Here is a 54,671-nt window from a genome sequence, read left to right as displayed (position 1 = left end):
CACATCCGATACGATGCAGATACAGACTGTATTTCGAGCCTCTGTTTGCATTCGGTGGCAACAAATTCATACATGAGGGGGAAGTACGGTAGGTACGTGCATGCGCGAGCCAGAATTAACTGAGACCGCTCCCGGTGATCTCGTTTCGTACGGTCGGGAGTCATATTACAGGCCCGACCCGCTGCCACCGTCCGGTGGTCTCGATCTGGACGCGCCGTTCTACGACAGGCTCGCCGAGGCCACGTTCTGGCTCGGAAAACTGGGAGGGATCAGCCTCGAACTCGACTTCCCCCCGGTCCTCTACACCTCGTTGCTCAGGAAAGAAGCGATGGAATCCGCCGAGATCGAGGGTGCGGACGTCGACTACAACGCGCTCTACAGCCTCGAAACGCGGAGTCTGACGGCGACTGGCGATGACGCCGACGGCACGCCGGAATCGGCTGTCGCCGACACGAAAGACACGACGGAAGTGCTGAATTACGAGCGCGCGGTCGAAGACGGGATCGAAATCCTCGACGACGGCGGTGAAATCACGGTCGAACTGCTCCACGATCTCCACGAGGTACTGCTGACGGGGGTCTCCGGCGACCGCGTCGAGACCGACACGATCGGCGCGTACAAGACCACGCCGAACCACCTCGGCGACTTCCTCCCGCCCGTCCCCGGAGTCGTCGACGGGCTGATGGACGCACTGTTGACGTACTACCGAACGGGTGGTAGCTACCACCCGCTCGTCGACATCGCCCTCTTTCACTACCAGTTCGAGACGATCCACCCGTACGGCGACGGGAACGGACGACTCGGTCGGCTCCTGATAACACTCCAGTTGTACGACGCCGGGCTCCTCGAACGTCCGAATCTCTACCTCAGCGAGTACTTCAACCGAAACAAGGCGACGTACGTCGACAGGATGAACGCCGTTCGGTCGGACGGTGCGTGGGAATCCTGGCTGTCCTTTTTCGTCGACGGTGTCGCCCGACAGGCCGAAGAGTCGGTCTCCCGGACGCTGGCCCTCGACGACTTGCGCCGTCGCTACGACGACACCTACGGCGGCGTTCAGTACACGAAGAATCGGCTCGCGTGCTCGCTTTTCGAACAGCCATACGTGACCACTGCGACGGTCGCAGAGCGATTCGACGTGGAGCAGTCGACGGCCAGCCGCGCGATCGCTTCGCTCGAAGACGACGGGGTCCTGGAAGAAGTGACCGGGAAGGATCGCAACAAGGAGTACCGGGCGAAAGAAATCTTCGAGATTCTCGAACAGCCGCCACAGACGTACTGAGAACGGGGTCGAGCGACCGGGACTACGCGAACGTCTTCGAGACGTCCTCGTCGGCGTCGTCTTCCTTCTGGATCTTCTCCCAGGCGTTCTCGAAGTCCTCCATGCCGACCGCCGTCCGGTCGTCGCGGATGGCGAACATCCCGGCCTCGGTGCAGATGGCCTTCACGTCCGCGCCCGAGGAGTCGTCGGCCATCTCGGCGAGGGCCCGCCAGTTGACGTCGTCGGCGACGTTCATGTCGCGGGTGTGGATCTGGAAGATCTGCTCGCGGCCCTCGACGTCCGGCTTGGGCACCTCGATGAGGCGGTCGAACCGGCCGGGGCGGAGGATGGCGCGGTCGAGCATGTCGAAGCGGTTGGTGGCGGCGATGATCCGGATCTCACCGCGATCCTCGAAGCCGTCCATCTCCGAGAGCAGTTGCATCATCGTCCGCTGGACCTCCGCGTCGCCGGAGGTCTTCGATTCGGTGCGCTTGGCCGCGATGGCGTCGATCTCGTCGATGAACACGACGGCGGGCTCTTCCTGGCGGGCCAGGTCGAACAGGTCGCGGACGAGTTTCGCGCCCTCGCCGATGAACTTGTGGACCAGTTCCGAGCCGGCCATCTTGATGAAGGTGGCGTCGGTCTGGTTCGCGACGGCCTTGGCGAGCATCGTCTTCCCGGTGCCGGGCGGGCCGTGCAGGAGCACGCCGCTGGGCGGGTCGATGCCGACGTCCTCGAACATCCCGGGGTTCTCGAGGGGCATCTCGACCGTCTCGCGGACCTCCTCCATCTGCTCCTCGATGCCGCCGATGTCCTGGTAGGTGACCTCGGGGCTCTTGTCGACCTGCATCACGCGGGCGCGAACGTCCGTCTCGTCGTCAAGCGACTTCACGATGGAGAGGGAGTTGTTGACCGCGACCCGGCTGTCGGGTTCGAGGTCCTCGCGCATCTCGTCGGTGACCTCGGTCAGGGCCTCCTGGTTGTTCCCGTGCTGTTTGATGATGACCCCTTCGCCCGTGAGTTCCTGCACCGTCGCGACGAACAGCGGGGACTGCTTGAGCTTCTTGTTCTCGTGGGTGAGCCGTTCGAGCTTCTGCTGGTACTTGTTGTTCTCCGCGTTGGCGTCCAGCAGCTTGTCCCGCATCTCCTCGTTCTGGGCCTCGAGGACCTCGAGTTGCTCCTGGAGGGCGTTGATCTTCTCCTGCTGAGAAGCGTCCTCGTCGTAAGGCAGCTCGACGTCGTCGACGGTGTCAGTCATTACCAACGGATTGGGGATGGACTAATAAGAGACTTCGGGTCGACACAAGCGCCAAACGGGGCGCGACGGCTTGCGATTCGGCGCCCGGGAGATTACTGAAGAGAATAAATCTGAATGAGAAATATTATTAGACTGTATGCGATAGGTGGGGGTACGATGAGTGCCTCAGAGTCCGCTGGATCGGACGCCGACGGCGGCGACTGGGACGCGGTGCGCGACCTCCCGCCCAGCGCGAAGCTGGTCGCCAAGACCCTGGAGTACAACGATACGTTGACCCAGAGCCAGCTGGCCGAAGAGACGCTGCTGCCGCCCCGGACGGTCCGCTACGGGTTGAACCGCCTCGAAGAAGTCGGTGCCGTCGAGTCGCGCTTTTCCTTCTCCGACGCGCGCAAGCGCATCTACACGCTGAACATCGACGAGGCCCGCTGACCCGGCGGTTTTCTCGCTCGATCCGCGTCGATCCGCTGGCTCGCTCGACCCGGACGTTCAAGTGCGATGGCGGGCCCATCGACGCCCGTGCCCGATACGCAAACGGTCAAGCAGGCGCTGACTCGGCTGGCGCATCGAACGACCGACGCCCCGAGCGCCGACGGCGGGTGGTTCGCCGATGCGAGCGAGTATCGGTCCGTCGTCGACGAGGCGGACGCGGCCGTCGAGTCCGTCGAGGCGGCCGTCGCCTTCCTCGACGCCGACCGACTCGCTTCGCTCGAGGAGGCCATCGAAACCGCCGAAGCGGCCGGCGATCACGCGGCGGCGAGGCGAGGCCGGAACGCGAGCGAAGCGCTCGCGGCGTTCCGGGAGGCTGCCAGAGGTGACCAGTTTCACCGCGCTCGCGGAACCACTTTAGGGGGCGGTGTCCAAGGGGTGGAACATGACGCGGGTGATACATACGGGTGATACCCACCTCGGCTACCGGCAGTACCACCGGCCGGAGCGGCGCGAGGACTTCCTCGACGCCTTCCGCCGGGTCGCCGAGGACGCGGTCGACGGCGACGCGGAGGCCGTCGTCCACGCCGGCGACCTGTTTCACGACCGCCGGCCGAACCTGCCCGACATCCTGGGGACGCTCTCGGTGTTACGGGACCTCGAGGCCGCCGACGTGCCCTTCCTGGCCGTCGTCGGCAACCACGAGACCAAACGCGACGCCCAGTGGCTGGACCTCTTCGAGTCGCTCGGGCTTGCGACCCGTCTCGGCGACGACCCGGTCACCGTCGGCGACACCGCCTTCTACGGGCTGGACTTCGTCCCCCGCTCCCAGCGGGAGGACCTCGACTACGACTTCGCGAGCCACGACGCCGACCACGCCGCCCTGGTCGCACACGGCCTGTTCGAGCCCTTCGACTACGCCGACTGGGACACCGACCGGCTCCTCGAGGAGTCGACCGTCGATTTCGACGCCGTCCTCCTGGGGGACAACCACAAACCGCAGAAAGCTCAGATCGAGGACGCCTGGGTTACCTACTGCGGTTCGACCGAGCGGGCCAGCGCCGACGAGCGTGCCGACCGCGGGTACAACATCGTCGAGTTCGACGGACAGGTGTCGATCCGACGGCGCGGACTGCAGACCCGCGAGTTCGTCTTCGTCGACGTCGAACTCGCCGAGGGCGAGGGGGTCGAACGCGTCCGCGAACGCGTCGGGCAACACGACCTCGAGGACGCCGTGGTGATCGTCCACGTCGAGGGCGAGGGCGACCCGGTCACGCAGGCGACCGTCGAGGAGTTCGCGGCCGAGGAGGGGGCGCTGGTGACGCGCGTCACCGACCACCGGGAGGTCGCGGACGCCGCCGACGTCGACGTGAACTTCGCCGACCCCGACGACGCGGTCGAAGCGCGGATCCGCGAGATGGGGCTCAGCCGCGCCGCCCACGACGTCGACGAGACGGTGCGAGCCAGCAAGACCGCCGACTCGAACGTCACGGACGAGGTCGAGCGCCGGGTCCGGGAGCTGCTCGAGGACGGGGACGACGGGACGTTCCGTGCCACCGAGGGCGCAGCCGACGCGACCGACTCCGACCGATCAGGAGACGAGGAACCGGCCCCTGCAGAGCAAGTGACCGAGGAGACCACAGGGGAGACTGCCGGGGAGGCGGCAGCGGACGACGGCGCTGGGAGTCACGACGCCGACGGCGCTGCCGAGGGGGCAGCCGGGTCGGCCGACGCCTACGGGCAGCCGTCGCTGGGTGATTTCGAATGAAGTTCGAGCGGGTCCGGCTCGAGAACTTCAAGTGCTACGGGGACGCGGACCTCGAACTCGACAGCGGCGTCACCGTCATCCACGGGCTGAACGGGAGCGGGAAGTCCTCGCTGCTCGAGGGCTGCTTCTTCGCGCTGTACGGAGCCCGTGCGCTGGACGAGACGCTCGACGAGGTCGTCACGATCGGCGAGGAGGACGCGACCGTCGAACTGTGGTTCACCCACGGCGGCGGCTCCTTCCACGTCGAACGCCGCGTCCGGGTCACCGACGAGCGTGCGACCACGGCCCGGTGCGTGCTGGAGACGCCGGAAGCCACCTACGAGGGCGCACGCGACGTGCGCCGGCACGTCGCGGAACTGCTCCGGATGGACCACGAAGCGTTCGTCAACTGCGCGTACGTCCGCCAGGGGGAGGTAAACAAGTTGATCAACGCCGCGCCCGCCGAGCGCCAGGACATGATCGACGACCTGCTCCAGCTCGGGAAGCTGGAGGACTACCGCGAGCGCGCCAGCAAGGCCCGACTGGGCGTCAAACACGTCCGTGACGGCAAGCGGGAACTGCTCGAGGAGGTCGCGAGCAACATCGAACGCAAGGAAGAGAAAGACCTCCACGGACGGCTGAACGCGCTCCAGACCGAGCGCAAGGAAATCGAAGGCGAGATCGAACGGTTCGAAGACAACCGCGAGGAGGCCGTGACGACCCGCGACGATGCAGAGGCGATCCTCGAGGACCACGAGGCGAAACGCGACCGGCTCGAATCCCTCGACTCGGAGATCGCGGCGCTGACCGAGACCATCGAGGAAACCGAGCGCGAACGCGAGGAACTCGGCGAGCGGATCAGTGAGCTAAAAACCGGGATCGAGGAGATCCGGGACGACCGCGCCGAGTTACTCGCCGAGTCGCCGCTCGAGGACCCCGACGAGGCGACGATCACCGAGACCATCGCCGACCTCGAAGACCGAGACGAAGCGTTGCGCGACGACATCGAGGACCACCGGGTCGCGGCCAGTGAGCACGCGAGCGAGGCCGAATCGCTCCGGGAGACCGCCGAGGAGAAGACCGCCCGGGCCGAAGAGAAACGCGAGGCGGCCGAGGAGCGGGCGAGCGAACTCGCGGAGACGCGCGAGAAACTCGCCGAGCGCCGCGAGCGGATCGAGCGGCTGGAAGCCGCCATCGAGCAGAAGCGCGACGCCTTCGCGGACGCGCCAGTCGACGTCGGCGAGGCCGGCGACCACTGGGACGACCTCGCGGACGACCTGAACGAGGCCCGCGAGCGCCAGAAGGAACTGGAGACCGAACTGAAAAATGCGGCGCAACGGCTCGAAGAGGCCGAGGAGCTCCTCGACGCGGGGAAGTGTCCCGAATGCGGCCAGCCGGTCGAGGACTCGCCGCACGTCGAGTCGATCGAGGACCACCGCGAGCGGATCGACGACCTGCAGGACGAACTCGTCTCGGTCCGGCAGCGTCGCGAACGGCTCGAAGACGAGGTCGAGGCGGCGAGCGATCTGGTCGACCGGGAGAACGAGATTCGGAACCTCGAAAACGACCTCGAGAACGTCCGGCAGCTCGTCACAGAGCGGGAAGACGGACTCGACGAGACGGTCGAGCAGATCGAACAGTTGCGCGAGGCGGCGGAGGAACTCGAGGCCGAGGCCGAGGCGGACCGTGAGGCAGCAGAGGAGGCCGAAGAGGCGGCCGAAGAGAAACGCGAGGCCGTCGCCGAGTGCAACGAGGAGCGGGCGGCGATCTCGGAGCGGCTGGACCGTCTGGCGGCCGTCCGGGAGACGTTCGAGCAGGTTGCCGACCACGAGGAGGAGATCGAGCGCCTGCGCGAGCAGCGCTCGAACAGGGCCGAGTTGAACGACGAGCGCCGCGATCGGCTGGCGGACAAGCGCGACCAGCGCGACGAACTCAGAGAGCAATTCGACGAGTCGGCGGTCGAACAGGCCCGCGAGCAGCGCGAGCGCGCCGTCGAGTACATCGAGAAGGTCGACCCGAAACTGGAGGAACTCAGAGCGGAGCGCGACGACCTGCTCGACGAGATCGGCGGCGTCAAAACGGAGATCGAGGCACTCGAGGAACTCCGGGAGCGCTACGACGACCTCGAAGCGACCGTCGATCGGCTCGACTCGCTGTACGACGAGACCGAGCGGCTCCAGGAGATGTACGGGGGCTTGCGGGCGGAACTGCGCCAGCGCAACGTCGAGAGCCTCGAACGGATGCTCAACGAGACGTTCGATCTGGTCTACGGCAACGATTCCTACTCCCGGATCGAACTCGACGGGGAGTACGAACTCACGGTCTACCAGAAGGACGGCCAGGCGCTCGATCCCGAGCAGCTCTCGGGCGGTGAGCGGGCGCTGTTCAACCTCAGCCTGCGGTGTGCCATCTATCGGCTGCTGGCCGAGGGGATCGAGGGGTCGGCGCCGCTGCCGCCCCTGATCCTGGACGAACCGACCGTGTTCCTGGACTCCGGGCACGTCTCGCGGCTGGTCGAACTGGTCGATCACATGCGGGAACTGGGCGTCGAACAGATCGTGGTCGTCAGCCACGACGAGGAACTCGTCGGCGCGGCGGAGCACCTCGTGACGGTCAGGAAGGACGCGACGACCAACCGGTCGACGGTGACACGGGAGGACGCGGGGTCGGCCACGCTGGCGGCCGTCTCGGACGCCTCTGCGGGGGACTAATCTTCTGGCCCGGAACCGTCCCGGAGGTGCGCGAGCCCGTCGCTCGCGTTCTCCGTGATCCGATAGCCGCGTTCGCCGGCGACGGTCGTCTCGGCGACGAGGCCGGCCGCGCGGAACTCCGCCAGCGCCCCGTGGAGGTCGCTCTCGCAGAGGTCGTAGGCGGCGAGGACGTCACGGACCGCCAGCGGCCCGCGAGCATCGAGTTCGAGCAGGAGCCCCAGCGTCCGGTCGTCCCGGACGGCCGTCAGGATCGTTCGGGCGGACTCGGGGACGGCGCGGGCGGTCGTGGCAAGCGGCGACTCGTCGAGGGGTTCGAGGGCCTCGTTGGGGACGTACCGCTCCTCGCCGGTCGTCGGGTCGCGGACGCGGCTGGACTCGCCCGATTGCTTGACGAGCAACAGTCGTGTGCCGGAGTCGTCGCGGACGCTACGCATGATCGCCGGTAGCGGTCGGGGACGGTTAGCCGTTCTGGGAAGCGTTCGCGAGAGTCAGTCACCGATCCCGTGCACTCGTTTCGCCCGCTGGTAGCGGGCGTAGCCGTACGCGAAGAAGGCGACACCGACGGCGAAGACGAGGCCACCGTTGACCCACTCCCCCCGGAAAACGGCGAGCATCGGGCCGAGCGAGACGGCGAGCAGCGCGACGTTGAAGATGGCGACGAGTTTCCAGAACGAGCGGAGCAGGTCCTCGGGAACGTCCGAATCGGACGGGTCCGGCGGCTCGGGGATGTCGACTTCCGGCACGTCCACCTCGGGGACGTCCGGGCCGAAGTCGGCTTCAGGGTCCGGTTCCCCGACGGCCTCGGGGCTGCCGGGTTCCGGGGCGTCGTCAGGGCGGGGACCGTCGTCGTCGGTCACTATCGACTCGTCGAACTGGCTGCGAGAAAAGCGTTGCGCGAGCGATCTACACCGCGTCCTCGAGCGTCGTCGCCGCACTCGACTGGACCCACGCGAGCGGGTTCTGGGCGTCGTACAGGACGACCCCCTCGTCGGTCTCGTACGCCTCGATCGTCTCGACTTCGGGGCCGTCCGGTCCCGTTTCGGCACTGTCCAACTCCGGCCGACTGCCGTTTGCGCGGTCCGTCATGTCGCTTCGTTTCTTTGGTATGAGGTGTCATGCCAAATACCTTGTGTTCCGTTCGGCGGCCGAAACGCGGGGACCGTCGGGATTTTAATCGGGGGACTCCAACGGGTGGACAGTATGGACGAGACCGGGGACGACGGAAGCCAGGCGGGTCTCGCTGCGTTTACGGACGACGGGCGGTCGGGCAGCGCGGGCGACGAGCGCGACGCCGCGGCGGAGGCCGCGGCCGTCGCGGGCAACGGGGGCGGCGACGACAGCTTCGAGATCCGGGATCTGGACGACATTCGCTACCCCGACGCCGACGAGATGGTGACCTTCGCGGTCACGCAGGTCGACTACACCATCGAGGGCCGGGGCGACGACGAGTTCCCGGTCATCCACGTCTTCGGTCGCACCCCGGAGGACAACGAGCGGATCCACGTCGAGGTCTACGAGTTCAGACCCTACTTCTACGCGCCGACCGACTCGCTCACCGACGCGGACCTCCAGCGCAGCACGATCACCGGCTGGGAGGAGGAAGACGAGGACGGCGAACCCTACGAGTCGATCCGGGGCGAGCGACTGACGAAGATCTTCGGCCAGACGCCCCGCGACGTGGGGCAGATGCGCGACGAGTTCGACCACTTCGAGGCCGACATCCTCTTTCCGAATCGCCTGCTGATCGACAAGGACATCACCAGCGGCGTGCGCGTCCCCGTCCGCCGGGAGGCCGACGGGGAACCGATCCGCGTCCCCCACGAGGAGATCGAGGCCGTCGACGCCGACGCCGAACCGCGGGTCAACACCTTCGACATCGAGGTCGACGACCGCCACGGCTTCCCCGAGGACGGCGAGCAGACCATCGTCTGTCTCACCTCCCACGATTCCTACGACGACGAGTACGTTACCTGGCTGTACGACTCCCCGGCCGGCATCGACCCGCCGGAGGCCCTGGCGGCCTACGAACCCATCGAGGACGACTTCGAGGCCGACGTGCGCGTCTTCGAGGAGGAGGAGGCGATGCTCGACTCCTTTGTGACCTACGTCGAGGAGACCGACCCCGACCTGCTGACGGGGTGGAACTTCGACGACTTCGACGCGCCCTACTTCCTCGACAGACTCGAGGAACTCCAGGGACCTCATCACGACTACGATCTCTCGATCGAACGGCTCTCGCGGGTCGACGAGGTCTGGCGCAACAACTGGCAGGGGCCGAACATCAAGGGCCGGGTCGTCTTCGACCTGCTCTACGCCTACCAGCGGACGAAGTTCACCGAACTCGACTCCTACCGCCTGGACGCCGTGGGCGAACAGGAACTCGGCGTCGGCAAGGAGCGCTACCCCGGCGACATCGGCGACCTGTGGGAGGACGACCCCGAGCGCCTGCTGGAGTACAACCTCCGGGACGTCGAACTCTGCGTCGAGTTGAACGACCAGCAGGAGATCATCCCCTTCTGGCAGGAGGTCGCCTCCTTCGTGGGCTGCAAGTTGGAGGACGCCACGACGCCCGGCGACGCCGTCGACATGTACGTCCTCCACAAACTCCACGGCAACCTGGTGCTGCCCTCCAAGGGGCAACACGACGCCGAGGACTACGAGGGCGGGGCCGTCTTCGACCCCATCACCGGCGTCCGGGAGATGGTCACGGTACTGGACCTGAAGAGCCTCTACCCGATGTGCATGGTGACCATCAACGCCTCCCCGGAGACGAAGGTCGACCCCGATACCTTCGAGGGCGACACCTTCCGCGCGCCGAACGGCCAGCACTTCCGGAAGGAACCCGACGGCGTCATCCGGGAGATGGTCGACGAACTCCTGACCGAGCGCGAGGAGAAGAAATCCCTGCGGAACGACCACGACCCGGACTCCCGCGAGTACGAACAGTTCGACCGGCAGCAGGCGGCTGTCAAGGTGATCATGAACTCGCTGTACGGCGTTCTGGGCTGGGACCGGTTCCGGCTGTACGACAAGGAGATGGGCGCTGCGGTCACCGCGACGGGGAGAGAGGTCATCGACTACACCGACGACGTGGCGGGTCGCATGGACAAAGAGGTCGTCTACGGTGACACCGACAGCGTCATGATCGAACTCGGCGGCGAGGTCTCCAGGGAGGAAGCCATCGAGCAGTCCTTCGAACTGGAGGAACAGATCAACGACGCCTACGACGAGTTCGCCGAAGAGGAGTTACACGTCGACCTCGAGGCCGGTGAGGACCACCGCTTCCAGATCGAGTTCGAGAAGCTCTACCGCCGGTTCTTCCAGGCGGGCAAGAAGAAACGCTACGCCGGCCACATCGTCTGGAAGGAGGGCAAAGACGTCGACGACATCGACATCACGGGCTTCGAGTACCAGCGTTCGGACATCGCGCCGATCACCAAGGTGGTCCAGAAGGAGGTGATCGACCTGATCGTCACCGGGGCGGACGTCGAGGAGATCAAGGAGTACGTCCACGACGTGATCGAGGACTTCGAGGCCGGCAACGTCAGTCTGGACGAGGTAGCCATCCCGGGCGGCATCGGGAAGAAACTGGACAACTACGATACCGACACCGCACAGGTCAGAGGCGCGAAGTACGCGAACCTGCTCCTCGGGACCAACTTCGCCAGCGGGTCGAAACCCAAACGGCTCTACCTCGACCGCGTCCACTCGGACTTCTGGGACAAAGTCGAGGCGGAGTACGGGCTCGATCCCTCGACGGACCCGCTCTACGGCGAGTTCCGCAGGGATCCAGACGTGATCTGCTTCGAGTACGAGGATCAGGTGCCCGAGGAGTTCGAGGTCGACTGGGAGAAGATGCTGGAGAAGACGCTCAAAGGACCGATCGAGCGCATCCTGGAAGCGCTTGACGTCTCCTGGGACGAGGTCAGGAGCGGGCAGGAACAGACTGGGCTCGGCAGCTTCATGTAGCGGAGGCCGGCGGTTCGCCGTCGGACGTCGAATCCGGCCCGGATCCGTCGTCGGGGTTCCGGTCCAGGATCTCGAAGCGCGCGCCGCCCGCCTCGCTCTCGGTGACGCGAACGCTCCATCCGTGGGTTTCGGCTGCCGTCGCGACGATGGCGAGGCCGAACCCGGTGCCGTCGTCGTCGGTCGAGAACCCCTTCTCGAAGACGCGGTCGCGCTCGGCCTCCGGGATGCCCGGGCCGTCGTCGGCGACGAAGAAGCCGCGGGCCGCGCCGTCGGTGCGTGCGCTCGCGGCGGCGTCGGCTTCAGCGGAGGCACCTACGTCGCCCACGGTGACGGTCACGTCCGGGCCACCGTGTTCGATCGCGTTGCGAAAGAGGTTCTCGAGTAGCTGGGTGAGCTGTGAGGCGTCGGCGGAGACGGTGCAGTCGGTGGTGACCGAGAGCGTCGCGTCCCCGGTATCCACGTTGTTCCAGGCCGATTCGCAGGCGGTTCGGAGGGAGACTGGTTCGCGGTCGAGGACGGTCTGGCCCTGTCTCGCGAGCGCGAGCGCGTCCTCGATGAGTTCGTCCATGCGCTCGTGGGCCTCGGCGATCTGTTCCATGTGGACGCTGTCGTGCTCCTCGCGAGCGAGTTCGAGCCGCCCGTTCGCGACCGAGAGCGGGTTGCGGAGGTCGTGGGAGAGGAAACTCGCGAACTCCTCGAGGCGTTCGTTCTGCTCCTCCAGTCGGTCGCGCTGTTCGCGGAGCTGGCGCTGGGCTTCGATCTGTTCGGTGACGTCCTGGAACAGGACGACGGAACTGCTCTCCTGGGCCGGTGAGACGTCTGCTCCCTCCGCACCGAGTTTCGACGCCTCGACGTTGTAGTAGCGCCGTTCGCCGTCGCGCTCGCGGGTGATCGTGTCGAAGCCGGTCTCGTCGTCGAAGGCGGCCTCGATCTCGGGGAACGTGGCCTCGAGGAACTCGCGGTCGTAACCCAGCAGGCGTTCGCCAGGTATCCCCAGCAACGCCGCGGCGCGGTCGTTGACGTCGACGACCACGTCGCCCCTGTCCAGGACCAGGTAGCCGGTGTCCATCTCCTCGACGACCGAGGAGCGCGCGACCGGGATGAGCCGCAGTATGCGATAGCGGAAGATCATCAGCACGCCGATGGGGAGCGCGGCGGCGAAGCCGGTGGTCGTGTAGTTGAACCCCGTCAGCCCGATCAGGTACGCGACGTTGAGCATCCAGGGGATCGAGAGCGCGCCGACGATGGAGCGGACCTGGCCGCGGTAGTGACGGTTGGTCGTCTCGAAGGTGAGGAACATGTACGCGGCCGCGCCGACGATGAGGTAGGCCACGCCGTGGTGGAGGTAAAACATCGGGCCCCAGACGATCTCGGCGAACGCGACGCCGCCGCGCTCGACCACCTGCGCGGAACGGATGGTGAGTGACCCCACGTTCGTGATCTCGACGACGTTCATCGCCAACATCGGCGCCAGGAGCAGGGCGATCCGCCGGGGGCGCCGCCACGCGGTGCGTTCGCTGTAGTCCGCGGCGAAGACGAACAGCGAGACGACGACGACCGTGCCCATGAGGTAGTAGATCGGTAGCAGCGCCAGTTTCGCCTCGAGCGAGGTGACGGCGAGTCGCGCGGCGTCGCCGAGACACCACAGGGTCACGGAACCGATCAGCACCAGCGGCGGAATGGGAGACAGACGGGGGTTCTCGAAGTGCCGGAGGATGACCACCAGGGTCGGAACCGCGACGAAGAGGGGAATCAAAAGGGCGACCAGGAGCCAGCTGAACTGGGGCATTCCTCTCAGAAATATTTCGCTACGGGGTATGAATGTTGTGGACGTTTCACTCAGTTTGTGGTCTAACTGATTGATCGGCGACGCCGCCCGACGGCGTCGGGCAGGTGTCCGACGAGTTCGACTTCGAGAAACTGAAACCAAATTTTCCGTCACGGCAAACCGAACCGGGTGAATGCGAAAGCATTATGAGCGTCTCGGCCCGACGTTGAGACGACTTAGGTGTCCCTAAACAATGGCAACACTCGAAATATCCAACCTACACGCTGAAGTTGCCGAGGAGGGCGGCGAGCAGATCCTTCGCGGGGTCGACCTCGAGGTCGAATCCGGCGAGATCCACGCGTTGATGGGCCCCAACGGGAGCGGGAAGTCCACGACGGCGAAGATCATCGCGGGTCACCCCGCCTACGAGGTGACCGACGGTGAGGTGCTGCTGCACATCGACGCAGACGAGTTCGACGATCTCGACGAGGAGATCCCCGAGGACCTTCGGACCTGGAATCTGCTCGACCTGGAGCCCAACGAGCGCGCGGCGCTCGGTATCTTCCTCGGGTTCCAGTACCCGGCAGAGATCGAGGGCGTCACGATGGTGAACTTCCTGCGGACGGCCCTGAACGCCAAACTCGAAGAGCGCGAGGAACTGTTCGAAGAGGACGAGGAGGCCGAGGAAGCCGAGGGCGGCGACACCAACGAGGACGCGGCCGGCTACGACACCTCGCCGATGGAGGGCAATCCGGAAGAGGGCGACATCGGCGTCGCCGAGTTCCAGCAGATCCTCCAGGAGAAGATGGAGCAACTCGACATGGACGAGAGCTTCGCCCAGCGCTACCTCAACGCCGGCTTCTCCGGCGGGGAGAAAAAACAGAACGAGGTCCTCCAGGCCGCGATCCTGGAGCCCTCGATCGCCGTGCTGGACGAGATCGACTCCGGGCTGGACATCGACCGCCTGCAGGACGTCTCGAACGGCATCAACGCCCTGCGCGACGAGCAGGGCGCGGGCATCCTCCAGATCACCCACTACCAGCGCATCCTCGACTACGTCGAACCCGATCACGTCCACGTGATGCTCGACGGCAAGATCGCCAAGTCCGGCGACGCCACGCTGGCCGAGGAACTCGAGGACAAGGGGTACGACTGGGTGCGCGACGAAGTGATGGAGACCGCGTAACCGTCCGCGGCTAGCACAGACTGATACGTCCAGAGAACGAAACCAAGATCAACAATGAGTTCAGATCAAGACCATCTCAAAGAGACCGACACCGAGGCTCGCTTCGAGTTCAAGAAGGAGGAATCGTCCGCCTTCAAGTCCGAGAAGGGCCTCACAGAGGAGACCATCCGGGTCATCAGCGAAGACAAGGACGAGCCCGAGTGGATGCTCGAACGCCGCCTGCGCGCCCTGAAGCAGTTCCAGCAGATGCCGATGCCGACCGACTGGCCCGGCGCGCCGGACCTGAGCGAGATCGACTTCGACGAGATCGTGCCGTACATCCGCCCGGACATCGAGACCCGCGGCGGCGCGGAGTCCTGGGAGGACCTCCCCGAGGAGATCCAGGACACCTTCGACAAACTGGGCATCCCGGAGGCCGAGAAGAACGCCCTCTCGGGCGTCGGCGCCCAGTACGAGTCCGAGATCGTCTACCAGAACATGCAGGAGCGCTGGGAGGACAAGGGCGTCATCTTCTGCGACATGGACAAGGCCGTCCAGGAGCACGAAGAGATCGTCAAGGAGCACTTCATGACGAAGTGCGTTCCCCCGAGCGACAACAAGTTCGCGGCGCTCCACGGCGCGGTCTGGTCCGGCGGGTCGTTCGTCTACGTCCCCGAGGACACCACCGTGGAGATGCCCGTCCAGGCGTACTTCCGGATGAACTCCGAGGGGATGGGCCAGTTCGAGCACACGCTCATCATCGCCGAGGACAACTCCGAGGTCCACTACATCGAGGGCTGTTCCGCCCCGAAGTACTCGGCCTTCAACCTCCACAGCGGGGGCGTCGAGGTCTTCGTCGGCGAGAACGCGCACGTCCAGTACTCCACCGTGCAGAACTGGTCGAAGAACACGTACAACCTCAACACCAAGCGCGCCATCTGCGACGCCGACGGGACCATGGAGTGGGTCTCCGGATCGATGGGGTCGAAGGCGACGATGCTGTACCCCTCGACCATCCTGAAGGGTCCGGGCGCGACGGACAACCACATCACCATCGCGTTCGCGGGCGAGGGCCAGAACATCGACACCGGCGCGAAGGTCTACCACAACGCGCCGAACACGAAGTCGACCATCGAGTCGAAGTCGATCAGCAAGGACGGCGGCCGGACGAACTACCGCGGCCTGGTCCACATGTCCGACGGCGCGGAGAACTCCAGTACGAGCGTGGAGTGTGACGCGCTGATGTTCGACAACGAGTCGACCAGCGACACGATGCCGTACATGGAGATCCAGGAGAACAAGGTCGACGTGGCCCACGAGGCGACGGTCGGCAAGATCGGTGACGAGGACGTCTTCTACCTGGAGACGCGCGGCCTGGACGACGACGACGCGAAGCAGATGATCGTCGCCGGCTTCATCGAGCCGATCACGGAGGAACTGCCCATCGAGTACGCGGTCGAGCTCAACCGCCTCATCGAACTCGAGATGGAGGGCTCGCTCGGGTAACCCCCGGATCGACCATGAGCACGCAGGTACAAGCAAACCTCACGGAGGAGCAGGTAACGGAGATCAGCGAACAGCTCGACGAGCCCGAGTGGCTGCTGGAGACGCGCCTCGACGCGCTCGACGCGCTCGGAGAGCTCGACATGCCCGCCGTCATCCAGACGCCGGGCCGGGAGTGGACGAACCTCGACGCGCTCGACTACGAGCGCTTCGTCGACCCCCTGGAGATGGCTCAGGAGAAAGACCGCGTGGACGCCGAGGGCGTCGACGTGCTCTCCTGGTCCGACGCGCTGGACCAACACGGCGACCTGATCGAGGAGCAATTCGGCAGCGTCGTCGACCCCCAGCGCGACTACCTCACGGCGCTCTCGACGGCGCTGTTCTCGGCAGGGACGGTCGTCTACGTCCCCGAGGGCGTCGACGCAGAGGACGTGAAGATCCGGACCCGGATGAACAGCCGCGCGCTGTTCAACTACACGCTCGTGATCGCCGAGGAATCGTCCTCGGTCACCATCCTCGAACGGCAGGAGACCGGTGACGACGCCGAGGGCGAGCGCTACTACAGCGGCGTCGTCGAGGCCGTCGCCGGCGAGAACGCGACCGTCCAGTACGGCGCGCTGCAGAACCTGGACGAGGAGACGTACAACTTCCAGGTCAAGCGCGGGCACACCGGCCAGTACGGCCAGGTGAACTGGATCGAGGGCAACATCGGGTCGCGCCTCACGAAGACCAGCGTCGAGACGCGACTGCTCGGCGACTCCTCGGAATCGAAGATCGTCGGGGCCTTCTTCGGCCACGAGGACCAGCACTTCGACCTCGCCTCCAGAGTCTGGCACGAGGCCGAACACACGACGGCCGACCTGATCACGCGTGGCGTCCTCGACGACCACGCACGGTCGGTCTACGAGGGGGTTCAGGACGTCGGCCGGGAGGCCTGGGACACCAACTCCTACCAGCGCGAGAACACGCTGATGCTCTCCGACGAGAGCGAGGCCGACGCCTCCCCGAAGCTGATCATCAACAACCACGACACCGAGGCCAGCCACTCCGCGACGGTCGGCCAGGTCGACGAACAGGACATGTTCTACATGACCTCGCGGGCCATCCCCGCGCAGGTCGCCGAGAACATGCTGGTCGAGGGCTTCTTCGAGCCCGTCCTCTCCGAGGTCGCGGTCGACGAGTTCCGCGAGGACCTCGCGGGGCTGATCGCGAAGCGTCTTCGTGAGTGACCGGAAGGTCACGAACGAATGGCTCGGGAGAGCTCGCTCTCCCGGCGTCTTCGTGAGTAGCGAGGTTGCGGACGCAACCTCGAAAACGAACGGGCCACAGGCCCGCGAGTAACGAATTCGGATTTTCAGTTCCCGACTCGCAGCGCGACGGACCACGAGGGAACGGCTTAAGTTCCAGCCTCCCGCACTCTCGCGTATGCTGGCGGGACAGAGTCGGCTCGGTCGACGGTGGTCGCCGTGAGCGTGCAGCAACCGGTCTCGAACGACCACCAGCTCGCGCGACTGTTACAGATCGGCGTCGTCCTCGAAGAGGTCGTCGAGGCGCGCGCCGGCGAGCACGCCCGGGCGCTGGAGCTCGAGGACCCGGAACTGGAGGCGCTTCTGGACGAGGCCGCCCGGGAGTCGGCCGACCACCGCGATCGACTGGAGACGCTCATCGACGACCTGGAAGCCGACACCATCCCCTTCGAGGAGATCAAGGGACTGGTGACGGCCCAGTACGAGTCCGAGGCGGACTTCGACGGCGTCCTCTACGATCAATTGTGTAACGAGGAGACCGCCTACAAGTTCTACGACGATCTCATCGGGGCCATCGAGGCCTCCGACGCCACCTTCGGCGTCGATCGCGCGGAACTGATCGAGACGCTCACTGCGATCCGAGAGGAGGAGGCGGAGGGAGTCGAGGAAGTCACCGAACTCATGGAGACACGAGAATGATCGGGAGCCATCGACGAGCGGACGGAGGGGATCTGGCGTGAACACGGCCGACCAGTACCTGAAGGCGATCTATCTGGTCCAGCAGGTCGAGGACGGCCCGGCCGCCACCGGCCGCGTCGCCGACATGCTCGACGTGAGCCCCGCGAGCGCCAACGAGATGATCGGCAAACTCGAAGAGCGCGACCTGCTCGACCACGAGAAGTACAAGGGCGTCACGCTCACCGACGACGGCATCGTCCGGGCCCGCGACGCGCTCCAGACCTACTGCATCATCGAGCGATTCCTCTTCGAGGTCCTCGACGTCGAGGAGTTCCAGGCCGAGGCCAAACAGCTCGAACCCGTCATCGACGAGACGGTCGCCGAACGCCTCGACACCATCATCGACCGCAATCCGAAGTGCCCGGACTGCTTCGACCCCGAAGACGACGCCTGCGAGCTGCTCGAGGTCGAAGCGGACCCGGCGGACTGAGCGAAATCGCCACCAAGAGTAAGCTTCTTACTCGTCGGTCCGGACGATGAAGACGTAGCCCCGTGGTGTAGTGGCCAATCATAGAGGCCTTTGGAGCGGTTTCAGTTCGGAAACACTCAAACATCCGAATTCGCCGCGAAGACAGCCTCTGACAGCGGTTCGAATCCGCTCGGGGCTACTATACTTGTTTTGACATTATCGAGACCCCTCGGGAAGGGACAGGTCGTCTCGTTAGCTGGCTCCTGCTTGGCGACCGTCCGAAGTCGGATCTGCTCCGATTCGTCGACCGAGCAGTCAAATCGGCTCGCCCGGCGGTGGATCGGTACGCCTCGAAATATACAAGGACGCGGGACACTCTGCGCCAGCACGTCGTCGTTCTGGAGCGAAGCCGTGCTATGACACCTGATGAGTGTGACTGTCCGGACTGCTGAGAGGAAGGGGCTGGTGACTACGGAGTGTGACTGCAGAACGGGTGGGTGGGTACCCTGGTGATAAATAAATTCACCTGTATTCCCCTGTATGCAGCGACCGTCCCGTCGAACCGGTTACTATCTGGCACTGGTTATCGTGCTGACCCTGTTGCTGACGGTGGTCTACAATGTCGGGATGGCTAGCTGGGAGAATCGTCCCCAGCCCCTGTATCGGTCGCTCCAGGTCGTGATTCAGAGCTTTACCACGACGGGCTATGGTGAAGATGCACCGTGGCTAACGCCACAGATGAATCTGCTGGCGATCGTGATGCAGTTCACCGGCATCGGGCTGATCCTCACCGCCGTAGACGTGTTCGCTGTCCCGTGGATCCGGGATGCACTCACGCCAAGCGCGCCCCAAGTCGCGCCCGAGCTAGACGATCACGTCATCATCTGTGAACACACGCCCCGAACCGACGCGTTCATCGGGGAACTCGAAGCCCGGGGCCGCGATTACGTCCACATCGAATCCGATCCGGAGACGGCACGTGAACTGTACGAACGGGGGTATCGACTCATCGAAGGCGACGCGGAGACGACCGAGACGCTCGCGAACGCGCACATCGAATCTGCGATGTGTGTGGTCATCGATGCCGCCGACGACAGGAGCGCGAGTATCGCACTTGCCGTCCGTGAAGCCCGTCCGGACGTCCGCGTGATCGCGCTCGTCGAGGACGCCGATCTCGCTCAGTATCACCGCGCAGCCGGAGTAGACGACGTCCTCTCTCCGCGGCAATTACTGGGGGAGAGTTTGGCGGAGCATCTTCCGACCGCGGTTACGACGGAGATCGACGAAGGGGTCACCATCGGTGAGGATTTCGAACTCGTCGAACTAACGATCTCGGAGGACAGCGACCTCGCTCACACGACGTTCGCCGAGGCGGCACTCCGGGACCGATTCGGTGTGAACGTGGTCGGGGCCTGGCTCGATAGCGACTTCAAAACGCCCGTCGATCTCGACGACAGACTGGAGGCCGGGACGCGACTGCTCGTAACTGGCGAATCCGACCAGGTAGAATCCCTGCGGGAGATCACGGTCTCGGCTGTCCGTGACTTTACCGCGCAGCGGATCGTCCTCGCCGGGTATGGTGATTCTGGACGCGCCGTATACGATGGGTTAGCAGGATCCGGCTCGCGTCTGACCGTGCTAGATATCGAGCAACAGGAACAGGTCGATGTCGTCGGGGACGCCCGGGATCCAGACGTTCTGGAAGCGGCCGGGATCAGGGACGCGGACGCGCTGGTACTCACGGTTGCCGACGATACGACGGCGGTTTTCACGACCCTGATCGTCCGGGAATTGAATCCCGACCTGCAGATCATCGTCCGGGCGAACGAGGAAGAAGACGTCGAGAAACTCTACCGGGCCGGGGCGGATTACGTGCAATCGCTGGCGACGGTCAGCGGACGGATGCTGGCCTCGACGGTTTTCGAGGACGAAGAGGTGTTGACATACCAGACGCAAATCAACGTCGTCCGGCTTCCGGCGAGTGGCCTGGAAGGAACCACGCTCGCTGCGGAAGAAGTACGGACGACGACCGGCTGTACGGTCATCGCGGTGATTCGAGACGGCAAAACGATCACCCGGTTCGATCCCGTGAATTTCACCTTCGAAGCCGGTGACGAGTTCGTTATCACGGGGACCGACGAGGCCATTACACAGTTCGAACAGCAGTTCCGGGCCTGAACGTCGACGTCGATCGATCGGCACTCGGATGGCGCCGAGACTGCCAGCGTCGGGCGAACCACCCCTACTCTCTCGTCCGTGTTACTGTAGCCCATCCCAGTACCACCGGGATGCTGACTATGCGCTGTGAATCCAGCACAGCAGCTGAAACCGATCACCGATCCAGGATATCGACGGGTCCAGATAGTTCTACAGTACGCCAGACCGAAGCGACTCGGCCGGAACCCGAAACCTTGAATTTCCGGGCGTGGTAGTACGGGTAAGGGTTCCCCGATGCTAGACTCCGTCTTCCTCCACGCGGGCGCGGCGCGGACGCCGTTCTCCCACGCGTTCGTCGACGCGGTCGTGGGCGTCGCGGTCGGATTGCTGATCGTCGCGGTGTTCTACGCCGTCCTCCGCTTCTACGTCGGGCCGTCGCGCTCGGAACTCTGAGCGTCGGCCATCCGCTTGCCGTAGTCCCAGGTCGCGACTCTGGTCGGCTCGACAGTGAGTCTGACCTCCTCGCGTTCTTTCGACAGGAGCGTCTGGGCCAGCGAGGAGTCGGTGCCGCCGAGGTAGCGTTCGACGAGGGACCGGAGGACGACCTTGTCCGGGTCGGGGTCGAGAGTGACGGTGGCCTGGCCGCGCACCCCACGGTAGGGCGGGTCGTTGACGGACACCTCGAAGGCCACGCGGGGGTCGTGTTCGAGAAACTCGACCACGTCGGCGCTGGCGGCGGTCGCACACCGGAGGGCGCCGTCGTCGACCTCGTACCACAGGGAGAGCATCCAGAGGCCGTCCTCGGGCGTCCGGCAACTCAGCCTGATCGGGATGCGCACGTCCGCGAGGAAGGCGAGCGCCTCCTCGCGGGACCAGGGGCCCGAGGGCTGCCAGGGCGCGGCGTCTCGGTCGCCGGTGGGATCGGTGTCGGTCACGCCTACGGGAAGGCGCTCCGGACACAAAGATGCCCGGGGCAGCACGCTTTTATCGGATCGCGCACAGGGCAGCCTATGCGCTTCTCGCAGGTGCTTCGCAACAGTTTCGTCGCCGGACTCGCGCTGGTCGCGCCGCTGGTCGTCACCATCGTCGCCTTGCAGTTTCTGGTCGGGTGGGTGACGACGTTCATCGACCCGGTCGTCCAGGGGACCCAGCTGACCCGGTACACGGCCAACATCGAGGTCGTGGCACAGGTGCTCGCGCTGGTGGTGATCGTCGCGGTGATCGTCGCCCTGGGCTATCTCGCCCAGGGGGCCGTCGGCCAGCGCGTCTTCGGCTGGGTCGACCGGGGGATCGGCGTCGTCCCGCTGGTCAGCATCATCTACTCGAGTCTCAGACAGGTGGCCAACGCCCTGATGGAGCGCTCGAACCGGTACGAGAGCGTCGTCATGGTGGAGTACCCGCGGGAGGGCGTCTACAGCATCGGGTTCGTCACCGGCGACGGGCCGACGGAGGCCGAAGCGGTGGCTGGCGGCCCTCTCTACAACGTCTTTCTACCGAACAGCCCGAACCCGACCGGCGGGCGATTCCTGCTGGTGCCCGAGGGCCAGGTCCACGAGATCGACATCAGCGTGCGCCGGGGCGTCCGCCTGCTCGTGACGACGGGGATCGCGGAGAGCGACGAGGAACTGGCACAACTGCGCAGCGAAGCGGGCCTGCCGTCGAACTCGCTGTGACGGGGCGGGTTCGTGAACGGACGCGTTGCGGGTGGTGCGGTTAGAGGTACGCCGCGTCCCAGCGGGTCGGTTTGCGGCTGTTGCCGCACTCGCTGCACTCGATGCGGCCCATCGCGTCCATGGCGTTGGCGAGCGAGTCGCACTTCCCGCAGTGGTAGCCGTATTTGTCCGTCCGGTTCTCGTCGACGTAGACGACGTGGAAGGGGCCGGCCGAGCCGTGGTCGACGTCGTCGTGGTCGATGTACACCGTCTGGCCCTCGTCGGTCGTCCGGGGTTCGAGGCCCTCCGGTTCGGCCTCGAGGTAGAGCGCTTCGGTGTAGGGGCTGCCGTCGATCTCGACCTCCCCTTCGCCGACCTTCTCGAAGCCGCGGTTCCGGTAGAAGGTGTTGCCGACCTCGTTCATCGACAGGACGCGGCCGCGGAGCTGGCTGATCCCCCGCTCGCCGAGGCGGTCGCGGACGGTCTCGAAGAGCTCCTCTCCGATTCCCTCCCCGCGGTAGTCGGGGTGGACGTGGAGCCACAGCAGGTCCGCGCCGTTCTCGTCGTCGTGGACGACGGTCTCGGTGAACGCGACCGGCTCGCCGTCGCGTTCGGCCACGAGGAAGAGCATGTCGTCTCGATCGACTTTCTCCTCGAACTCGTCGTCGTCGTACCACTGTCGTACCGTGCCCTCGATCGTCCCCGGACTGAGGGTGTAGGACGCCTGGAGCGACCGTTCGGCGATCTCCCTGATTGCGTCCTGATCGTCGGGCGTCGCCGCTCGTACTTCCATATGTTACAGTATGGCTGTGGCTGGCAATAAATCTACGTCACCCGCGGTATTCGCGCTCGACGGGAGGGGCGACCCGGGGGTCGGGCGGGTGGTTTCGACCTCGGATGCAGGGGCGCTGTAGATTTCAGGGTGTCGTAACGCTAAAGACCCGCACACGCTTTTATATCCGTAAGATGAACACCGAACGTCACGTCCGGAGGTGGGCCCGTGGGCGTTGAAATACGCGAGTCGCCCGTCTCCGAGGCTGAATTCGAGGAGATGCAGGTCTTCGTGCACGACTACCTCGAAGCGAGCGTCGTGAGCGAAGAGGAGGGCGGCCGGATGCGCTGGTACCCCTGGCACTCAGCGGCCTACCGGTTCAACCACATCATGAACGTGGTCGAACTGGCCGCCGACATCGCCAGAGAAGAGGGCGCGAACGTCGACGTCACGCGCGTCGCCGCCCTCTTTCACGACATCGCGAAACTGGAGGCCGAACAGGACGTCCACGCCGAGGAGGGCGCTCGCATCGCCCGCGAGTACCTGACGGCCCACTGTGACTACCCGCAGTCGTTCGTGGACGAGGTCTGCGCAGCCGTCCGCGACCACTCCTACCAGGGGCCGCTCTCGGACCTGCCGCTCGAGACGCAGTGTCTCATCGAGGCCGACCTGCTGGACAAGGTAGGTGCGAACGGAACCGCGCTGATGCTGTTGCGGATGGGCTACGAGTCGCGCACGCACATGGACAGCGCGGAGATGGTCGGGCGGGTGCTCGAACGCGGCCGGGACGCCGCCGACCGGGTCGAGAGCGACACCGCCGAGAGCCTCGTCCACCAGCGACTCAAGCGCGTCGTGTGGTTCAAGGAGTGGCTCGAGTCCGAGGTGGCCATGATGGGCGACTCCGACGCGGAGTTGAGCCCGGGCATGGAGAAGGAACTCGACGACGACCTCGACGACTAGAAGAGGCCCCGGAGCCCGTCGGCCACGAAGAGCACTCCGGTGCCCGCGAGGACGACGGCGCTCGCCCCCGCGACCAGCGGCGTGAGTCTGTCGACCCGTCGCCCGGCCGCCACCAGCGCCGCCGGAAACCCGACGATCCAGCAGGCGATGCCCCCGAACAGCCCCGCAAGCAGCAGCGCGCTCCCCGTCTCGACGACGAGCACGCCCGCGAGCGCGCCCTCCAGATACGGCGTCTTCGCCAGCACGTCGACGGTTCCCGGGTCGAGCAACCCGACGCCGACGGTCAGCCAGAACGCGATCTGGTAGGGATTGGTCAGCGCGAGGACGAACGCTTTGCGGAACCCGCGGCCAGTCACGACGTCGTCGGTCGCGGCGTCACCGGCCAGCGCCTCGCGCGTGCTCGCGGCCGCGCCGACGGCGAAGTACAGCATCAGCGCGCCGCCGGCCAGGACCATGACCGCCCGGAGCGTCGGTGCCTCCCGGACGACCGTGACGACGCCGACCAGCGCCAGCACGAAGAAGCAGGCGTCGGCGAGCATCGCGCCGAGGCCGGCGGTGAACCCGGCCAGCCAGCCGCGGAGGACGCTCTCCTCGGCGATGACGGCGTTCATCGGCCCCGGCGGGGCCGCCAGCGCCAGGCCGAAGACGACGCCGGCGCCGAGCGTCGCAACTGGGCTCGCGACCGCCATCGGTTCAGATCCCTTTGCTCATGAGGTGGCTCCGGAGCACGTCCGCCTCCGCGTTCCCGGTGAGCGTGTTGACGAGCACGACGGTATCGTCTGCGCCCAGCTCGCCACGCTCGACCAGTTCCCGAGCGCCGCTGGCCGCCACGCCGGCCGTCGCGCCGAGTTCTACGCCTGCGGACTGTGCCACGTCGACGGCCGCTTCCAGCACGTCGCGGTCCACCGTCGCGACGGCCCCGCCGCCGGACTCGCCGACCGCATCGAGCACTTCGGCCCCGCCCGCCGGATCGGGGATCTCGATCCCGCCGCAGATGGTGTCCGGGGTCTCCCACGGCTCCGTCTCCGTTGCCCCGGCCTCGAACGCCTCGACGATCGGTGCACAGCCGGCAGCCTGGGCGGCGTAGCATTCGGGCACCTCGTCGACGAACCCGAGTTCGGCCAGGTCGCGCGCGCCCGCCGCCGTCCCGGCGAGTCCCACGCCCTCGCCGGTCGGGTAAATCACGGCGTCCGGCGCCGCCCAGTCCAGCTGCTCGGCGAGTTCGTACGCCAGCGTTCGGTGGCCCTCGCGGCGGTAGGGCGTCTCGAAGGCGGCCAGCGAGTGCCAGCCCTCCTCGGCCACCGTCTCCGCGAAGGCCTCGACGGCGTCCTCGTAGCGCCCGCCAACCACGGACATGTCCCCGCCGTGGACGTTGATCATGGCCTTGGCGTCGAACGTCGCCCGGGAGGGGACGAAGGAGTGCGAGTCCAGGCCCGCCCGGGCGGCGTAGGCGGCCGCCGCCTGTCCCTCGATGCCGGTCGTCGGCAGCGCCACGTCCTCGGCGCCGGCTTCCGCGGCAGCCGTGACCCCCAGCGCCATCCCGCGGTCGGCGACGCTGCCGGTCGGATTGCGCCCCTCGTCTTTGACGTACACCTCGCCGACGCCCCACTCGTCGGCCAGGTCCGGACAGGGGACCAGCGGCGTCGTCCCCTCGCGCATCGTCACCAGCGTCTCGGCGGCGAAGGGCAGGAGGTCGGCGTAGCGGGCGATTCCCTCGTAGCGCCGGTCCGCGAAGGCCTCGGTCGAGACGTCGACCGCGTCCAGATCGTAGGTCACGGCCAGATGACCGCCGCAGGCGGGGCAGGGCCCGGTCGCATCGGCCGGGTCGAACGAGTCGCCGCAGTCCCGACAGGTGAGGTCCCGAACGGCCGGATTGCGTGTCATGCCCGGTTGTGGGACCGCGACGGACTAATCCCTGTCCGTTCGCTCGCTCACCGTCGGTCGTCCGTGCCGGCGGCCGAACGTGCAGCCGCTGCCTCGTGGTCGCCGAGACCAAACCGCGCCGCCCGGGGTTTTTGTCGACTCAGCCCCTCGTCCCGGGCATGACTGACGTCGTGGTGGTCGGCGGCGGACTGGCCGGACTGGTCGCGGCCCGACACCTCGCCGAAGACGGGACGGACGTGACGGTGCTCGAAGCGCGCGACGCGGTGGGCGGGCGCGTCCGCTCGACCCGCGAGGACGGCTTCGTCCTCGACCGCGGATTCCAGGTCCTGTTCACTGCCTACCCGGCCGCCCGGCGAGAACTGGACTACGACGCGCTCGACCTACGGTACTTCTCCGCCGGCGCGACGATCGCCCGCCCGGGCCGACGGTCGGTGCTCGCGGACCCCCTTTCCAGTCCGGGCGACCTCGCCGATACGCTGTTCAACACGGACGTCACGACCGGCGACAAACTGCGGCTGTTCGGACTCCGGCGCGAACTGAAGGGTGCCGATCCCGAGACGCTGTTCGACCCCGCGGAGACGCAGACCATCGCCGAGTACCTCGACGAGCGGGGGTTCTCCCGGAAGTTCGTCGACAACTTCGCCGCGCCGTTCTACGGCGGGATCACGCTCGACCGGTCGCTTTCGAGCGACGCGGGCGTGTTCCGCTACACCTTCGCGATGCTCGTCAACGGGAAGACCGCGGTCCCCGCCGATGGGATGGGGGCGATCACCGGGCAACTCGCCGACGGTGCGCGCGACGCCGGGGTCGAGATCGAACTCGGACGCTCCGTCGCGGCCATCGACGCCAGCAACGACGGCGTCGCCGTCGAGACCGACGAGGGCGAGACAGTCCACGCCGACGGCGCGGTCGTCGCCACCGATCCGCAGACGGCGGCCGATCTGACCGACGTCACGGTTCCGACCGACACCAGGGGCTGTGTCACCCAGTACTACGCGCTGCCGCGCCGGGTCGATCTGGCGACGGGGACGAAGATCGTCCTGAACGCTCGCGACGCCGAACCGAACCAGATCGCACCCCTCTCGGCCGTCGCGCCGGCGTACGCCCCCGACGACCGGACGCTACTGAGCGCGACCTGGCTCGGAGAGCCGGAGGCGACCGACGAGGAACTCCGCGACCGCGCCCGTGAAGTCCTCGGTCAGTGGTATCCGGCCCGGCGCTTCGACGAACTGGAACTCATCAGTACAGATCGGATCGACGTCGCCCAGTTCGCCCAACCGCCGGGGTTTCGCGCCGACCTCCCCGATCCGGACGCGCCCGACGGTCCGGTCGTCCTCGCGGGCGATTACACCCGCTGGTCCTCGATCCAGGGGGCGCTGGAGAGCGGACGGATCGCCGCCGAAACCCTAGAGTAACTCCCGGAACTCGCCGAGCGGCGGGAACTCCCGGACGGCGGCAGCATCGTCGTCCCAGACGACGGGCCGGAAGCTATCCAGGTCACGGATCAGCGGCGAGTGCGTCTCGGCGGTGCCGCCGTAGCGACGGTTGATCGAGACGCCCTCGATCAGGTGGCTAAAGGCGGGAAGGACGAGCACGTCCGCGCCGTCGTAGGCCTCGCGAGCGTAGAGGTAACAGTGCCACTTCTTGCCTTCGACGGTAATAGTCGGATGGTCGTGGCCGACGACGTAGCAGTCCGCGTCGGCGGCGGGTTCGTGGTCGCCGTGGCAGACGACGGCGGTGCCCGCCGGGGTCTCGATCGCGAACTCGTGTTCGGTCGGCCCGCTCCAGACGGCGTCGAGCATGGCGTCGTGGTTGCCGGGCGTGACGATCGGCCGCGCGCCGGCGTCGGTGACCGTCCGTTCGAGCGCGGTGACTGTCTCCTCCGCGGCCGTGGCGACGCGGTCGAACGAGTGCAGGAGGTCGCCGGCGAAGACGACGGTCTCGGGGTCGTATCGCTCACAGAGGGCGCTCACCCGATCGACGAGGTGGTCGCGTTCGCCGAGCGGGAGCGAGACGTTCGCCGCCTCGGCTTTGCCGACGTGGAGGTCGGCACAGATCAGCGCGTCGCCGACGACGACCGCCCGGTCCCGGAAGGTCACGTCCACACTCGCAGTCCGACCCTGGCCGGTAAATGCCTGCCGCTAGCCGGCGTGGCGCTTGGCCGTCGCGTAGGCCTCGCGGACGCGCTTGAACTCGTCCCGGTCCCCGCCGTGGTCCGGGTGGACCTCCTTCGCCTTCTCCCGGTAGGCGCGTTTGATGTCCGCGACGCCAGCGCCGACCGGCAACCCGAGGACGGCGTGGGCGGCCTCGCGAGGATCCATCTCGGCCGCGTCGTCGCCGAACTGGATCTCCGGCGTCTCGAAGGGGAGCCGCGGGCCGAGCGCGACGCCCGGCAACTCGTGTTCGACCAGCACCGGCGTCGTCTCTGAGCGCTCGATGCGGTAGTACGCCCGGGCGTCGAACGTGATCGCCACGTCGCGTTTGGGCAGGTAGAAGGCGACGTGCTGGCCCTCGACGAAGTGGCCCTCGGCGTACTGCTCCCCGATGGCGTCGAGGTACCGGCGGATCTCCTCGCGGCGCTGGGCCTCGCCACTGGCCGTGTCGCTTTCGGACGGACCGCGGCCGGGAAAGCGCCGCACGCCGACGTAGAACAGCCCGGCGATCAGCACGCTACAGACCAACCCGAGCAGCGCTCCGTCGACCAGCCAGCGCGGCAACCCCTCGAACGCCTCAAGGTACACGCGAACACGTACGGGACGACGGACAAAGAATTTCTCGGACGGGTTCCAGCCGGGGACCGGCGCCCTCGACTCCGCTCAGCCGATGTATCGCAGATCCTCGTCCGGGCCGGCCGTCGCGCTGCTCTCCATCTCCTGGATCTTGCGGACGACCTCCTCCATCTCCTCGGCCCGATCTTCGAGCGACCCGAAGTCGACCTCGAAGCCGATCAGTTCCTCGAGCACCGTGAGGACGGCCTGGGCGCTCTTGGGGTCGACGAGGTAGCCGCTGGTCTCGCCCATGAGACAGGCCGCCTCGAAGTCCCGGCGCTCGCCCAGTCCCAAAAGGAGGCCGGAGACGCCGACGATGCCGCCGGCGGGTTCGTCCTCGCGGAACTGGACGTCGGCGGCCTCGAGGTCCTCGACGAAGGCCGCGTCCGTCGCCGCCCCGAGGACGTCGTACTCCTCGATGAGTTCGCCCGTCGGGACGCCCCCGAGCGCGAAGACGCGCTCGACGCCGAACTCGTCGGCCACGTCGAGGATCCGGTCGGTCAGCCGGTAGTGGCCCTGGTTGTCCTGGGCCTGGTGGTCGCCGGTCAGCACGAGCAGGTCCTGCCCCTGCTCCGTGTGGACGGCGTGGAAGGCGGCGCTGGCCAGTTCCGTCTCCCCCTCGTCGATGCTGACCTGCGGCGGGAAGTGCTGTGAGTAGATTCGTCGCACTTCCTCGCCGTCCAGCTCCTCGACGAGGTGCTCGGCGGCGAGTTTCCCCACGTGCCCGACGCCCGGCAGGCCCTCGACGAGCACGGGATCCGTGAGCTCGGGGTCCGCGAGCGTCTCGATATCGAACTCGTCCATACCCCTTACTGCCGGTTGCGTCGCTTAATAGCGCGTCGATATTCCCCGTAGCGGTCCGTCGGATCGAAGGGTGCCGGGGCGCTGTTTACCGCCTCGCCGCCGCACTCGGGGCAGCTCTCGCCAAGCGTGTAGACCGGCCGGTCGTGAGCGGTCTCCCACGCGGCACAGACGCGAATGTCGGATTTCATGGCGCTGAAAAACGGCCGCGTCGACGAGTCACTCCTCGTCGGTGTTGCGCTCGCGGTGGTAGCGCCCGTCGCCGCCGTGGTCCGCGACGACCGCGCTGGCGCGGTCCGCGCTCTCTTCGAGGTGTGACTCGGCGGTCTTGTAGTCGGGCGCGCGGACCCGGATGCGGTACTCCGGGGAGCCGACGTAGGTGACCTCGAGTTCGACCTCCTCGGGGACCTCGCCGTTGCCCTCGGCGGCCTGCAGGGCCTCCTTGATCACGTCGACGCCCTCGCCGTCGGGGCAGGTCAGGTCGACGTAGCCCGTGACGGTGACGTACGGCACCGAGACGTTATCGCGGGCGGTCTCGACGATCGCCTCGATCTCGTCCTCGGAGAGGTCCGTCGGTTCGAGGGCCTCCTCGCCGTGGATGGCGGCCTGCTCGAAGCCGTCGTACATCGAGCCGAACTCGGCGAGGAACTCGTTGGCGATGGCCGCGTAGGTCTCGTCTTCCAGGTCCTCGCCGAAGGCCAGTTCCATCCAGTTGTCTGCCTTCTGCTCGTTTTTCCACTCCTGGATCTTGTCCTTGCGTTGGTGGTCGTTGACGTCCTTGATCGAGAGGTCGATCTGCTGGGCCTCTTCGTCCACTTCGAGGACCTTGGCGACGACCGTCTGTCCCTCGTTGACGTGGTCGCGGACGTTCTTGATCCAGCCGGAGGCGACCTCGGAGATGTGACAGAGCCCGCGCTTGTCCTCGTACTCCAGCAGGTCCGCGAACACGCCGAAGTCCTCGATCTCGTCGATCCGCCCGACGACGAGTTCGCCGGGGTCGGGCCAGCCACTGTATTTCATCTATCGCGCCTCGACGGTCTCGGTGATCTCGCCTTCGATGGCCGCCTCGCCGCCGGTCGGGCGGGCCAGTCGGTGGCCACACACCGCGCAGGCGACCTCCGTCGCGGCCTTGCCGAAGACGATCTGTTCGTTCTCACAGTCCGGACACGCGACGCTGTAGAAGTTTCCTGCCATTGTTATTCCTGGAACTCCAGTCGACCGGCGCGCCATCCCTCGCGGAGGTGGGCCTTGCCACACTCCGAGCAGCGGTACTTGAGGTCCGTCTTCTTGGTGGGCTTGTCCCCACCGGGCACCTTGGAGAACTTCCCGTCGTTCCCGGTCCCGGAGTTGCGCTTTCGCTGTCGGTCGATCCACTTCATGCCCGTCTCGCGGCCCGTCCGGACCTTCTCGACCTCGACTTCCTGGTGTTCGTTGCAGTGCGGACAGTACGTGTTAAAGCGGCGTGGCATCTGCATAGATATCTACCTTGGCTCGTGGTTAGACAGTCGCCGTTAAAACCCGTTTGGTTTCAGTATGCGGGTTGGGGGACCCGATCCGGCATCGGTCGCGCGCGACACGGCGACCGCGTTCGCACGCGGTTCGCCCGCCCCTGGCCGCATCGAAGCGCTTAACAGCGATTCGGGCGAACCCGCGGGCATGAAACAGCTCATCATCAACGGGGACCCCGGCATCCGGAAGGACGCCGTCGTCGAGTACGACGGCGAGGAGTACGTCTGCTTCGCCGTCGCCCGGCAGGGCGACTGGCACGGCCCCGACCGCGTCCAGCTGTGGTGTACGGTCGGCTCCGAGGACGAGCGCGAGGACTACCAGTACCGGCGATACATCCCGAACCACCTCGAGACCATGTCGGCCGAAGCCGAGGCCGTCACCGTCGTCGAGTCCGCGACCTGATCAGGCGCCCAGCCTCGACTGGTCGACCTCGTAGATCGTCACCGCGTCCCACTCCTTCGCGACCGTCACGCCCTCGATCTCGTCGATCCGGATCCGATTGTACGTTGCCCGCTCGGCAGGCCCGACGTAGACGTACGACACGTCGTACTTCGCGAGCAGCGCCGCGCTCGTCTCCTGGTCACCGCTGTAGATGTCGCGCACGTCCTCGGCCCGCCGGTCGTAGGCCTCCTGGCCGCGGTAGCCGACCTCGTGGTGCCACCCCAGTACCGTCGGGACCCCGGTGAGACTGGAGGGAGCGCTAGACCCCCCGTTGCGCCCGCGGTCCCAGACGTAGTTGCCAGGGACCGTGACGATGGTCTGTCTGCCTTCGAGGTCCCCGATCCACCGGATCGCCGGGGCCTCGTCGGCGTGGGTCGTCTCGACGAACGCGGTGGCGTCGAGCGTCGGATTCTCGGTTCGTGCCACGGCCGAGTCGCTGGTGGCGTGGCTCGTGAGGGCCAGCACGCCGTAGACCGACGTGGAGGCCAGCAGGAGAACGGCGAACACCTGGAAGGCGGGCTTCCAGCGCCCGCCGCTGAGCGACAGGTCGGGACGGTGTTGCCAGAGGAGATGTGCGAGCGCCGCCCCGGCGGCGACGGCCCACAGCGCCCACACCTGCGCGTAGGTCTTGAACACCGTGTTCATCCGCCCCGGCCCCGCCTGCTCGTTGACGTAGACGAACTCGACGAGCAGGACCAGCCCCGCCCCGGCGATCAGCAACACCGTCTCGAAGCCGAGGCCGGGGAGCCCGCCGTCCGACAGCGACCGGTCCGGGGAGTCCGAGTCGGAGTCCGCCGCCACCGCCTCGCCCCCGTCGTGACCGACCACCGCAGTCGGTTCGCGCTCGGTCGCGGCCGTTCGACTCGACGTTTCGCTCCCGGGTCCGACTGGCAGGTGGTCCCAGCGGAGCAGGACCCAGCCGACCCCGACGAGCGGAGCGAGCAGTGCCACCGCGGCCGCCTCGCTCAGGACGGCGAGGACGGCGACCAGCAGGAACATGACGACGATGCGGCCGCGCCGCCGCGCACGCGGGAGGGCGTGCCGGAGCAGGTACGGGACGAACACGAGCAGGAAGGTGCCGTGGACGAGCACGAGCGGCCCCAGCGCGCTCCGGTCCGGAAACAGCGCGAGTTCCCGGCCGCTGGCCGCGCTCAGCCAGAACGGCGCCGAGAGGAGCAAGCCGCCGAGGACGACGGCGACGCCGGCGACCAGCGCGGCCGAGAGCGTCGCGCCCTCCGCCAGCCGCCAGTCGTCCGGGCGGAGACGCGCGGCCACGCCCGCCGGCAGCAAGGTTCGCGCGTCGGCAGGTGCGAAGAGGACCGTCAACACGGTCAGCCCGGCGACGGAGGGGAACGACCAGGTGTTGACGACCGCAACCAGTCCGGCGATGGGTGGGAGCGCGCCGAACACCAGTAGCCGTCGTCGGCGGATCGCTTCGGCCGGCGTCAGGTAGTACGATAGCAGGATCGCCGCGGCCAGCAGGAGGAAGGGCGGGCTCATCATGTGGGCGTGCAGGTCGCCGTTGAGCCACGCGAACAGGGGGAACTCGTTGATCGTCCCCTCGATGATCCGGCTGGCGTCCCAGTAGTCGAACTGGCCGACGCCGGCGGCGAGCCCGTCGATCTCGACGCCGGCCAGCCCGGCGAAGAAGCCGGCGAGTCCGTCGGGCAGGACGGCGGCGACCAGTCGAAGGGGCGTCGAGAGGTTGCTCGCGAAGCCGACGAAGAAGGCGCCGAGCAGGCCGCCGACCCAGCGGGGGCTGTCCCGACTGGCCGCGACGGAGCCGGCGAGCCCGTAGGCCGCGGTGACGAACGCGGCGAAAAAGCCCGAGAGAGCGAGGTTGTACGCGAAGCGGGCCTCGGTCATCGTCAGCCGGGCCAGCAGCGCGGTGAGCAGGTGGCCGCCGTAGTAGTAGCTCACCGGCTCGCCGGCGAACCACATGTCCTCGGGCGGGAGCGTCTCGGCGCGCAGCAGCGACTGGACGAGGCCGAAGTCGAGGAACTTCTCGCCGCCGCTGGGGTGGACGGCCGGATCGACCGCCCGGACGGCGACGAAAAACAGGAAGGCGAGCGTGAAGACGCCGACTGTCTCGGCGACGACGCGGCGGTCGACCGACACGCCGCGGCGGTAGACGAGGCCACCGACGAGCAGCGCGAGGACGACGACGCCGGCCGGGGCCGCGACGGAGAGCGAGACGCGCCCGACCCAGAAGGCGACGAGCCATAGCACGGTGAACGAGCAGACGAGGGCGACGCCGGCCCCGCGGTCTGCCAGCGATCCGCACAGCGCGTCGGCGATGGGGAGTCCGGCCAGGAGGAGGGCCAGGAACATCCCCAGCCACAGGGCGACGAGCAGAAACTCCATCATATAGGCGGGACGCGTCCGGCCCTATACCTTTTTCCTTCGACCCGAGTCGAGACGAACCGTTTTTACTCGCCCCGCGGAACCGTTCGGACGATGAGTCGGTCCCTGGGTGTCGTCATCCCCGCCTACCGCCCGGACGTGGAGCGAGTGGCCGCCTACGTCGACGCCATCGCCGAACGGCTCGACCCCGCGGTGATCCGCATCGAGCTCGACGACCCGGACGAGCGTGACCTCGAACGGCTCGCGGACCTGCCGGTCGAGATCGGCGTGGTCCCCTACCGCCGCGGGAAGGGCGCGGCCGTCACCGCCGGGTTCGAGGCCCTCTCGACCGACGCGCTGGTCTTTCTCGACGCCGACGGGAGCACTGGCCCCGAGTCGGCCGCCGCCGTGGTCGATCCGGTGCTCTCCGGCGATGCAGACCTCTCGGTCGGGAGTCGCCGCCACCCCGAGGCGACGGTGTCGGACCACCAGACCACGGCCCGCCGGTGGCTGGGCAACGCCTTCGCCTGGCTCGCCCGGCGGTTGCTCGACGCGAAACTGTTCGATTACCAGTGCGGCGCGAAAGCGATCACGCGCGAGGGGTGGACGCAGGTGCGCGAACACATCTACGAGGCGGGGTTCGCCTGGGACATCGAACTCGTGGCGATGGCCGCCGCCTTCGACCTCCGGATCGAGGAGGTCCCGATCACCTGGGAGGACAAGCCCGGCTCGACGGTCGAACCGGTGCGGACCTCGCTCCGGATGGCCTGGGCGCTGTTCACCGCCCGCCACCGGGTTCAGCAGGTCCGAGACAGCCGACTGCACACCGCGATCGCCGACCGCCGGACCGACGAGGAGGCGTTGATCGATAGACGATGAGCGACCGCGAACTCCCGAGTCAGCTGGAATCGCTGCTCTCGGGCGTGCGGTTCGGCCGGTTCGTCTCCGTCGGGGTCGTCGGTGCGATCGCGGACAACGTGGTGCTGGCGGCCCTGCGACTCGGTCTGGGCGTCCCGGAGCTCTGGGCGAAGGCCGCGGGGATCGAGACGGCGATCCTCGTGATGTTCGTCGTGAACGAGCGCTGGACGTTCGCCGAGCAGGGGGCCGACGGGCTCGTGCCGCTCGGCCGACGACTCGGCAAGTCCCATCTCGTCCGGACGGGCGGCGTGACCGTGCAACTGGTGGTCTACTGGCTCCTGACCCAGCGATTGACGTACGAGTTGCTCGTGTTCGGGACGGATCTGTGGTTCCTGGCGGCGAGTCCGATCGCGATCGCGGTGGCGATGTCGGTCAACTACGTGTTCGAGAGTCTGTTCACGTGGCAGGTTCACGCGGATTGAGCACGGGAGAAATTGACGGACGGCGTCTGAATCACAACCCTTAATTGACGGTCGGGGATATGAAGAGGTAGCGGGATGGGATAGCCAGGAGATTCCGGCGGGCTCATAACCCGCAGATCGGTAGTTCAAATCTACCTCCCGCTACTTTTCGACGCGAACAACACGGCGAGCACCGCGAAGCGTGTGCTCGCCTCCGTGAGCGTCGAAGTAGGTCATGTAGATTTGAACCCTGGAAGTCGCAGCGCCGAACGGAGTGAGGCCACCGTCTTCCTCAGGTTCAAATCATCCGCCCGACTGCTGATCGGCGGAACGGATATGCGTCTCAGGGCGCTAGTTGGTGGACCATGGAACCGTACGAGGAGGCCTACCTGGAGGCGATTCTGGAGAACCTCGGGACGAGCATGGCACACTGCATGCGCGACGGGGAGCCGGGCGTGGAACTGGTCGAGAGCGAGTCGGAACTCACGAACAGCGGTCGGCTCTGGGTCTGTGGATACGTGACCAGCCGCCTGTCGACGATGCGGGCCGGCGCCGGCGGGAACCCGAACCTGACCGTGACGGATCTCGACCGGGTCGAGGCGGTCGTCGACAGGCACGAATCGACGATCGCGGGGCACCTCTACTCGTGACCTCCCAGGAGCGCGAGGGATGGGACCCCCTGCGCGTCATGTCGTACAACGTCCGGTACCCCTCGCAAGGGAGCGGGAAGCACGCCTGGGACAACCGTCGGGAACCGGTGACGACGACGATCCGGTTCCATCGGCCGGACGTCGTCGGCCTGCAGGAGGCCCATCGATCGCAGGTCGACGATTTCCGGACGGGGCTGCCGGGGTTCGAGTGGCTGGACGCCGGGCGCGCGGGGCCGGACACCTACGGTGATCACCCGGCGCTGGGCTTCCGGAGTGAGCGGTTCACGCTCGAGGTCGACGGTTCGTTCTGGCTCTCGGAGACGCCGGACGCGCCGGGCCGGGGCTGGGACGCGGCGCTGTCCCGGAAGGTGCGATTCGTCCGGCTCCGCGACGAGGTGGCGGACCGGTCCCTGTACCACTTCAATACCCACTTCGACCACCGCGGCGTGACGGCGAGACGCGAGAGCGCCCTGCTCCTGCGGCAGCGCATCCACGAGATCGCTGCCGGCAGCCCGGTCGTCGTGACGGGGGACCTCAACTGTCGGCCGGGAACGGAACCATACCGGCTTCTAACGGACGATTCGGCGGCCGACGGTCGGCCGCTCCGTGACACGGCTGCGATCGCGACCTTACCCCCGCACGGGCCGGCGACGAGCATGACGACGTTCACCAACCTCGTCCCGGAGAAGAAGATCGACTACGTGTTCGTCGATCCGGAGACGGCGGCCACCCAACACGGCATCTGCTCGGACACGTACGAAAACGGACGCTACCCGTCGGATCACCTGCCGGTGCTCGCGGACGTCGTTCCGGACGACGCCTGAGAATACCCCGGAAGGCGGGCGGTCAGTCCGTGGCCGTCGCGGCGTCGTCGGTGCCGTCGGGGCGACGACGGTGATCGCTCGCTTCGGTCGGGAGGCCGTCCCCGTCATCATCGAGTGGCGCCTCCCAGCGCATGGAGACCGCCCACTTCTGTGCGTCCTCTGTTTGGCTGGTCTGTTCGACGACGTAGACGTCCCCATCGGCCGGGGGGTAGTGGGCGACGCCGTCGTGGCCGATCCGGGGACGGGTGGCGCCCTCGCGGTCCGTGACGTCGGCGCGGAGGCCGAGCAGGTAGCTCCCGAACACCTGCGGCGGGAGGTCCTCGTCGCGGGTGGTCTCGTATCCGGCGGCGCCCTGCCCGACGCCGCCGGCTTTCCCGGAGGAGTGGCCGCCGAGGACGGCGTTGATGACCGCGCCGGTGAGCAAGACGAGTCCGGAGAAGTAGAGCCAGGTCACGACGACGAGGACGCCGCCGAAGACGCCGCCGGCCGTGCCGCTGGAGAATGCGAGGTAGACCTGAAACAGCGACTGGAGGAGGGCCCAGCCGACGGCCGCGAACACGACGCCCGGGAGGACGTGGCGCCACTGCACGTCGGTGTCCGGGAAGCGGTAGTACATGGGCGTGAAGGCGAGGACGAGGCCGGCCACGACGATGAGTGGCGAGAGCAGGCCGGCGTAGGGGACTCTCGCCGCGAACCTGGCGAAGAGGGCCGTCGCGCCGATCGTCGCGACGATGGCGAGGACGAGCGCGACCAGCGCGACCGTGCCGTCGATCAGCTGGTCGAGAAAGGAGTTCTCCGCCTCGGTCTCGTAGATCTCGGAGAAGGCGGTGTCGAGCCCGCGGAAGATCTTCAGCGTCCCCCACAGCAGGACGACGATCCCGACGATCGACGCGCTCGCGTAGCCCGATCCCTCCTGGAACACCGTCGCGAAGGTGTCCGCGATCGGCCCGGGGAGCGCGCCCTCCGCCGCCTCGACGATCCGCCGTTCGAGGTCGCGCCCGACGACCGACGTGACGAACAGCAAGAGCAACAGGAGCGGCGCCAGCGACACGAAGGCGTTGTAGGCGATGCCGGCGGCCATGAACGTCACGTTCTTCCCGGAGAAGTCGCGGGCGATCTCCTTGCCGGTAGTCGCTGCGCCACTCAGGGTGACCATACCCGTCGTCCGGTACTGGGACGGAAAACGGCCTCGCCCCTCGTGGGTTCGACACCTCGCCCGCGGTGGATTTCTCAGGCCGGCTGGGCGCCGAGCTGTTCGAGCAACGACTGGCCGGCCGCGCGCGAGGACGCGGGCCCGCGGCCGGTGATGAGGTCGCCGTCGACGGTGACCGACTCGTCGGAATCGAGTTCGGCGTCCCAGTTCGCGCCGGCGGCTTTCACCTCGTCCTCGACGTAGTAGGGGAGCTTCCGCCCGTCCGGCATGTTGTCGTGTTCGTCGACGATGCCGTCCTCCCACTCGTTGGGGAAGCCGGTCACGTCGCGACCCTCGACGAGGAAGCCCCCGTCGGAATCGCGGGTGAACGCGAGGATGCCGACGGCGTGACAGAGGATCATGGCCTTGCCGTCGTCACCTTCGACCGTCTCGCGAAGGAGGTCGCGGGCGTGGTGGTCCTGATTCACGTCCCACGCCGTCCCGTGGCCGCCGGGGAAGACCACCGCGTCGTACGCGTCGGCCTCGGCGGTCGCGATCGGCATCGGGTTCTGCAGTCGCTCGTCGGTCTCGAGGACCTCGCCGACGCGCTCGGCCGTCTCCGCGCCGACTTCGTCGGGGTCGGTCGACCGCGGGTCGACGACCGGTTCGGCGCCGCTTGGCGTCGCGACGTCCACGTCCACGCCCGCGTCCGAGAGCAGCGTCAGGGGCGCGACGCACTCCTCTGCCCAGTAGCCTTCCTGACTGACGACGAACAGTGCTGAAACCATAGTCGGGCTAGCGGCGCCAGGCGGAAAAGGGGTCGCACATCCGGGGACAGTGACCTCTCGCCCGCGCCCGAGTTCGGCAGCGCTGTCAGGCGCGTTCCCGGTCCCGCTGCCACGCGCGGAACAGGAGTCCGACCAGGCCAAGCGCGCTGCCCACGGCCGTGAGTCCACCCGCGGCGACCGCCAGGAGGTGCGCGCGGGCGACGTCGTCGCTCGGGTTGCCGACGATCACCCGGAGGTCGTAGACGGTCCCCTCGTAGCGAACGTGAGTCGCGTTCACGGGTCCGCGCTCGGGGTCTATCTCGACCGAACCGTTCCCCTCGACGGCCGTCTCGACGAGTCGTCGGGCCGCGTCGGAGAGGTTCGCGGCGTCGGTGACGGTGGCGTTCTCTGGCACCTCGGAGACGGCGGTCACCTGGAGGGTGTGGGGACCCGTCGCCTGGTCGGGGGCGGTGTAGATCACGTAGCCGGTGCCGGCGACGCCGAAGACGAAGAGGGCGGCGAAAGCGAGGAGGAGTCGCACGGGCGGTCAGCCGTCGCCGTACTCGTCGACGACGACGACCTCGCCGTCGACCACGTCGACGTTGATGAGCGTCTTGACGTCGTACTCGGAGTCTTCGATCTTGTTCTCCCCGCCGACCTTCTTGATGACGGCGACGACGTCGACGACGTCCGCGCCGATCTCCTCGAGCGCGCCGGTCAGGGCGTTGAGCGTCCCGCCGGTCGAGAGCACGTCGTCGAGCAGGAGGACGCGGTCGCCCTCGTAGACGTCGTTGACGTACATCTCGCTCTCGGAGTAGCCGGTGACCTGCGAGAGCGAGACCTCCCCGTCGAGGCCGTACTGGCGCTTGCGCACGACGACCAGCGGGATGTCGGTCATCAGCGAGACGGCGGTCGAGATGTGGATGCCCATCGCCGCCGGTGTGACGATCTTGTCGACGTCCTCGAGCTCGGCCTTCCGGATGATCTTGATGACGATCTCCCGGAGCAACTCGGGGCGCAGCATCGGGACGCCGTCGCTGATCGGGTGGACGAAGTAGTGATAGCCGTCCTTCTCGATGATCGGGGCGTCACGAAGCGACTCCTGCAAGCGGTCCATGCCGCGCGATTCGGTGCCACCGGTAAAAAGGTGCCCGTCACGCGAGCGGCAGCGCCGCCGAGAGCCGCCGGACCACCGGGAGCGCGAACTCGCCCGCGTACGCGAAGTACTCGATTCCCGAGAGGAGGAGGAAGATCGTCCCGACGCCCGCCGCCGCGCCCAGGAGCACCGCGCCCGCTCGGTCGGGGACCGCAGCCGTGAGCGTCCCGGCGATCGTCCACGCCGCGAGACAGACCGCCACCGCGAGCGCGAGCAGTGCGTGGAACTGGACCGCCTCGCCCAGTCCGGGATCGAGGACCGCCAGCGCGACGACGACGAGCTGGCCACCGATCAGGACCGTGCCGGCGTAGGCCCACCCCGTCGTCCGCAAGTGGGCCGTCACCGCGCGCCGGACGACGGGCAGCCTGACGAGGCCGTAGACGCCCAGCACGAACAGCGGGTGGAGGTAGCGGACCGTCACCTGCGCGTGCAGCGGGAGGCGCGGGATGAACAGGAACAGGAAGAGCAGGCCCGTGCCGAGCGCGACGGCGTCGACGACGCCCGCGGCGGAACGAAGGTGTGCCCGGACGGCCGACGCGTCGCGCCCGCGGAGCCAGTGGCCAGCGGCGAGGGGGCCCGCTGCGAGTCCACCGAGCAGCGGTGCCGACTCGATGACGGTGAGTCGGATCGCCTGGAACCCGTCTTCCGAGGCGACCGCGGGGATGTACCCACCGCGGAGGAAGGTCCGGAACAGCCGTCCCGGCTCCGTGAGCGCGACGACCGCTCCCTCGCCCAGCAGCGACGTGAACCGGCTGACGATCCGGAGCAAGCCACCGGCCAGGGGGATCGATTGCACGAGCGCGCCGATTCCCCCGCCCCCGCCACCACCCCCACTCAGGTCCAGTCCTTCCGCGGTGCCGTAGGCCGGCAGCATCCGCGGCGGGCGGACGGGATTGCCGGAGACCAGCACGTTCGTCAGGAAGAAGGGGACCAGCGAGACGAGGAAGACCCCGCCGATCACGGCCAGCGTTCGCGGGTCGTTGCCCTCCGCCGTGGCGACGTCGACCGCGACCAGCGGGAGGAAGAGGAGCAGGGCTTCCGCGGCGTGGACCCACGCCAGCAGGCCGACCGGGGCGTACGCCAGCGCGCGGAATCGGCGAGTCTCGGCGGCCCCTTCGGCGGTCCGGCTGCGGGCCAGCGCGTACAGCGTCGCGGTGACCAGGAGCACGGTGACCGAGTGGCGCTTCAGCAGCGCGGCCCAGAAGGCGACCGGCGTGGCCAGCAGGACCGCTGCACCGGCGGCGACGCCGAGGCGCCGGTCGTGGAGTCGGGCCACCAGCCGGTAGCAGAACACGCCGGTCAGCGCGGCGGCGACCATGCCGACGATCTGGAGGGCGATCACCGGGTGGAGGTCCGACGAAACGGGGGTCGCCAGCGCCGCGTTCGCGAGGAAGGCCACGACGGCCAGGACGCTCCCGCCGACGACGAGCCACTCGCGGTCGACTATTCGACCGACCGCCGTCGCGGTGCCGACCAGCGTCAGCGCCCAGGCGCCGACGAGGACCACGCCGAGGTCGAGCACCGCCGCGAGTCCCTCCAGCGCGTAGAACACCGGCACGGCGAGGACGACGATGCCGTAGTTGCGGCCGACGGGACCGCGATTCCCGACGTAGGTTCCCGGCGCCTCCAGCCCGCTGCCGAACGGGACCTCGGTCAGGACGACCCGGCCCTCGGCCACGTTGACGAGGGTGTTCGCGATGGCGCTCCCGTCGGTGATGTAGATGCCAAGCCGCCAGTAGAGCCCGAAGAAGCAGAGCCCACCCAGAAAGAGCGCCAGCCCGCGGCGGTCGCCGAACAGCAGCCGCCAGAGTCCGGTTCCCACTTCCCGGCTTCGGACGCGCACGCGCTCGGGGACCACCGATTCGACGGCGCTCACCGCTTTACCTCCACGGTGACGGTCTGGTTCGCGAGCACGCGCGACTCGTCACCGGTCCGGTCGACCACGCGCAACTCGCCCGCGTAGGAGTCGTTGGTGACCTCCTCGGGCGGGAGTTGATCGCGCTGGAGCGAGAGGGTCATCTTTGAGCCCGTCTCCGGCCCGAGGAAGAACGCGGACTCTCGGGTGTAGCTGAGTTCGGGAATCGCCAGCTTGTAGGTCAGGACCGGTCGCCCCTCCAGCGCGGCGATCTGCACGTGCGCGTCGGGGACGTCCACGTAGTAACTGTCCTCGCCGTAGCGGCCCTGGCGGAGCGCGACGGTTTCGGGGAGCGTCACGTCCTCGACGGTGATCGAACCGGATCCCACGCCGTCGACGCGCTCGTTGCGATCGGACGCGATGGCCAGCGGGCCGGAAGCCAGCGTGCCGAGCAGGATCAGCGCCACCGCCACCGACGGTGCCCACGAACCCAGAGTCATCTATCAATCGAGAGGTGTAAGGGGTGCATAAACCTGGCGCGCGTGTGGCGTTTCGATGGCCGTCGCTGGTCGGCGTGATAAAACGGAAAATTGGTCGCGGTCGTTACGCGTCGGGGCCGGTCTCTTCCGAGAGCGTCGCCGACGTGTCGCCCTCTTCGGGCTCCCAGACGAGGGTGAATTCGTAGTCGCTATCTGCACCGATACCCACCGAGTCACCGCCGACGACAGCAGTGGAGCCACCAGACTGGCCGCTTGCCTGTGCATTCGGCCAAGTTTCACCGGCACTTTCCACTTGAATATCTGAACTGTCGGCATTTGCAACGTCACCCGCGGCCTGGAACCCGTCACCACGGAAAATGAGTTCCGAGGTCTGGATCGTGTCACCGCCATCGTGGGATACATCTGCGTATCCCCGGTCGTTACCGTCGTCGGTTTGGGTGTAATCCCAGGAGAACGATGCCTGTGGGGTCTGCTGTTGGCTTCCACCGAGTCCCAGCACGAACGATGCGATCACTGCGGCCAGGATGACCGTAATTGCGACCATCAGAATGACTCCGATGACCGGACTCACCGCGTCGTCGTCGTTAAGCAGTTTGCGCACCTGCATGACTCACCTGTTATTTACTGCTTTACTTATGCGTTCGGGTCAATTTGGTGGCCGATGTGGGTATTTCAGGTGAGCGAAAGTCGAAATAATGGGTCCTACCTGGCAGTGGTTAACCAGGCATTACGGCAAAAAACGGAAGTAATCGCGGATTACGCGTTCGGGCCGGTCTCTTCCGAGAGCGTGGCTGAGGTGTCGCCCTCTTCGGGCTCCCAAACGAGCGAGATCTCGAAGTTGTCTTCCGTAGCGATTAGGGCTTCGTCGCCACCGACAACTGCGCTCTCTCCCCCGATGTCGCCGGAGGTGTAGGCATCCGGCCACTGCGAATTTGCACTCGTAACTTCGTCACCGTCGGGGGTATACCCAGTGACGGTACCCGTTGCAACGAATCCGCTTCCACGGAAAATCAGCTCACTGCTTTTGATAGAGTCTCCTCCATCGTGACCGACCTCGACGATCCCATATTCGTCATCGCCCCCCTCATCGGTGTAGTCCCAACTGAAGGACGCTTGTGGCGTCGATTGCTGGCTTCCACCGAGTCCCAGCACGAACGATGCGATCACCGCTGCCAGGATGACCGTGATTGCGACCATCAGGATGACCCCGATGACCGGACTCACCGCGTCGTCGTCGTGTAGCAGTTTGCGAACCTGCATGTCACACCTGTTACTTGGTGCTTAACTTATACATTCGGGTCAACTCGACGGGCAAATACCCGAAATTACGGTTAGAAAACTGGGATGAAATCCCTGGTTGCGTACGACCGTTAAGGAAGCGTTACCGAACAGGAGGTCCGGTCGTCAGGCGTCCGGACCGGATTCTTCCGCCAGCGTTGCGGACGTGTCCCCTTCTTCGGGTTCCCAGATCAGCGAGATCTCGAATTCGCTTGTGGCACCGACCTTAACGAAGTCGCCACCAGTGACTGCCGATGTACTTCCTATCATGCCGCTCGTTGCAGTGCCGGGCCACTCGTGACCGCCCGAATTCTTACTGAGGACGTGATCCTCACTGTCGTCGATAGAGTTGTTGAAACCGGTTCCCCTGAAAATCAACTCGTCATGTCGGATGGTGTCCCCGCCGTCGTGACCAACTTGGACGTAGCTCGAACTCGCGTTCTTCTGCTCGAAGTCCCAGGAGAACGACGCCTGGGGCGTCTGTTGCTGGCTCCCGCCCAATCCGAGCACGAACGATGCGATGACGGCGGCCAGGATGACCGTGATCGCGACCATCAGGATGACCCCGATGACCGGGCTGACCGCGTCGTCGTCGTGTAGCAGTTTGCGAATCTGCATGTCGGGCGTGTTAGCCCAACCCGCACTTATCTATTTTGACTCGAATAAACGAGTAATTAACACTGCAAACGGGAGACGAAAACCTGTTCGAAACAACCAGACGAGAGGCTGTAATCGCAGATTGAGACGGAAAGAAAATCGAGAGGGGATCTACGCGTCGGGGCCTTCCCAGGTGCTGATCGTCGCAGAGGAGTCGCCCTGCGAGGCCTCGTAGATGAGTCGGACCTGACCGTCCGTCCCCATCTGTTCGATTTCCGCGTAGTCACCACCAGTAACTCCGCTGGTACTACCAATCGATCCGCTGGCGGTACCGTCAGTCGTTTGCCCGTATCCTGAACTTCCGGCTATCACGTCAGACCAGAGATCGTTGAAATTGTAGTCGGAATCGCCGCTGTTCGCTCCCGAGTTTCCACGGAAGTACAGCTCCGTCGCCTTGATGGAGTCACCGCCGTCGTGAGTTGCGGTTAGCGTCCCGTAGTCGTTGCCTGAGTCCTCCTCAAACTGGAAGCTGAAACTCGCTTGCGGTGCGGTGGTGCTGACCTGTTCGCCGAGCCCGAGCACGAACGTCGCGATGACCGCGGCCAGGATGACGGTAATGGCGACCATCAGGATCACGCCGATGACCGGGCTGACCGCGTCGTCGTCCGAGAGTAACTGTTTCAGTTGCATTGTTGGGGTGGGTGGGGACACGCCCGTCACGTGGGCCGTCCCGACCGGACCGGGTGGCCCGATTGGACGCCGCTCCACTGCCGAGCGGGCGTGCTTACTGTCTGACAAGGCGGTGGCTTTACATAAAGGCTCGCACTATTTTAACGTCCGTTTACACCTGCGTAAGCCCGGCCTTCCGCGGAACTATCGCCGTGTCGTCGCTCGGTTTTCGAATTCACTCTGCGCCGCTGTCTCACGGGGTCGCACACCACGCGATAATATATCATGACACTGGTATGCACGGCTGGTCGGGGTGATCGAGGGCCGGTCGGGGTGCTCGGTCGTGGTCCAGGAGCCGGCGGCCGGCGGGTGGAAAACACAATGGCTTTGATTCGGAGTTCCCATGAGGCGAACGACAACAGTGACTGCTGTCAGCTACCTAACGGCTGTCGGCGGCCGATCGACGGTCCGGCGGCCCGCGACGGCAGGAGGGTCATCGTGACGGGCGAGCGGTTGCTCGTCCCCGTCAGCGATTCCCAGACCCTCCGGCAAACGGTCGCGTACGCCGTTCGCGACGCCGTCGAGGGCGAGGACCGCTACGACGCGATCCACTTCGTCTACCCCGCCACGCGTCGCGTCACCGGCGCGGCGTCGGCGGAACCGGCACAGGAACTACTCGAACGGGTCGCGGTCTGGGCCGACGAGGATCTCGGCGACGACGACGAGCTCGCGGTCGAGACCGCGCTGATCGGGACGGACGTCTACCTGTTCAGCCCCGGCGACTACGTCGAATTGTTCGACGAGTACACGACCGAGCACGGGATCGACTCGGTCCTGCTCGATCCCGAGTTCGACCCCGGCGGGGGCACGCCCTTGCTCCCGTCACTGGAGAGCGAACTCCGGCGATCGGGGATAACAGTGGAAGTGGCACCCGTCGAGCGCGGGACGCGCCGCGCACGGCTCGTCCGCCGCACCGGACTGGGTCAGTTCGTCCTGCTGGCCGGACTCTCCTACGGTTTCTACCTGCTCGTCGGCGGCTCGCTGTCGACGTTCGACCTCGTGACCGGCGCGATCAGTGCCGGCATCGTGGCCACGGTGCTGTGGCGAGTCTCGTTGACTGGCCCTGTCCAGCCCGGCCGGCTGTTCGCCCGCGTCGGTCGGATGCTCCTGTTTACCCCCTACCTCCTCAAGGAGATCGTCGTGGCGAATCTGGACATCGCGTACGTCGTCCTCCACCCCAGCCTCCCGATCGATCCAAAGATGGTGGAGTTCGACGCCGCTGTCTGGTCGGAGCTCTCCGTGACGACGCTGGCCAACAGCATCACGCTCACGCCGGGGACGCTGTCGGTGGACGTGACCCGACAGCACTTCACCGTCCACACGCTCACCGAAGGCGCGCGCGAGGACCTCCTCGACGGCGGCCTCGAACGCGCGGTCCGGTTCGTCTTCTACGGCCGCTCGGCCGCGAGGGCACCCGGTCCTCGCGAGCGCGGCGACGACGGAGGTGAGGAGTCGTGACGCTCCTGACCGACGCGATGCTCGCGGCCGCGGGCGCGTTCGTCCTCCTCTCGATCGTCATCGTCTACCGGATCGTTCGCGGCCCGACGATGCAGGACCGGGTCGTCGCGGCCAACGTGGTCGGGACGAACACGGTGGTCGTCATCGCCTTGCTCGCCGCGGCCTTCGACGCCCCCGGTTACCTCGACATCGCGCTGGTCTATGCGCTGTTGAACTTCCTGATGAGCATCGCCATCTCGAAGTTCACCGTCGAACGCGGGGGTGTGATGTAGATGGTCTCGCTCTACGAGGCCGGCGTGCTCGCCCTGCTGATCGGCGGCATCTTCTTCGCGCTCGTCGCGGTCGTCGGGCTACTCCGACTACCCGACATCTACACGCGCACACACGCGGCGTCGAAGACGGACACGCTCGGGGCCGGGCTGACCCTGGCCGCCGCCGCCCTCGTCTTCGGCTCGGGACTGCCGACGATCAAGACGGCACTCCTGCTCGCCTTCCTGTTCATCACGAACCCGACGGCCGCCCACGCCATCGCCCGCGCAGCCGACGATCAGGGCATCGAGCCCTGGACCGCCGACGACGGGGGTGAGGACCGGTGATCGACCCACTCCCGCTCGTCCTGCTCGCGCTCGTGCTGGCCTGCGCCGTCGCGACCGCGATCCTGCGGGACGTGCTGGCGGCGATCATCGCCTTCGCCGCCTACAGCCTCGGCATCGCGATCATCTGGGTGCTCCTGCAGGCGCCCGACGTGGGCCTGACGGAGGCGGCCGTCGGCGCCGGCGTGACCACCGTCCTCTTCCTGTTGACGATCGCCAAGACCGTCCGGCCGCCGGGCGAGGCGATCCTCGAACCGCTCGACCCGAAGGGGCTGCTCGTCGCCGTGTTGCTGGTCGGCGTGCTCGCCACGACGCTGGGCGCGCTCCCACCGGTCGGCGCCGAGGACACCGCGGTCGCGACCTCCGAGGTCACGAACTACTACCTCGACAACGCCTACGAGGAGACCGAGGTCAAAAACGCCGTGACGGCGGTGCTCGCGGCCTACCGTGGATTCGACACGCTGGGCGAGGCCGTCGTCGTCTTCGCGGCCGGGGTCGGCCTGCTCGTCGTCCTCGGGCGGGAGGTGTTCGCATGAGCGCCGACGACGCCGACGCCGAGGCCGCTGCCGAAGAAGCGGCCGGCGTGGCCCGATCGGTCTACGTCGAGAGCCCGATCATCATGGCCACCGTTCGGGTGGTCGCGCCCTTCGTGTTCACGTTCGGGCTGTTCATCATGTTCCACGGCGCGGACTCGGCCGGTGGCGGCTTCCAGGGCGGCGTCATCGTCAGTACCGTCATCCTGATGCTGGCGGTCGCCTTCGGCGTCGAGTCGACCCGCGACTGGGTCCACCCCGAGCGCCTCGTCGCCATCGTCGGCGTGGGGGTCGCCACCTTCCTCGTCGTCGGGATGGTGACGGTCGCCTACGGCGGCGGCTTCCTGGACTACGATGCGGTCCCGATCTCCCACGCCAGCAAGTACGGGATCGAACTCGTCGAACTCGCCATCGGGGTCATCGTCTCCGGCATCGTCGCCGGCCTCTTCTTCGGCATCGCCGCCGGGGTGTCCGACGGGCGCGACCGCGACGAGGAGGGAGGTGGGCTGCTGTGATCGACCTCGCCGCCGGGCCGGTCGACCTGCTGGCGACCCGGAGTTACTACGCCGGCACCTTCCTCCTCCTGGGGATCGGCGCGTACGTGATGATCGCCAGTCCGAACCTCGTCAAGAAGGTCATCGGGCTGAACGTCTTCCAGACCGGGATCTTCCTCTTCTTCATCACCTCGGCCTACGTCGACGGCGCGGCCAACCCGGTGCTCGAACACGCCGGCCCCTACGTCAGTCCGCTGCCCCACGTCCTGATCCTGACCGCCATCGTCGTCGGCGTCAGCCTGACGGCCGTCGCGCTGGGGCTGATCGTCCGGATCTACGACGAGTACGGGACCCTCGAGGCGGACGTCCTCAGGGAGGTGCGTACCGATGAGTGACCTCGTCCCGTTCCTGGTCGCGCTGCCGCTGGTCGCCGCCGTGGTCGTGCTGTTCGCCGGCCTCGTCCGCGACCGGACCGGCTGGCCGATCGCGGTACTGGCCGGCCTCGGCCACGTCGCGCTGGCCGGCTACGTCGCCGTCCTCACGTTCGGGGACGGCCGCATCAGCTACGTCGTCGGCGGCTTCGAGTCCCCCTACGGGATCGAACTGGTGATGGACGGCCTCTCCGCGGCCGTCGTCGTGCTGATCGCGGCGGTTTCGCTGGGCATCCTCGCCTACGCCCGCACGGCCGGCCCGCGCTCGAACGCCTTCTACGCGACCTATCTGTTGCTCGTCGGCGGCCTGACCGGCGTGGTGGTCACCGGCGACGTGTTCAACATGTACGTCTTCATCGAGATCTCCGGGCTCACCGCCTACGCGCTGGTCGCAAGCGGCGAGACGGGCCGCTCGGCGGTCGCCGCGCTGAAGTACCTCATCGTCGGCACCGTCGGCGCCTCGCTGTACCTGCTCGGCGTCGGCTACGCCTACATCGGCACGGGGACGCTCAACGTGGCCGACCTCTCGGTCAAACTCGCCGAAGTGGGCCACGCCTCGACGCTCGTCCAGACCGCCTTCGCGTTCATCGCCATCGGCCTGTTCATCAAGGTGGCCGTCTTCCCGCTGCACACCTGGCAGCCCGAAGCCTACGCCGGCGCGCCAGACAGCGTCAGCGGGTTCATCGCCGCGCTCGTCTCGACGACGTTCGCCTACGCCCTCGTCCGGATCTCGCTGGACGTGTTCACCCCGGCCTTCTTCGCCGAGGTCGAACTCGCGCGGACGCTGCTGATCGCCGGCGCGGTCGTCAGCATCGTCGCCGGGAGCGTCCTCGCGGTCTCCCAGACCGAGATCAAGCGCATGCTCGCCTACTCCTCCGTCTCGCAGTTCGGCCTCGTGCTCGCCGGGCTCGCGATCATGAACGAGACGGCGCTGATCGGCGCGACCGTCCACCTGCTCGGCCACGCGATCATGAAGGGCGGGCTGTTCCTGGCGGCCGGCCTCATCGCCACCGCGACCGGTGCGCGCGAGATCAGCGAGTACGAGGGGCTGAGCGAGCGGATGCCCTACGCCGCGGGCGCGTTCGCCGTCCTCGCGTTCTCGATGGTCGGCGTCCCGCCGACGCTCGGCTTCGTCGGCAAGTTCTACATCGCGCTGGGGGCCGTCCAGGCGCAACTGTGGCCCCTCGCGGCGGTCATCCTCGCGTCGACGCTGTTGACCCTGGCCTACTTCGCCCGGCTCGTGGAGCGGATGTACTTCCGCGAACCGGCCCAGTCCGAACCCGAGCCAGCCGCGACTCCCGACCCCCAGCCCGACGCCATGGTCGCCGACGGCGGCCGTCCCTCGCTGGGGATGTACGCCGCCGTCCTCGCCGCGGCGGTGCTGGCCGCGGTGCTGGGCGCCGCCGTCGTCCCGTTCGCTGAATTGCTCGACCCGACGCTGGAGGTGCTCCTGTCATGACCGAGATCACGCCCTCACTGCGACCGCTCGCGGCCGTGCTCGTGTCGGCTGTCGCCGTCGTCCCGATTCTGCTGTCGGGCCGCCGGCCGAACGTCCGTGAGGCCTGGACGGTGCTCGCCGCGCTGGCGAAGTTCGGCCTCGTCGCCAGCATGGTGCCCGGCGTCCTCTCGGGGACGGTCTACGCCACGCGCCTGGGCACCTTCCTGCCCGGCGTCGAGTTCACGCTCCGTGCCGACCCGCTCGGCCTCCTCTTTGCCCTGCTCGCCAGCCTGCTCTGGGTGATCACGAGCTTCTACTCGATGGGCTACATGCGCGGCCTCGGCGAACACGACCAGACGCGCTACTTCGCCGCGTTCGCCGCCAGCGTCTCCTCGGCCGTGGGCGTGGCCTTCGCGGCCAACCTGTTCGTCCTGTTCGTGTTCTACGAACTGCTCACCGTGGCGACGTACCCGCTGGTCGCCCACGACGAGACCGACGAGGCCCGCGCCGCCGGCCGGAAGTACCTCGCCTACACCTTCGGCGGCGGGGTCGCCGTTTTCGCCGGCTCCGTCCTGGTATTCTGGCTCACCGGCACGGTCGCGTTCACCCCCGGCGGCATCGAAGGTCTCGCCGGCGCCGACCCGATGATCGCCCGCGTCGCCTTCGCGCTGCTGGCGGGCGGCTTCGGCGTCAAGGCGGCGCTGATGCCCATGCACTCCTGGCTCCCGGACGCCATGGTCGCGCCGACGCCAGTCTCGGGCCTGCTGCACGCCGTCGCGGTCGTCAAGTCCGGCGTCTTCGGCATCGCCAGGCTCGTCCTCGACGTGTTCGGCCCCGGCCTCGTCGGCGACCTCGGGATGGGGGAAGTCCTCGCCGCCGTCGCCGCGTTCACGCTGGTCGTCGCCAGCGTCATCGCGCTCCGGCAGGACAACCTCAAGCGCCGGCTCGCCTTCTCGACGGTGAGTCAGCTCTCCTACATCGTCCTCGGGCTGGCGGTCGGGGCGATCGCAGCCGCGGGCTCCGGGCCGAACGACGCCGCCGCCTACGCGCTGGTCGGTGGCCTCCTGCACATCCCCGCGCACGCGTTCATGAAGCTCACCCTCTTCTTCTGTGCCGGGGCGCTCCACGTCGAGACCCACACCGACGACATCTCCAACATGGCGGGTATCGGCCACCGCATGCCGATCACCATGGGCTGCTTCGCCGTCGCCGCGGCGGGGATGGCGGGCATCCCGATCGTCGCCGGCTTCGTCAGCAAGTACTTCCTGCTGATCGGGTCGGTCTCGACCGGCGGCGTCGTCTACGCCGGTGCGCTGCTGGTCTCGGGCGTGCTCAACGTCGCGTACTTCTGGCCGGTCGTCTACACCGCCTTCTTCGAGTCGCCGACGGAGAGCGACGAGAAGCCCCTCGTCGAGGGGCCGCTGGGCGGCCGCTTCGCCGACCGCGGGACCGCCACCGACGGCGGGTCCCCCGGCGGATCGGACGGCCCCGCCAGCGACCTCCGGCCCGACGGCGGTGACGACGACCCCCAGAAGGACGACCACGGGTTCGCCGAGGATCACGAGGGACAGGGCCTGCGGGACAAGATCGAGACGGCCGAACAGCTCCACCACGAACACGGTGACGAGGGCCGCATCGACTGGGAACACCGGCGCTGGATCGGCGAGGAGTCGACCTGGTTCGTGCTCGCCCCGATCTGCTTCGCGGCGGCGGGCTCGGTCGCCCTCGGGATCGTCCCCGACGCGGCCGTCTTCCTCCGGATCGTCCGCCTGATCGTCGCCGGCGCGACGGGGGTGACCGTCTGATGGTCGATCCCGTCCTCCCACCGTTCGTCCCGGTCGTGCTCGCCGCACTGGCCCTGCCGGTCGTCGGCAAGTACCTCGGCCGAGGCCCGGCCCACGCGCTGGGGATCCTCGCCACGGCGGTCGTCGTCCCCTACGTCTGGCTCGTCCCCGAGGGCGCGCACCTGCCGACGCTCCTGTTCGGCTTCGACGCCGTCCTGTTCAACGTCGACGTGTTCTCGCGACTGATGGGCCTGATCTTCGGGTTCATCGGCGCGGCCGCCGTCGCGTACTCCTGGGCCAGCGACGCCGACGCGGTCCAGACCGCCTTCGCCCTCTCCTACGTCGGGACGAGCCTCGGCGCGGTCTTCGGCGGCGACTGGCTCACCCTGATCTTCTTCTGGGAGCTGATGGCCGTCACCTCGACGCTGCTCGTCTGGTACTACGGCGGCGAGGCCGTCCGCGCCGCCTTCCGCTACGCCCTGTTGCACGGGATCGGCGGGACCCTGTTGCTCGGGGCGGTGATCTGGCACTTCGCCGAGGTCGGCTCCTTCCTGTTCAGCGCTGCCGAGGGCGGGATGGCCGGCCCGGTCGCGCCCGTCCTGGCGGCGCTGGGGATGGGCGTCAACGTCGGTTTCGTCGGCCTTCACGCCTGGCTGCCCGACACCTACCCGCGACCGCACGTCGCGGCGAGCGTCTTCCTGTGCGTCTTCACCACCAAGACCGGCGTCTACGGGCTCTTCCGCGCCTTCCCCGAGGGCGAACTCGCCGTCGCGTACATGGGCGGCGCGATGGCCGTCTTCGGCGCCTCGATGGCGCTCCTGCAGAACGACATGCGTCGGCTCCTCTCCTACCACATCCAGTCCCAGGTCGGCTACATGGTCGCCGGCGTCGGCATCGCCGGCCACCTGGCGACGGCCGGCGCGTTCGGCCACGTCTTCAACCACATCCTCTACAAGAGCCTGCTGTTCATGACCGTCGGCGTGGTCATCTACCGCACGGGACAGGAGAGCCTGAAGAAGGTCGGCGGTCTTGGCCGGCAGATGCCCATCACGGCCATCACCTTCTTCGTCGCAGCGCTCTCGATCGCCGGCTTCCCCGGGTTCAACGGCTTCGTCTCGAAGGGGATGGTGATCGTCGCCGCCCACTACAAACACTACGACCTGCTCTGGTACCTGCTGCTGGCCGGCGGGGTCGGCACCTTCCTCTCCTTCATCAAACTCGGCTACTACGCCTTCATCCACGGCGAGTACGAGGGCACCGTGAAGGACGCCAGCCTCGGCCAGAGCGTTCCGATGGTCGCCGTCGCCGGACTCTGTATCCTCTTCGGGCTCTACCCGCCCGCGCTGTACGAGATTCTGCCGGGTATCACCGAGGTCCACGGACTGGACGCGGTCCTCGGCGGGACCGAGTTCCACCCCTTCAGCTTCTCCCATCTCATCGAGGGCGTCGCGCTCGCGGCCGCCGGCGTGATCGGCTTCGTGCTCCTCAAGACGCCCCTCTCCCGGGTCGGGAAGATCCCGGACGTCGACCGCCTCTACAACCCCGGCGCCCTGTACGGGACCCGCGGGCTCGTCGTCGGCGTCACCGAACTGTACGCCGCGGTCGACCGCGCGGCCGTGGGGCTGACCCGGGCGACGATCCGGCTCGTGCGCGACCCGCGGACGACCCTCGACCAGGGGCTCGTCGAGCGGGTCACCGTCGAGGACACCATCGGCTTCGGCGTCCTGCTCGTCGTCGTCGGGCTGGCGGCCGCCGTCGTCGTCCTCTGAGCCGAACCCGTTATCCGCCGCAGGCCCCGAATCCGGCCGTGAACCTCTCCGCAGTGGATCTCTCGCCGGTCCCCGACGACGGCACCGCGACAGAGGCGTACGCGAACACGGTCGCAGCGGCGAAACAGGCCGAACGCCTCGGTTTCGAGCGGTTCTGGGTCGCCGAACACCACGGCATGGCCGACCGGATCGCCGGCACCTCACCCGAGGTCCTGCTGGGCCACCTCGCCGCCGAGACCGACGCGATCAGGCTCGGGTCCGGCGCGGTCCTGCTGAACCACTACAGCCCGTTCAAGGTCGCAGAGCTGTTCGGCGCGCTGGACGCGCTCGCGCCCGGTCGGATCGACGCGGGTCTCGGGAGAGCCAACGGCTCGCCGGCGGCCGACCGCGCACTCGGGACCGAGCGCCGCGTCCGGAACCCCGACCAGGATCACGCCGAGAAGATCCGGGCCGTCGTGAACCACCTCTACGACGACTACCCGGACGAGCACGCCTACAGCGACCTGGAGATCGCCGGGTCCGGGGCAGCCGAACCCGCGCCCTGGGTCCTCGGCTCCAGTCCCTCCAGCGCTGCGGTCGCCGCCGAACTGGGGCTGCCCTATTGTTTCGCGGCCTTCATCCGTCCGGAACTCGCCACCCAGTCCTTCGAGGCCTACCGCGAGCAGTTCCAGCCCTCGCCGCTGGCCGGTGGGGTCGACGAACCCCGAGGGATGGTCGCCGTCAACGCGGTCGCGGCCGAGACCGACGAGGACGCCGCGCGGCTCCGGGCCGTCGCCGAGGCCACCTACAAGCGGATGCAGCGGGGCGTCGTCGGGACGCGACCGTCGGTCGAGGAAGCCATCGACGAACTCGGCGGCGTGCCCGATCCGACGCCGGCCTCCCTCGACGAGGGAGCGTGGCCCCGCGCCGTCTCCGGCGGTCCGGAGACCATGGCGAAAATTCTCGAACAGCTCGCCGACCGCGTGGGCGTCGACGAGGTGATGATCCAGCACGTCCTCCCCAGCCACGAGGTCGCGCTGCGCTCGCACGAGTTGCTCGCGGACGCGGTCGGGATCGACCCGCGGTGAGCGACGCGGGCCCGCTCAGTAACAGGTGCCGCCGGCGTCGACGACGATCTCCTGGCCCGTGATCTTCCGGGCGTGGGGGCCGGCGAGGTACGCGACCTGCGCGGCCACGTCAGCGGGGTCGATGAAGTACTCCGGCAGCGCGAAGTCGTCGGCGCCGAGACTCGCCGGTTCGGCGTTCTCCATATTCGCGACCTTTGCCTGCCCCTGGATCGCCTCGTCGATGCGGTCGCCCTGGACGGGGCCGGGCTGGATCACGTTGACCGTCACGTCGTCCCGGCCGAGTTCGACGGCCAGCGTCCGGTTCAGCCCCACGAGTCCCATCTTCGAGGCGGCGTAGGGAGTCCGGTTGGCGTACGGTCGCTTCCCGCCGATCGAGCCGATATTGACGACGCTCCCCTGGTCGCTCTCCCGGAGGTGTTCGCCGGCGTGTTTCACGCAGCGCCACACGCCGATCAGGTTCACGTCGAGCACGTGCTCCCAGTCGGCCTCCTCGAGCCGGTCGTAGGGCTGGACCGGCCCGGCGATGCCCGCGTTGTTGACGAGACAGTCGAGGCCGCCGAACCGCTCGACGGTCTCGTCGATGGCCGCCGCGACCGAGTCCTCGTCGGTCACGTCCGTCTCGACCGCCAGCGTCCGCTCCGGGTCGTCGATCAGTGCCTCGGTCTCGTAGATGCCGTCGCTCCGGGCGGCGAGGGCGACGTTCGCGCCGTGGTCGGCGAGCGCGATCGCCGTCTCGCGACCGATGCCCTGACTCGCGCCGGTGACGAACGCGGTGACGTCCTCGAGCATGGACGTAGCTCGGACCTGC

At 67.3% G+C, this 54,671-nt stretch carries 59 protein-coding genes and 2 tRNA genes; 33 read left to right on the top strand and 28 right to left on the bottom strand.

Annotated elements, in window-relative coordinates; translation table 11 throughout:
• The first annotated feature begins 100 nt into the window (after positions 1–100).
• Complete coding sequence (locus U5918_RS03810; protein WP_335999572.1) at positions 101–1,282, top strand: Fic family protein; 1,182 nt, start codon at positions 101–103, stop codon at positions 1,280–1,282.
• Between the two features lie 22 nt (positions 1,283–1,304).
• Here the strand turns inward: U5918_RS03810 and pan1 are convergent, their stop codons facing one another.
• A complete protein-coding gene (gene pan1 / locus U5918_RS03805) occupies positions 1,305–2,519 on the bottom strand; it encodes a proteasome-activating nucleotidase Pan1 (protein ID WP_335999570.1) in 1,215 nt (404 codons plus the stop codon).
• 156 nt (positions 2,520–2,675) lie between these two features.
• Between pan1 and U5918_RS03800 the strand changes: the two genes are divergently transcribed.
• The 4 genes from U5918_RS03800 to rad50 all read left to right on the top strand — a co-directional run bounded on the left by U5918_RS03800 (position 2,676) and on the right by rad50 (position 7,403).
• On the top strand, positions 2,676–2,948 hold the full coding sequence (locus tag U5918_RS03800) for a MarR family transcriptional regulator (RefSeq protein WP_335999569.1): 273 nt from the start codon (positions 2,676–2,678) through the stop codon (positions 2,946–2,948).
• A gap of 87 nt (positions 2,949–3,035) precedes the next feature.
• A complete protein-coding gene (locus U5918_RS03795) occupies positions 3,036–3,416 on the top strand; it encodes a DUF7966 family protein (RefSeq protein WP_335999566.1) in 381 nt (126 codons plus the stop codon).
• Positions 3,391–4,713, top strand: a complete 1,323-nt coding sequence (mre11, locus tag U5918_RS03790) for a DNA double-strand break repair protein Mre11 (protein WP_335999565.1) — start codon at positions 3,391–3,393, stop codon at positions 4,711–4,713. Before U5918_RS03795 ends, mre11 begins: the two co-directional genes overlap by 26 nt.
• Positions 4,710–7,403 carry a DNA double-strand break repair ATPase Rad50 gene (gene rad50 / locus U5918_RS03785; RefSeq protein ID WP_335999564.1) on the top strand — a complete coding sequence of 898 codons (2,694 nt, stop codon included), beginning with the start codon at positions 4,710–4,712 and terminating at the stop codon, positions 7,401–7,403. Before mre11 ends, rad50 begins: the two co-directional genes overlap by 4 nt.
• Here rad50 and U5918_RS03780 read toward each other — a convergent pair.
• The 3 genes from U5918_RS03780 to U5918_RS03770 are packed head-to-tail and all read right to left on the bottom strand — an operon-like array spanning position 7,400 to position 8,489.
• Entirely contained in the window at positions 7,400–7,837 is a 438-nt protein-coding gene (locus U5918_RS03780; protein WP_335999562.1) for a DUF7346 family protein, read from the bottom strand. The genes rad50 and U5918_RS03780 overlap by 4 nt on opposite strands.
• Positions 7,838–7,891: 54 nt before the next feature.
• Complete coding sequence (locus U5918_RS03775; RefSeq protein WP_335999561.1) at positions 7,892–8,260, bottom strand: DUF7322 domain-containing protein; 369 nt, start codon at positions 8,258–8,260, stop codon at positions 7,892–7,894.
• Positions 8,261–8,306: 46 nt separating this feature from the next.
• Complete coding sequence (locus U5918_RS03770) at positions 8,307–8,489, bottom strand: DUF7331 family protein (RefSeq protein WP_335999560.1); 183 nt, start codon at positions 8,487–8,489, stop codon at positions 8,307–8,309.
• 114 nt (positions 8,490–8,603) lie between these two features.
• On the opposite strand from U5918_RS03770, the gene U5918_RS03765 reads away from it, so the two are divergent.
• Positions 8,604–11,372, top strand: a complete 2,769-nt coding sequence (locus U5918_RS03765; RefSeq protein ID WP_335999558.1) for a DNA-directed DNA polymerase — start codon at positions 8,604–8,606, stop codon at positions 11,370–11,372.
• Here U5918_RS03765 and U5918_RS03760 read toward each other — a convergent pair.
• Entirely contained in the window at positions 11,365–13,161 is a 1,797-nt protein-coding gene (locus U5918_RS03760) for a sensor histidine kinase (RefSeq protein ID WP_335999556.1), read from the bottom strand. The genes U5918_RS03765 and U5918_RS03760 overlap by 8 nt on opposite strands.
• Before the next feature lie 232 nt (positions 13,162–13,393).
• Between U5918_RS03760 and U5918_RS03755 the strand changes: the two genes are divergently transcribed.
• The 8 genes from U5918_RS03755 (at position 13,394) to U5918_RS03720 (ending at position 20,812) form a co-directional block, all read left to right on the top strand.
• Positions 13,394–14,326, top strand: a complete 933-nt coding sequence (locus U5918_RS03755; RefSeq protein ID WP_335999555.1) for an ABC transporter ATP-binding protein — start codon at positions 13,394–13,396, stop codon at positions 14,324–14,326.
• A 54-nt stretch (positions 14,327–14,380) separates the two neighbouring features.
• Positions 14,381–15,811, top strand: coding sequence for a Fe-S cluster assembly protein SufB (gene sufB / locus U5918_RS03750; protein ID WP_335999554.1), 1,431 nt, complete (start codon positions 14,381–14,383; stop codon positions 15,809–15,811).
• A 14-nt stretch (positions 15,812–15,825) separates the two neighbouring features.
• Positions 15,826–17,037 (top strand): Fe-S cluster assembly protein SufD, encoded by a 1,212-nt coding sequence (gene sufD, locus U5918_RS03745; RefSeq protein WP_335999552.1) that lies wholly within the window; start codon positions 15,826–15,828, stop codon positions 17,035–17,037.
• 237 nt (positions 17,038–17,274) lie between these two features.
• Positions 17,275–17,754 carry a ferritin-like domain-containing protein gene (locus U5918_RS03740; protein ID WP_335999550.1) on the top strand — a complete coding sequence of 160 codons (480 nt, stop codon included), beginning with the start codon at positions 17,275–17,277 and terminating at the stop codon, positions 17,752–17,754.
• A gap of 37 nt (positions 17,755–17,791) precedes the next feature.
• Positions 17,792–18,223: a metal-dependent transcriptional regulator gene (locus tag U5918_RS03735; protein WP_335999549.1), complete on the top strand. Its 432-nt coding sequence runs from the start codon at positions 17,792–17,794 to the stop codon at positions 18,221–18,223.
• Positions 18,224–18,279: 56 nt separating this feature from the next.
• Positions 18,280–18,401, top strand: a tRNA-Gln gene (locus U5918_RS03730).
• A 341-nt stretch (positions 18,402–18,742) separates the two neighbouring features.
• A complete protein-coding gene (locus tag U5918_RS03725) occupies positions 18,743–20,380 on the top strand; it encodes a potassium channel family protein (protein WP_418771148.1) in 1,638 nt (545 codons plus the stop codon).
• A 273-nt stretch (positions 20,381–20,653) separates the two neighbouring features.
• On the top strand, positions 20,654–20,812 hold the full coding sequence (locus U5918_RS03720) for a hypothetical protein (protein ID WP_335999548.1): 159 nt from the start codon (positions 20,654–20,656) through the stop codon (positions 20,810–20,812).
• Here U5918_RS03720 and U5918_RS03715 read toward each other — a convergent pair.
• Complete coding sequence (locus tag U5918_RS03715) at positions 20,782–21,294, bottom strand: pyridoxamine 5'-phosphate oxidase family protein (RefSeq protein WP_335999546.1); 513 nt, start codon at positions 21,292–21,294, stop codon at positions 20,782–20,784. The two genes, U5918_RS03720 and U5918_RS03715, sit on opposite strands and share 31 nt — an antisense overlap.
• 75 nt (positions 21,295–21,369) lie before the next feature.
• Between U5918_RS03715 and U5918_RS03710 the strand changes: the two genes are divergently transcribed.
• Positions 21,370–22,032 carry a DUF502 domain-containing protein gene (locus tag U5918_RS03710; protein WP_335999545.1) on the top strand — a complete coding sequence of 221 codons (663 nt, stop codon included), beginning with the start codon at positions 21,370–21,372 and terminating at the stop codon, positions 22,030–22,032.
• Between the two features lie 40 nt (positions 22,033–22,072).
• On the opposite strand, the gene U5918_RS03705 is transcribed toward U5918_RS03710, so the two are convergent.
• Complete coding sequence (locus U5918_RS03705; RefSeq protein WP_335999544.1) at positions 22,073–22,804, bottom strand: GNAT family N-acetyltransferase; 732 nt, start codon at positions 22,802–22,804, stop codon at positions 22,073–22,075.
• A 207-nt stretch (positions 22,805–23,011) separates the two neighbouring features.
• Here U5918_RS03705 and U5918_RS03700 point away from each other — a divergent pair, with 207 nt between their 5' ends.
• A complete protein-coding gene (locus U5918_RS03700; protein ID WP_335999541.1) occupies positions 23,012–23,743 on the top strand; it encodes an HD domain-containing protein in 732 nt (243 codons plus the stop codon).
• Here U5918_RS03700 and U5918_RS03695 read toward each other — a convergent pair.
• Both U5918_RS03695 and U5918_RS03690 read right to left on the bottom strand, forming a co-directional pair.
• Positions 23,740–24,432 carry a LysE family transporter gene (locus U5918_RS03695; RefSeq protein WP_335999539.1) on the bottom strand — a complete coding sequence of 231 codons (693 nt, stop codon included), beginning with the start codon at positions 24,430–24,432 and terminating at the stop codon, positions 23,740–23,742. The two genes, U5918_RS03700 and U5918_RS03695, sit on opposite strands and share 4 nt — an antisense overlap.
• Before the next feature lie 4 nt (positions 24,433–24,436).
• A complete protein-coding gene (locus U5918_RS03690) occupies positions 24,437–25,627 on the bottom strand; it encodes a threonine synthase (RefSeq protein WP_335999537.1) in 1,191 nt (396 codons plus the stop codon).
• Positions 25,628–25,785: 158 nt separating this feature from the next.
• On the opposite strand from U5918_RS03690, the gene U5918_RS03685 reads away from it, so the two are divergent.
• The gene (locus U5918_RS03685) at positions 25,786–27,042 is read left to right on the top strand and encodes an NAD(P)/FAD-dependent oxidoreductase (protein ID WP_335999536.1); all 1,257 of its coding nucleotides are present in this window, start codon (positions 25,786–25,788) and stop codon (positions 27,040–27,042) included.
• Here the strand turns inward: U5918_RS03685 and U5918_RS03680 are convergent.
• From U5918_RS03680 to U5918_RS03650, 7 genes are all read right to left on the bottom strand, one after another.
• The gene (locus U5918_RS03680; protein WP_335999534.1) at positions 27,034–27,732 is read right to left on the bottom strand and encodes a metallophosphoesterase; all 699 of its coding nucleotides are present in this window, start codon (positions 27,730–27,732) and stop codon (positions 27,034–27,036) included. The genes U5918_RS03685 and U5918_RS03680 overlap by 9 nt on opposite strands.
• A gap of 36 nt (positions 27,733–27,768) precedes the next feature.
• Positions 27,769–28,368, bottom strand: coding sequence for a J domain-containing protein (locus U5918_RS03675; protein WP_335999532.1), 600 nt, complete (start codon positions 28,366–28,368; stop codon positions 27,769–27,771).
• 75 nt (positions 28,369–28,443) lie between these two features.
• The gene (locus tag U5918_RS03670; RefSeq protein ID WP_335999530.1) at positions 28,444–29,199 is read right to left on the bottom strand and encodes a proteasome assembly chaperone family protein; all 756 of its coding nucleotides are present in this window, start codon (positions 29,197–29,199) and stop codon (positions 28,444–28,446) included.
• 5 nt (positions 29,200–29,204) lie between these two features.
• The gene (locus U5918_RS03665) at positions 29,205–29,387 is read right to left on the bottom strand and encodes an RNA-protein complex protein Nop10 (protein WP_335999528.1); all 183 of its coding nucleotides are present in this window, start codon (positions 29,385–29,387) and stop codon (positions 29,205–29,207) included.
• A gap of 28 nt (positions 29,388–29,415) precedes the next feature.
• The gene (locus U5918_RS03660; protein WP_335999526.1) at positions 29,416–30,216 is read right to left on the bottom strand and encodes a translation initiation factor IF-2 subunit alpha; all 801 of its coding nucleotides are present in this window, start codon (positions 30,214–30,216) and stop codon (positions 29,416–29,418) included.
• The gene (locus tag U5918_RS03655; protein ID WP_335999524.1) at positions 30,217–30,390 is read right to left on the bottom strand and encodes a 30S ribosomal protein S27e; all 174 of its coding nucleotides are present in this window, start codon (positions 30,388–30,390) and stop codon (positions 30,217–30,219) included. It abuts the gene before it with no gap.
• Between the two features lie 2 nt (positions 30,391–30,392).
• A complete protein-coding gene (locus tag U5918_RS03650; protein ID WP_335999523.1) occupies positions 30,393–30,671 on the bottom strand; it encodes a 50S ribosomal protein L44e in 279 nt (92 codons plus the stop codon).
• A 181-nt stretch (positions 30,672–30,852) separates the two neighbouring features.
• On the opposite strand from U5918_RS03650, the gene U5918_RS03645 reads away from it, so the two are divergent.
• Entirely contained in the window at positions 30,853–31,107 is a 255-nt protein-coding gene (locus tag U5918_RS03645; RefSeq protein WP_335999522.1) for an HAH_0734 family protein, read from the top strand.
• On the opposite strand, the gene U5918_RS03640 is transcribed toward U5918_RS03645, so the two are convergent.
• The gene (locus U5918_RS03640) at positions 31,108–33,510 is read right to left on the bottom strand and encodes a DUF2298 domain-containing protein (RefSeq protein WP_335999520.1); all 2,403 of its coding nucleotides are present in this window, start codon (positions 33,508–33,510) and stop codon (positions 31,108–31,110) included.
• Between the two features lie 93 nt (positions 33,511–33,603).
• Here U5918_RS03640 and U5918_RS03635 point away from each other — a divergent pair, with 93 nt between their 5' ends.
• The 5 genes from U5918_RS03635 to U5918_RS03615 all read left to right on the top strand — a co-directional run bounded on the left by U5918_RS03635 (position 33,604) and on the right by U5918_RS03615 (position 36,282).
• Entirely contained in the window at positions 33,604–34,368 is a 765-nt protein-coding gene (locus U5918_RS03635) for a glycosyltransferase (RefSeq protein ID WP_335999518.1), read from the top strand.
• Complete coding sequence (locus U5918_RS03630; protein WP_335999515.1) at positions 34,365–34,829, top strand: GtrA family protein; 465 nt, start codon at positions 34,365–34,367, stop codon at positions 34,827–34,829. The genes U5918_RS03635 and U5918_RS03630 overlap by 4 nt, the downstream gene beginning before the upstream one ends.
• A 69-nt stretch (positions 34,830–34,898) precedes the next feature.
• Positions 34,899–34,973 (top strand) — tRNA-Met (locus U5918_RS03625).
• A 200-nt stretch (positions 34,974–35,173) separates the two neighbouring features.
• Positions 35,174–35,458 (top strand): hypothetical protein, encoded by a 285-nt coding sequence (locus U5918_RS03620; RefSeq protein WP_335999513.1) that lies wholly within the window; start codon positions 35,174–35,176, stop codon positions 35,456–35,458.
• Positions 35,455–36,282: an endonuclease/exonuclease/phosphatase family protein gene (locus tag U5918_RS03615; RefSeq protein ID WP_335999511.1), complete on the top strand. Its 828-nt coding sequence runs from the start codon at positions 35,455–35,457 to the stop codon at positions 36,280–36,282. The genes U5918_RS03620 and U5918_RS03615 overlap by 4 nt, the downstream gene beginning before the upstream one ends.
• A gap of 22 nt (positions 36,283–36,304) precedes the next feature.
• On the opposite strand, the gene U5918_RS03610 is transcribed toward U5918_RS03615, so the two are convergent.
• The 10 genes from U5918_RS03610 to U5918_RS03565 form a co-directional block, all read right to left on the bottom strand.
• Entirely contained in the window at positions 36,305–37,438 is a 1,134-nt protein-coding gene (locus U5918_RS03610; RefSeq protein ID WP_335999509.1) for a YihY/virulence factor BrkB family protein, read from the bottom strand.
• 74 nt (positions 37,439–37,512) lie between these two features.
• A complete protein-coding gene (locus tag U5918_RS03605; protein ID WP_335999508.1) occupies positions 37,513–38,202 on the bottom strand; it encodes a type 1 glutamine amidotransferase domain-containing protein in 690 nt (229 codons plus the stop codon).
• Between the two features lie 85 nt (positions 38,203–38,287).
• On the bottom strand, positions 38,288–38,722 hold the full coding sequence (locus tag U5918_RS03600; protein ID WP_335999506.1) for a DUF7979 domain-containing protein: 435 nt from the start codon (positions 38,720–38,722) through the stop codon (positions 38,288–38,290).
• A 6-nt stretch (positions 38,723–38,728) separates the two neighbouring features.
• On the bottom strand, positions 38,729–39,298 hold the full coding sequence (gene hpt, locus U5918_RS03595; RefSeq protein WP_335999505.1) for a hypoxanthine/guanine phosphoribosyltransferase: 570 nt from the start codon (positions 39,296–39,298) through the stop codon (positions 38,729–38,731).
• A 37-nt stretch (positions 39,299–39,335) separates the two neighbouring features.
• Positions 39,336–41,213: a hypothetical protein gene (locus U5918_RS03590; RefSeq protein WP_335999504.1), complete on the bottom strand. Its 1,878-nt coding sequence runs from the start codon at positions 41,211–41,213 to the stop codon at positions 39,336–39,338.
• Complete coding sequence (locus U5918_RS03585; protein ID WP_335999503.1) at positions 41,210–41,692, bottom strand: hypothetical protein; 483 nt, start codon at positions 41,690–41,692, stop codon at positions 41,210–41,212. Before U5918_RS03585 ends, U5918_RS03590 begins: the two co-directional genes overlap by 4 nt.
• Positions 41,693–41,795: 103 nt before the next feature.
• Entirely contained in the window at positions 41,796–42,299 is a 504-nt protein-coding gene (locus U5918_RS03580; RefSeq protein ID WP_335999502.1) for a type IV pilin N-terminal domain-containing protein, read from the bottom strand.
• A gap of 149 nt (positions 42,300–42,448) precedes the next feature.
• Complete coding sequence (locus tag U5918_RS03575) at positions 42,449–42,952, bottom strand: type IV pilin N-terminal domain-containing protein (RefSeq protein WP_335999501.1); 504 nt, start codon at positions 42,950–42,952, stop codon at positions 42,449–42,451.
• Positions 42,953–43,096: 144 nt separating this feature from the next.
• Positions 43,097–43,588 (bottom strand): type IV pilin N-terminal domain-containing protein, encoded by a 492-nt coding sequence (locus U5918_RS03570; protein WP_335999499.1) that lies wholly within the window; start codon positions 43,586–43,588, stop codon positions 43,097–43,099.
• A 150-nt stretch (positions 43,589–43,738) separates the two neighbouring features.
• Complete coding sequence (locus tag U5918_RS03565) at positions 43,739–44,257, bottom strand: type IV pilin N-terminal domain-containing protein (protein WP_335999496.1); 519 nt, start codon at positions 44,255–44,257, stop codon at positions 43,739–43,741.
• A gap of 360 nt (positions 44,258–44,617) precedes the next feature.
• Between U5918_RS03565 and U5918_RS03560 the strand changes: the two genes are divergently transcribed.
• Genes U5918_RS03560 through U5918_RS03515 form a run of 10 tightly spaced genes read left to right on the top strand, consistent with a single transcriptional unit; the run spans position 44,618 to position 53,863 of the window.
• Positions 44,618–45,754 (top strand): monovalent cation/H+ antiporter subunit E, encoded by a 1,137-nt coding sequence (locus U5918_RS03560; RefSeq protein ID WP_335999494.1) that lies wholly within the window; start codon positions 44,618–44,620, stop codon positions 45,752–45,754.
• The gene (locus U5918_RS03555; protein ID WP_335999493.1) at positions 45,751–46,026 is read left to right on the top strand and encodes a cation:proton antiporter; all 276 of its coding nucleotides are present in this window, start codon (positions 45,751–45,753) and stop codon (positions 46,024–46,026) included. Before U5918_RS03560 ends, U5918_RS03555 begins: the two co-directional genes overlap by 4 nt.
• Positions 46,027–46,350: a monovalent cation/H(+) antiporter subunit G gene (gene mnhG / locus U5918_RS03550; RefSeq protein ID WP_335999491.1), complete on the top strand. Its 324-nt coding sequence runs from the start codon at positions 46,027–46,029 to the stop codon at positions 46,348–46,350.
• Positions 46,350–46,883, top strand: a complete 534-nt coding sequence (locus U5918_RS03545; protein WP_418771359.1) for a DUF4040 domain-containing protein — start codon at positions 46,350–46,352, stop codon at positions 46,881–46,883. Before mnhG ends, U5918_RS03545 begins: the two co-directional genes overlap by 1 nt.
• Complete coding sequence (locus tag U5918_RS03540) at positions 46,880–47,395, top strand: MnhB domain-containing protein (protein ID WP_335999489.1); 516 nt, start codon at positions 46,880–46,882, stop codon at positions 47,393–47,395. The genes U5918_RS03545 and U5918_RS03540 overlap by 4 nt, the downstream gene beginning before the upstream one ends.
• Positions 47,392–47,769, top strand: coding sequence for a cation:proton antiporter subunit C (locus U5918_RS03535; RefSeq protein WP_418771147.1), 378 nt, complete (start codon positions 47,392–47,394; stop codon positions 47,767–47,769). The genes U5918_RS03540 and U5918_RS03535 overlap by 4 nt, the downstream gene beginning before the upstream one ends.
• Positions 47,762–49,264 (top strand): monovalent cation/H+ antiporter subunit D family protein, encoded by a 1,503-nt coding sequence (locus U5918_RS03530; RefSeq protein ID WP_335999488.1) that lies wholly within the window; start codon positions 47,762–47,764, stop codon positions 49,262–49,264. Before U5918_RS03535 ends, U5918_RS03530 begins: the two co-directional genes overlap by 8 nt.
• On the top strand, positions 49,261–51,048 hold the full coding sequence (locus tag U5918_RS03525) for a cation:proton antiporter (protein WP_335999487.1): 1,788 nt from the start codon (positions 49,261–49,263) through the stop codon (positions 51,046–51,048). The genes U5918_RS03530 and U5918_RS03525 overlap by 4 nt, the downstream gene beginning before the upstream one ends.
• Positions 51,048–52,796: a Na(+)/H(+) antiporter subunit D gene (locus U5918_RS03520; protein ID WP_335999486.1), complete on the top strand. Its 1,749-nt coding sequence runs from the start codon at positions 51,048–51,050 to the stop codon at positions 52,794–52,796. Before U5918_RS03525 ends, U5918_RS03520 begins: the two co-directional genes overlap by 1 nt.
• Before the next feature lie 38 nt (positions 52,797–52,834).
• Positions 52,835–53,863 carry an LLM class flavin-dependent oxidoreductase gene (locus tag U5918_RS03515; protein WP_335999485.1) on the top strand — a complete coding sequence of 343 codons (1,029 nt, stop codon included), beginning with the start codon at positions 52,835–52,837 and terminating at the stop codon, positions 53,861–53,863.
• A 15-nt stretch (positions 53,864–53,878) separates the two neighbouring features.
• On the opposite strand, the gene U5918_RS03510 is transcribed toward U5918_RS03515, so the two are convergent.
• Positions 53,879–54,652: an SDR family NAD(P)-dependent oxidoreductase gene (locus tag U5918_RS03510; RefSeq protein WP_335999484.1), complete on the bottom strand. Its 774-nt coding sequence runs from the start codon at positions 54,650–54,652 to the stop codon at positions 53,879–53,881.
• Positions 54,653–54,671: the final 19 nt, after the last annotated feature.

The organism is Halorientalis sp. LT38, from assembly GCF_037031225.1.
Lineage (GTDB): Archaea > Halobacteriota > Halobacteria > Halobacteriales > Haloarculaceae > Halorientalis > Halorientalis halophila.
This window is presented reverse-complemented; position numbering and strand designations above follow the sequence as displayed.

What these genes read in the sequence shown, in the direction of transcription:
- U5918_RS03810 (WP_335999572.1), top strand. Translation starts at nt 101, where the DNA reads ATGCGCGAGCCAGAATTAACTGAGACCGCTCCCGGTGATCTCGTTTCG.
- pan1 (WP_335999570.1), bottom strand. Translation starts at nt 2,519, where the DNA reads ATGACTGACACCGTCGACGACGTCGAGCTGCCTTACGACGAGGACGCT.
- U5918_RS03800 (WP_335999569.1), top strand. Translation starts at nt 2,676, where the DNA reads ATGAGTGCCTCAGAGTCCGCTGGATCGGACGCCGACGGCGGCGACTGG.
- mre11 (WP_335999565.1), top strand. Translation starts at nt 3,391, where the DNA reads ATGACGCGGGTGATACATACGGGTGATACCCACCTCGGCTACCGGCAG.
- rad50 (WP_335999564.1), top strand. Translation starts at nt 4,710, where the DNA reads ATGAAGTTCGAGCGGGTCCGGCTCGAGAACTTCAAGTGCTACGGGGAC.
- U5918_RS03780 (WP_335999562.1), bottom strand. Translation starts at nt 7,837, where the DNA reads ATGCGTAGCGTCCGCGACGACTCCGGCACACGACTGTTGCTCGTCAAG.
- U5918_RS03770 (WP_335999560.1), bottom strand. Translation starts at nt 8,489, where the DNA reads ATGACGGACCGCGCAAACGGCAGTCGGCCGGAGTTGGACAGTGCCGAA.
- U5918_RS03765 (WP_335999558.1), top strand. Translation starts at nt 8,604, where the DNA reads ATGGACGAGACCGGGGACGACGGAAGCCAGGCGGGTCTCGCTGCGTTT.
- U5918_RS03760 (WP_335999556.1), bottom strand. Translation starts at nt 13,161, where the DNA reads ATGCCCCAGTTCAGCTGGCTCCTGGTCGCCCTTTTGATTCCCCTCTTC.
- U5918_RS03755 (WP_335999555.1), top strand. Translation starts at nt 13,394, where the DNA reads ATGGCAACACTCGAAATATCCAACCTACACGCTGAAGTTGCCGAGGAG.
- sufB (WP_335999554.1), top strand. Translation starts at nt 14,381, where the DNA reads ATGAGTTCAGATCAAGACCATCTCAAAGAGACCGACACCGAGGCTCGC.
- sufD (WP_335999552.1), top strand. Translation starts at nt 15,826, where the DNA reads ATGAGCACGCAGGTACAAGCAAACCTCACGGAGGAGCAGGTAACGGAG.
- U5918_RS03725 (WP_418771148.1), top strand. Translation starts at nt 18,743, where the DNA reads ATGCAGCGACCGTCCCGTCGAACCGGTTACTATCTGGCACTGGTTATC.
- U5918_RS03720 (WP_335999548.1), top strand. Translation starts at nt 20,654, where the DNA reads ATGCTAGACTCCGTCTTCCTCCACGCGGGCGCGGCGCGGACGCCGTTC.
- U5918_RS03710 (WP_335999545.1), top strand. Translation starts at nt 21,370, where the DNA reads ATGCGCTTCTCGCAGGTGCTTCGCAACAGTTTCGTCGCCGGACTCGCG.
- U5918_RS03705 (WP_335999544.1), bottom strand. Translation starts at nt 22,804, where the DNA reads ATGGAAGTACGAGCGGCGACGCCCGACGATCAGGACGCAATCAGGGAG.
- U5918_RS03695 (WP_335999539.1), bottom strand. Translation starts at nt 24,432, where the DNA reads ATGGCGGTCGCGAGCCCAGTTGCGACGCTCGGCGCCGGCGTCGTCTTC.
- U5918_RS03690 (WP_335999537.1), bottom strand. Translation starts at nt 25,627, where the DNA reads ATGACACGCAATCCGGCCGTTCGGGACCTCACCTGTCGGGACTGCGGC.
- U5918_RS03685 (WP_335999536.1), top strand. Translation starts at nt 25,786, where the DNA reads ATGACTGACGTCGTGGTGGTCGGCGGCGGACTGGCCGGACTGGTCGCG.
- U5918_RS03670 (WP_335999530.1), bottom strand. Translation starts at nt 29,199, where the DNA reads ATGGACGAGTTCGATATCGAGACGCTCGCGGACCCCGAGCTCACGGAT.
- U5918_RS03665 (WP_335999528.1), bottom strand. Translation starts at nt 29,387, where the DNA reads ATGAAATCCGACATTCGCGTCTGTGCCGCGTGGGAGACCGCTCACGAC.
- U5918_RS03660 (WP_335999526.1), bottom strand. Translation starts at nt 30,216, where the DNA reads ATGAAATACAGTGGCTGGCCCGACCCCGGCGAACTCGTCGTCGGGCGG.
- U5918_RS03655 (WP_335999524.1), bottom strand. Translation starts at nt 30,390, where the DNA reads ATGGCAGGAAACTTCTACAGCGTCGCGTGTCCGGACTGTGAGAACGAA.
- U5918_RS03650 (WP_335999523.1), bottom strand. Translation starts at nt 30,671, where the DNA reads ATGCAGATGCCACGCCGCTTTAACACGTACTGTCCGCACTGCAACGAA.
- U5918_RS03645 (WP_335999522.1), top strand. Translation starts at nt 30,853, where the DNA reads ATGAAACAGCTCATCATCAACGGGGACCCCGGCATCCGGAAGGACGCC.
- U5918_RS03640 (WP_335999520.1), bottom strand. Translation starts at nt 33,510, where the DNA reads ATGGAGTTTCTGCTCGTCGCCCTGTGGCTGGGGATGTTCCTGGCCCTC.
- U5918_RS03635 (WP_335999518.1), top strand. Translation starts at nt 33,604, where the DNA reads ATGAGTCGGTCCCTGGGTGTCGTCATCCCCGCCTACCGCCCGGACGTG.
- U5918_RS03630 (WP_335999515.1), top strand. Translation starts at nt 34,365, where the DNA reads ATGAGCGACCGCGAACTCCCGAGTCAGCTGGAATCGCTGCTCTCGGGC.
- U5918_RS03620 (WP_335999513.1), top strand. Translation starts at nt 35,174, where the DNA reads ATGGAACCGTACGAGGAGGCCTACCTGGAGGCGATTCTGGAGAACCTC.
- U5918_RS03610 (WP_335999509.1), bottom strand. Translation starts at nt 37,438, where the DNA reads ATGGTCACCCTGAGTGGCGCAGCGACTACCGGCAAGGAGATCGCCCGC.
- U5918_RS03605 (WP_335999508.1), bottom strand. Translation starts at nt 38,202, where the DNA reads ATGGTTTCAGCACTGTTCGTCGTCAGTCAGGAAGGCTACTGGGCAGAG.
- hpt (WP_335999505.1), bottom strand. Translation starts at nt 39,298, where the DNA reads ATGGACCGCTTGCAGGAGTCGCTTCGTGACGCCCCGATCATCGAGAAG.
- U5918_RS03585 (WP_335999503.1), bottom strand. Translation starts at nt 41,692, where the DNA reads ATGACTCTGGGTTCGTGGGCACCGTCGGTGGCGGTGGCGCTGATCCTG.
- U5918_RS03580 (WP_335999502.1), bottom strand. Translation starts at nt 42,299, where the DNA reads ATGCAGGTGCGCAAACTGCTTAACGACGACGACGCGGTGAGTCCGGTC.
- U5918_RS03575 (WP_335999501.1), bottom strand. Translation starts at nt 42,952, where the DNA reads ATGCAGGTTCGCAAACTGCTACACGACGACGACGCGGTGAGTCCGGTC.
- U5918_RS03570 (WP_335999499.1), bottom strand. Translation starts at nt 43,588, where the DNA reads ATGCAGATTCGCAAACTGCTACACGACGACGACGCGGTCAGCCCGGTC.
- U5918_RS03565 (WP_335999496.1), bottom strand. Translation starts at nt 44,257, where the DNA reads ATGCAACTGAAACAGTTACTCTCGGACGACGACGCGGTCAGCCCGGTC.
- U5918_RS03560 (WP_335999494.1), top strand. Translation starts at nt 44,618, where the DNA reads ATGGCTTTGATTCGGAGTTCCCATGAGGCGAACGACAACAGTGACTGC.
- mnhG (WP_335999491.1), top strand. Translation starts at nt 46,027, where the DNA reads ATGGTCTCGCTCTACGAGGCCGGCGTGCTCGCCCTGCTGATCGGCGGC.
- U5918_RS03540 (WP_335999489.1), top strand. Translation starts at nt 46,880, where the DNA reads ATGAGCGCCGACGACGCCGACGCCGAGGCCGCTGCCGAAGAAGCGGCC.
- U5918_RS03530 (WP_335999488.1), top strand. Translation starts at nt 47,762, where the DNA reads ATGAGTGACCTCGTCCCGTTCCTGGTCGCGCTGCCGCTGGTCGCCGCC.
- U5918_RS03525 (WP_335999487.1), top strand. Translation starts at nt 49,261, where the DNA reads ATGACCGAGATCACGCCCTCACTGCGACCGCTCGCGGCCGTGCTCGTG.
- U5918_RS03520 (WP_335999486.1), top strand. Translation starts at nt 51,048, where the DNA reads ATGGTCGATCCCGTCCTCCCACCGTTCGTCCCGGTCGTGCTCGCCGCA.
- U5918_RS03510 (WP_335999484.1), bottom strand. Translation starts at nt 54,652, where the DNA reads ATGCTCGAGGACGTCACCGCGTTCGTCACCGGCGCGAGTCAGGGCATC.